At 52.6% G+C, this 57671-nt stretch carries 55 protein-coding genes, 3 tRNA genes, 1 rRNA gene and 1 riboswitch (1 of these 60 running past the window's edge); of the genes, 40 read left to right on the top strand and 19 right to left on the bottom strand.

Going from position 1 to position 57671, the window contains the following annotated elements; translation table 11 throughout:
- The 11 genes from rrf to KVT34_RS24255 form a co-directional block, all read left to right on the top strand.
- Positions 1-74, top strand: a 5S ribosomal RNA gene (gene rrf, locus KVT34_RS33015); the annotation flags it as partial.
- 165 nt (positions 75-239) lie between these two features.
- Positions 240-1697: an IMP dehydrogenase gene (guaB, locus tag KVT34_RS24210; protein WP_217561945.1), complete on the top strand. Its 1458-nt coding sequence runs from the start codon at positions 240-242 to the stop codon at positions 1695-1697.
- A 109-nt stretch (positions 1698-1806) separates the two neighbouring features.
- Entirely contained in the window at positions 1807-3108 is a 1302-nt protein-coding gene (locus tag KVT34_RS24215) for a D-alanyl-D-alanine carboxypeptidase family protein (RefSeq protein ID WP_309244134.1), read from the top strand.
- 115 nt (positions 3109-3223) lie between these two features.
- Positions 3224-4105, top strand: a complete 882-nt coding sequence (gene pdxS / locus KVT34_RS24220) for a pyridoxal 5'-phosphate synthase lyase subunit PdxS (RefSeq protein WP_217561949.1) — start codon at positions 3224-3226, stop codon at positions 4103-4105.
- 29 nt (positions 4106-4134) lie between these two features.
- Positions 4135-4707 carry a pyridoxal 5'-phosphate synthase glutaminase subunit PdxT gene (pdxT, locus tag KVT34_RS24225; RefSeq protein ID WP_217561951.1) on the top strand — a complete coding sequence of 191 codons (573 nt, stop codon included), beginning with the start codon at positions 4135-4137 and terminating at the stop codon, positions 4705-4707.
- A gap of 89 nt (positions 4708-4796) precedes the next feature.
- Positions 4797-6080: a serine--tRNA ligase gene (gene serS / locus KVT34_RS24230; protein ID WP_217561953.1), complete on the top strand. Its 1284-nt coding sequence runs from the start codon at positions 4797-4799 to the stop codon at positions 6078-6080.
- An 82-nt stretch (positions 6081-6162) separates the two neighbouring features.
- Positions 6163-6252 (top strand) — tRNA-Ser (locus tag KVT34_RS24235).
- A gap of 210 nt (positions 6253-6462) precedes the next feature.
- Entirely contained in the window at positions 6463-6813 is a 351-nt protein-coding gene (locus KVT34_RS24240; protein ID WP_217561955.1) for a hypothetical protein, read from the top strand.
- 32 nt (positions 6814-6845) lie between these two features.
- Positions 6846-6992: a hypothetical protein gene (locus KVT34_RS24245; protein ID WP_217561957.1), complete on the top strand. Its 147-nt coding sequence runs from the start codon at positions 6846-6848 to the stop codon at positions 6990-6992.
- A gap of 41 nt (positions 6993-7033) precedes the next feature.
- Entirely contained in the window at positions 7034-7183 is a 150-nt protein-coding gene (locus tag KVT34_RS24250; RefSeq protein ID WP_217561959.1) for a small acid-soluble spore protein P, read from the top strand.
- Positions 7184-7566: 383 nt separating this feature from the next.
- Positions 7567-8148 (top strand): thioredoxin family protein, encoded by a 582-nt coding sequence (locus KVT34_RS24255; RefSeq protein ID WP_217562193.1) that lies wholly within the window; start codon positions 7567-7569, stop codon positions 8146-8148.
- 97 nt (positions 8149-8245) lie between these two features.
- On the opposite strand, the gene KVT34_RS24260 is transcribed toward KVT34_RS24255, so the two are convergent.
- The 9 genes from KVT34_RS24260 to KVT34_RS24300 form a co-directional block, all read right to left on the bottom strand.
- Positions 8246-9376: a hypothetical protein gene (locus KVT34_RS24260; protein WP_217561961.1), complete on the bottom strand. Its 1131-nt coding sequence runs from the start codon at positions 9374-9376 to the stop codon at positions 8246-8248.
- Entirely contained in the window at positions 9366-9914 is a 549-nt protein-coding gene (locus KVT34_RS24265) for a hypothetical protein (RefSeq protein ID WP_217561963.1), read from the bottom strand. Before KVT34_RS24265 ends, KVT34_RS24260 begins: the two co-directional genes overlap by 11 nt.
- Positions 9911-10519: an RNA polymerase sigma factor gene (locus KVT34_RS24270; protein WP_309244131.1), complete on the bottom strand. Its 609-nt coding sequence runs from the start codon at positions 10517-10519 to the stop codon at positions 9911-9913. Before KVT34_RS24270 ends, KVT34_RS24265 begins: the two co-directional genes overlap by 4 nt.
- A gap of 84 nt (positions 10520-10603) precedes the next feature.
- Complete coding sequence (locus tag KVT34_RS24275; RefSeq protein WP_217561965.1) at positions 10604-11446, bottom strand: ATP-binding cassette domain-containing protein; 843 nt, start codon at positions 11444-11446, stop codon at positions 10604-10606.
- Positions 11443-12279, bottom strand: a complete 837-nt coding sequence (locus tag KVT34_RS24280) for a hypothetical protein (protein ID WP_217561967.1) — start codon at positions 12277-12279, stop codon at positions 11443-11445. The genes KVT34_RS24275 and KVT34_RS24280 overlap by 4 nt, the downstream gene beginning before the upstream one ends.
- Complete coding sequence (locus tag KVT34_RS24285; RefSeq protein WP_042233958.1) at positions 12272-12889, bottom strand: RNA polymerase sigma factor; 618 nt, start codon at positions 12887-12889, stop codon at positions 12272-12274. The genes KVT34_RS24280 and KVT34_RS24285 overlap by 8 nt, the downstream gene beginning before the upstream one ends.
- A 43-nt stretch (positions 12890-12932) precedes the next feature.
- The gene (locus KVT34_RS24290) at positions 12933-13649 is read right to left on the bottom strand and encodes a hypothetical protein (protein ID WP_309244132.1); all 717 of its coding nucleotides are present in this window, start codon (positions 13647-13649) and stop codon (positions 12933-12935) included.
- On the bottom strand, positions 13646-15856 hold the full coding sequence (locus KVT34_RS24295; protein ID WP_217561971.1) for a hypothetical protein: 2211 nt from the start codon (positions 15854-15856) through the stop codon (positions 13646-13648). The genes KVT34_RS24290 and KVT34_RS24295 overlap by 4 nt, the downstream gene beginning before the upstream one ends.
- A complete protein-coding gene (locus KVT34_RS24300; protein ID WP_217561973.1) occupies positions 15849-16718 on the bottom strand; it encodes an ABC transporter ATP-binding protein in 870 nt (289 codons plus the stop codon). The genes KVT34_RS24295 and KVT34_RS24300 overlap by 8 nt, the downstream gene beginning before the upstream one ends.
- 186 nt (positions 16719-16904) lie before the next feature.
- On the opposite strand from KVT34_RS24300, the gene KVT34_RS24305 reads away from it, so the two are divergent.
- The 4 genes from KVT34_RS24305 (at position 16905) to KVT34_RS24320 (ending at position 23306) form a co-directional block, all read left to right on the top strand.
- Positions 16905-16981: transfer RNA gene (locus tag KVT34_RS24305), tRNA-Pro, on the top strand.
- Positions 16982-17199: 218 nt separating this feature from the next.
- On the top strand, positions 17200-18732 hold the full coding sequence (locus KVT34_RS24310; RefSeq protein ID WP_217561975.1) for a CAP domain-containing protein: 1533 nt from the start codon (positions 17200-17202) through the stop codon (positions 18730-18732).
- 232 nt (positions 18733-18964) lie between these two features.
- Complete coding sequence (locus KVT34_RS24315; protein ID WP_217561977.1) at positions 18965-20953, top strand: FAD-dependent oxidoreductase; 1989 nt, start codon at positions 18965-18967, stop codon at positions 20951-20953.
- Positions 20954-21269: 316 nt separating this feature from the next.
- Positions 21270-23306, top strand: a complete 2037-nt coding sequence (locus tag KVT34_RS24320) for a putative bifunctional diguanylate cyclase/phosphodiesterase (RefSeq protein ID WP_254635115.1) — start codon at positions 21270-21272, stop codon at positions 23304-23306.
- Between the two features lie 103 nt (positions 23307-23409).
- On the opposite strand, the gene KVT34_RS24325 is transcribed toward KVT34_RS24320, so the two are convergent.
- From KVT34_RS24325 to KVT34_RS24370, 10 genes are all read right to left on the bottom strand, one after another.
- The gene (locus tag KVT34_RS24325) at positions 23410-24639 is read right to left on the bottom strand and encodes a phenylacetate--CoA ligase family protein (RefSeq protein WP_217561981.1); all 1230 of its coding nucleotides are present in this window, start codon (positions 24637-24639) and stop codon (positions 23410-23412) included.
- 65 nt (positions 24640-24704) lie between these two features.
- The gene (locus KVT34_RS24330) at positions 24705-25994 is read right to left on the bottom strand and encodes a 3-dehydroquinate synthase II family protein (RefSeq protein ID WP_217561983.1); all 1290 of its coding nucleotides are present in this window, start codon (positions 25992-25994) and stop codon (positions 24705-24707) included.
- Between the two features lie 18 nt (positions 25995-26012).
- A complete protein-coding gene (locus KVT34_RS24335) occupies positions 26013-27362 on the bottom strand; it encodes a phenylacetate--CoA ligase family protein (RefSeq protein ID WP_217561986.1) in 1350 nt (449 codons plus the stop codon).
- A gap of 27 nt (positions 27363-27389) precedes the next feature.
- A complete protein-coding gene (locus KVT34_RS24340) occupies positions 27390-28151 on the bottom strand; it encodes an amidohydrolase family protein (protein ID WP_042233934.1) in 762 nt (253 codons plus the stop codon).
- Positions 28148-29032: a class I fructose-bisphosphate aldolase gene (locus KVT34_RS24345; RefSeq protein WP_217561988.1), complete on the bottom strand. Its 885-nt coding sequence runs from the start codon at positions 29030-29032 to the stop codon at positions 28148-28150. Before KVT34_RS24345 ends, KVT34_RS24340 begins: the two co-directional genes overlap by 4 nt.
- A 726-nt stretch (positions 29033-29758) precedes the next feature.
- Positions 29759-29832 (bottom strand) — tRNA-Arg (locus KVT34_RS24350).
- 81 nt (positions 29833-29913) lie between these two features.
- On the bottom strand, positions 29914-30447 hold the full coding sequence (gene tadA, locus KVT34_RS24355) for a tRNA adenosine(34) deaminase TadA (protein WP_217561989.1): 534 nt from the start codon (positions 30445-30447) through the stop codon (positions 29914-29916).
- A 589-nt stretch (positions 30448-31036) separates the two neighbouring features.
- Positions 31037-32239 carry an alanine racemase gene (alr, locus tag KVT34_RS24360; RefSeq protein WP_217561991.1) on the bottom strand — a complete coding sequence of 401 codons (1203 nt, stop codon included), beginning with the start codon at positions 32237-32239 and terminating at the stop codon, positions 31037-31039.
- Between the two features lie 161 nt (positions 32240-32400).
- Positions 32401-33534, bottom strand: coding sequence for an alanine dehydrogenase (gene ald, locus KVT34_RS24365; RefSeq protein ID WP_217561993.1), 1134 nt, complete (start codon positions 33532-33534; stop codon positions 32401-32403).
- A 137-nt stretch (positions 33535-33671) separates the two neighbouring features.
- Positions 33672-34898, bottom strand: coding sequence for a PucR family transcriptional regulator (locus KVT34_RS24370; protein WP_217561995.1), 1227 nt, complete (start codon positions 34896-34898; stop codon positions 33672-33674).
- A gap of 351 nt (positions 34899-35249) precedes the next feature.
- Between KVT34_RS24370 and KVT34_RS24375 the strand changes: the two genes are divergently transcribed.
- From KVT34_RS24375 to KVT34_RS24495, 25 genes are all read left to right on the top strand, one after another.
- Positions 35250-36677: an amino acid permease gene (locus tag KVT34_RS24375; protein WP_217561997.1), complete on the top strand. Its 1428-nt coding sequence runs from the start codon at positions 35250-35252 to the stop codon at positions 36675-36677.
- Between the two features lie 185 nt (positions 36678-36862).
- Positions 36863-37318, top strand: a complete 456-nt coding sequence (locus tag KVT34_RS24380) for a hypothetical protein (RefSeq protein WP_217561999.1) — start codon at positions 36863-36865, stop codon at positions 37316-37318.
- Between the two features lie 133 nt (positions 37319-37451).
- Positions 37452-37988 carry a hypothetical protein gene (locus tag KVT34_RS24385; protein WP_217562001.1) on the top strand — a complete coding sequence of 179 codons (537 nt, stop codon included), beginning with the start codon at positions 37452-37454 and terminating at the stop codon, positions 37986-37988.
- A gap of 338 nt (positions 37989-38326) precedes the next feature.
- The gene (ychF, locus tag KVT34_RS24390; RefSeq protein WP_217562003.1) at positions 38327-39427 is read left to right on the top strand and encodes a redox-regulated ATPase YchF; all 1101 of its coding nucleotides are present in this window, start codon (positions 38327-38329) and stop codon (positions 39425-39427) included.
- Positions 39428-39644: 217 nt separating this feature from the next.
- Positions 39645-40715, top strand: a complete 1071-nt coding sequence (gene prfA, locus KVT34_RS24395; RefSeq protein WP_217562005.1) for a peptide chain release factor 1 — start codon at positions 39645-39647, stop codon at positions 40713-40715.
- 7 nt (positions 40716-40722) lie between these two features.
- Entirely contained in the window at positions 40723-41628 is a 906-nt protein-coding gene (prmC, locus tag KVT34_RS24400; RefSeq protein ID WP_217562007.1) for a peptide chain release factor N(5)-glutamine methyltransferase, read from the top strand.
- Positions 41629-41994: 366 nt separating this feature from the next.
- Positions 41995-42705, top strand: a complete 711-nt coding sequence (gene spoIIR / locus KVT34_RS24405) for a stage II sporulation protein R (RefSeq protein WP_217562009.1) — start codon at positions 41995-41997, stop codon at positions 42703-42705.
- A gap of 29 nt (positions 42706-42734) precedes the next feature.
- Positions 42735-43820, top strand: coding sequence for an L-threonylcarbamoyladenylate synthase (locus tag KVT34_RS24410; RefSeq protein ID WP_217562011.1), 1086 nt, complete (start codon positions 42735-42737; stop codon positions 43818-43820).
- A gap of 249 nt (positions 43821-44069) precedes the next feature.
- The gene (locus tag KVT34_RS24415) at positions 44070-44642 is read left to right on the top strand and encodes a manganese efflux pump MntP (protein WP_042233910.1); all 573 of its coding nucleotides are present in this window, start codon (positions 44070-44072) and stop codon (positions 44640-44642) included.
- 96 nt (positions 44643-44738) lie between these two features.
- On the top strand, positions 44739-45320 hold the full coding sequence (locus KVT34_RS24420; protein ID WP_217562013.1) for a low molecular weight protein arginine phosphatase: 582 nt from the start codon (positions 44739-44741) through the stop codon (positions 45318-45320).
- Between the two features lie 100 nt (positions 45321-45420).
- Positions 45421-45501, top strand: a riboswitch (ZMP/ZTP riboswitch).
- A 165-nt stretch (positions 45502-45666) separates the two neighbouring features.
- Positions 45667-46125 carry a ribose 5-phosphate isomerase B gene (gene rpiB, locus KVT34_RS24425; protein ID WP_042233906.1) on the top strand — a complete coding sequence of 153 codons (459 nt, stop codon included), beginning with the start codon at positions 45667-45669 and terminating at the stop codon, positions 46123-46125.
- Between the two features lie 32 nt (positions 46126-46157).
- Positions 46158-46817, top strand: a complete 660-nt coding sequence (locus KVT34_RS24430) for a TIGR01440 family protein (RefSeq protein ID WP_217562015.1) — start codon at positions 46158-46160, stop codon at positions 46815-46817.
- Between the two features lie 102 nt (positions 46818-46919).
- On the top strand, positions 46920-48170 hold the full coding sequence (locus tag KVT34_RS24435; RefSeq protein ID WP_217562017.1) for a serine hydroxymethyltransferase: 1251 nt from the start codon (positions 46920-46922) through the stop codon (positions 48168-48170).
- Positions 48171-48411: 241 nt separating this feature from the next.
- Complete coding sequence (upp, locus tag KVT34_RS24440; RefSeq protein ID WP_009676968.1) at positions 48412-49041, top strand: uracil phosphoribosyltransferase; 630 nt, start codon at positions 48412-48414, stop codon at positions 49039-49041.
- A gap of 24 nt (positions 49042-49065) precedes the next feature.
- Positions 49066-50202, top strand: coding sequence for a non-hydrolyzing UDP-N-acetylglucosamine 2-epimerase (wecB, locus tag KVT34_RS24445; protein WP_217562019.1), 1137 nt, complete (start codon positions 49066-49068; stop codon positions 50200-50202).
- Between the two features lie 197 nt (positions 50203-50399).
- Positions 50400-50633: an AtpZ/AtpI family protein gene (locus KVT34_RS24450; RefSeq protein WP_217562021.1), complete on the top strand. Its 234-nt coding sequence runs from the start codon at positions 50400-50402 to the stop codon at positions 50631-50633.
- Entirely contained in the window at positions 50626-50994 is a 369-nt protein-coding gene (locus tag KVT34_RS24455) for an ATP synthase subunit I (protein WP_217562023.1), read from the top strand. Before KVT34_RS24450 ends, KVT34_RS24455 begins: the two co-directional genes overlap by 8 nt.
- Before the next feature lie 26 nt (positions 50995-51020).
- Positions 51021-51800: a F0F1 ATP synthase subunit A gene (gene atpB, locus KVT34_RS24460; protein ID WP_217562025.1), complete on the top strand. Its 780-nt coding sequence runs from the start codon at positions 51021-51023 to the stop codon at positions 51798-51800.
- Positions 51801-51906: 106 nt separating this feature from the next.
- Positions 51907-52119: a F0F1 ATP synthase subunit C gene (gene atpE / locus KVT34_RS24465; protein WP_068777401.1), complete on the top strand. Its 213-nt coding sequence runs from the start codon at positions 51907-51909 to the stop codon at positions 52117-52119.
- A gap of 110 nt (positions 52120-52229) precedes the next feature.
- Positions 52230-52715 (top strand): F0F1 ATP synthase subunit B, encoded by a 486-nt coding sequence (gene atpF / locus KVT34_RS24470; RefSeq protein ID WP_217562027.1) that lies wholly within the window; start codon positions 52230-52232, stop codon positions 52713-52715.
- On the top strand, positions 52712-53260 hold the full coding sequence (locus KVT34_RS24475; protein WP_009677091.1) for a F0F1 ATP synthase subunit delta: 549 nt from the start codon (positions 52712-52714) through the stop codon (positions 53258-53260). Before atpF ends, KVT34_RS24475 begins: the two co-directional genes overlap by 4 nt.
- 16 nt (positions 53261-53276) lie before the next feature.
- The gene (gene atpA / locus KVT34_RS24480) at positions 53277-54791 is read left to right on the top strand and encodes a F0F1 ATP synthase subunit alpha (protein ID WP_217562029.1); all 1515 of its coding nucleotides are present in this window, start codon (positions 53277-53279) and stop codon (positions 54789-54791) included.
- 48 nt (positions 54792-54839) lie between these two features.
- On the top strand, positions 54840-55703 hold the full coding sequence (gene atpG / locus KVT34_RS24485) for an ATP synthase F1 subunit gamma (protein WP_217562031.1): 864 nt from the start codon (positions 54840-54842) through the stop codon (positions 55701-55703).
- 44 nt (positions 55704-55747) lie between these two features.
- Complete coding sequence (gene atpD / locus KVT34_RS24490) at positions 55748-57157, top strand: F0F1 ATP synthase subunit beta (RefSeq protein ID WP_217562033.1); 1410 nt, start codon at positions 55748-55750, stop codon at positions 57155-57157.
- A gap of 146 nt (positions 57158-57303) precedes the next feature.
- Positions 57304-57671: the 5' portion of a F0F1 ATP synthase subunit epsilon gene (locus KVT34_RS24495; RefSeq protein ID WP_103996916.1), read on the top strand. It continues 37 nt past the right edge of the window; 368 of the gene's 405 nt are visible here — the first part of the coding sequence; it begins with the start codon at positions 57304-57306; the stop codon falls past the right edge of the window.

A 57671-nucleotide genomic window follows, 5' to 3' on the forward strand; every position in this document is an offset into this window, starting at 1 on the left:
ACACGACCGTTAAGCCTTCCAGCGCCGATGGTACTTGGACCGAAGGGTCCTGGGAGAGTAGGACGTTGCCAAGCACAAATAAAACCTTTTCGAATGACAGTTCGAAAAGGTTTTTTGTTATAGAAAAGAGACATGCTAGCAGGGAGCACCAAGATTGTCATGGTCTGCTTCTTGACATGAAAAAAGGCCTTATGTATGATTGCAATAATATCTAAAGACAGAAGAGGAGGGCAAACCCTGTGTGGGATGCTAAATTCGCAAAAGAAGGATTGACGTTTGACGATGTACTTCTGGTGCCTCGTAAATCAAATGTGTTCGGTAAAGAGATTGATGTTTCCACCAAGCTTGCCCCGAAAGTGAAATTAAACATTCCTCTCCTCAGTTCAGCGATGGATACGGTGACAGAGGCCGCTCTGGCGATTGCAATCGCCCGCGAAGGCGGAATCGGAATTATTCATAAGAATATGTCCATTGAGCAGCAAGCCGGCGAGGTAGACCGGGTTAAACGTTCGGAGTCGGGCGTTATTACGAACCCGTTCCACCTTACACCGCAGCATCATGTATACGATGCGGAAGCACTCATGGCGAAGTTCAGAATCTCCGGCGTGCCGATCGTCGATGAGAATAAGAAGCTGGTTGGGATTTTGACCAACCGTGATTTGCGTTTTGTCCATGACTACTCCATCAAAATCGAGGAAGTCATGACAAAAGAAAATCTGGTGACGGCTCCGGTTGGGACAACCCTGGAGCAGGCGGAAGGAATTCTCCAACAGCACAAGATCGAGAAATTGCCGCTGGTGGATGACTCTTTTGTACTGAAAGGTCTCATCACGATTAAGGATATTGAAAAAGCTATTCAGTTCCCCAATGCGGGCAAAGACGAATTCGGTCGTCTGCTGTGCGGAGCTGCAGTAGGAGTTTCCAAAGACGTGATGGAACGCTCCGCGGCACTTGTAGAAGCCGGAGCGGACGTGCTGGTTGTTGATTCGGCTCACGGTCATCATATCAACATCCTGGAGACGGTCAGAAAACTTCGCAACCAATATCCGGACCTGCCGCTTATCGCGGGTAACGTGGCTACCGGTGATGGAACGCGTGATCTGATCGAAGCAGGCGCCTCTATCGTCAAAGTTGGAATTGGCCCTGGGTCAATTTGTACAACTCGTGTTATCGCCGGCATCGGTGTTCCACAAATTACCGCTATCTATGATTGTGCATCCGTTGCACGTGAGTACAACGTACCGATCATTGCAGACGGCGGCATCAAATACTCGGGTGATGTAGTTAAAGCGATCGCCGCGGGTGCAAGCGCCGTTATGCTGGGAAGCCTTTTTGCGGGTACGGAAGAAAGCCCTGGCGAGTCGGAGATCTATCAAGGCAGACGCTTCAAGGTTTACCGGGGTATGGGTTCACTCGGAGCAATGAAAGAAGGCAGCAAGGATCGTTATTTCCAGGAGAACGAAACCAAGCTGGTACCGGAAGGTATTGAAGGACGTGTAGCCTACAAAGGACCGCTGGCCGATACCATTTATCAAATCGTTGGAGGTCTTCGTTCCGGTATGGGGTATTGCGGTGCCCCCGACATCCAGAGTTTGATCAACGACACAACGTTTGTTCGTATCTCGGGTGCGGGACTTCGTGAAAGCCATCCGCATGATGTGCAAATTACGAAAGAAGCTCCCAACTACTCGTTGTAACTATCATGTTTCACCCCATATAGGGGGCCCCGGTCTCAGGACCGGGGTCTCCTTTTTTTTATGCCCGGGGAATGGTACAATAAGACACATCATGAATTTACAAATAGGAGTGTGTGAGTTGAAAAAATTTGGTTTCTGGAAAAGAAAAGTATCTTTGGCCCTCGTTTTTGCAATGCTACAAGTATCCTTCCTTCACATATTTGCGGTTACCGCGTTGGCGGCTGACGGCGAACCCGAATTGGATGTTAAATCCGCTATTCTGATGGAAGCAAGCACCGGACAAATTTTATACGAGAAAAATGCGGATGAAGTCCTACCCCCGGCAAGTATGTCCAAAATGATGACGGAATACCTCGTTATGGAAGCGATTCACAACGGCAAACTTAAGTGGGAGGACACGGCTACGGCCAGTAAGTATGCGGCCAGCGCAATCGGTTCCGGCCAACTGATCGCCGAAGGTGAAACGTTGACGATCAAAGATTTGTTCTATGCGATGTCGATTTATTCTTCAAACGATGCTTCTATTGTTCTTGCCGAAAAGCTCGGCGGGTCGGAAGAAGGCTTCGCGAAGCTGATGAATGACAAAGCCAGAGAGCTTGGGATGTCGGATAAAGCCCAGTTCATTAATGCGACGGGTCTATCCAGAGCGGATATTAAAGAACATGCTCCTCAGAGTATCCAAGGAGAAACGGTAATGTCGGCGAAGGATGTTGCTATTCTCGCAAGACATCTGGTTACAGATCACAAAGAAGTTCTTGAGTATACGAAAGTGACTTCGAAGAAATTACGTGAAACCGATAAAACTCCAATGATCAACTACAACTGGATGCTTGAAGGCAACAGCAGCAATGTGAATTTCAAAAAATATGCCTACCAAGGCTTGGACGGTCTTAAAACGGGACATATCGATGAGGCCGGATATTGCTTTACCGGTACGGCTGAGCGCAACGGCATGCGTCTGATCAGCGTTGTAATGGGTGCGAAGACGGAGCCGGAGCGTTTTAACCAGACACGCAAAGTGCTGGACTATGGATTTACCAACTTTGAATTCAAAACGTTGGCTAAAGCCGGAACTGCTCTGGACGCACAGAAAACCGTGCCGATTACAAAAGGCGTAGAACTGGAAGCCCCTGCTGTCCTGAAAAACGATGTAGCTTTTGCCGTGAAGAAGGGAAGCACGGATGCGAAGCTGGAAACGAAGGTTGATCTGCTGGCAGCGGATAAACTGGTTGCCCCTCTCAAAAAAGGAGACAAGCTGGGTACCGCTACCTTGTCCTTCGGTAAAAACTCCGAAACGGTTGATTTGGTGGCCGAAAACGATATGGAAAAAGCAAGCTGGTTCCGGATGATGATGCGAGCGATCAAAAACTTGTTCGCAGACCTGTTCAACGGGGTTAAAGGCTTATTCTAAGCGGGTTCTCTCAGGAAAAGTTATTGTTTTCACGAACAGGTTCATGTAAAATGTTAGCTTAGAAGTTCATGAACGAAAAATCTAGCTAGGGATATAAATTCCAGGAGGATTTAATATGGAGACGGGTACTTCGCGCGTAAAAAGAGGCATGGCTGAAATGCAAAAAGGCGGCGTCATCATGGACGTCATGAATGCGGAACAAGCTAAGGTTGCAGAAGCTGCGGGTGCTTCCGCGGTTATGGCACTGGAACGGGTACCATCCGATATCCGTGCGGCAGGCGGCGTAGCCCGTATGGCGGATCCGACTGTTCTGGAAGAGGTTATGAAGGTTGTTTCCATTCCGGTAATGGCTAAAGCGCGTATCGGTCATATTGTAGAAGCACGTGTGCTGGAAGCACTGGGTGCGGACTATATTGACGAGAGCGAAGTACTGACACCGGCAGACGAAGTGTTCCATATCGACAAGAAGGACTTCACCGTTCCGTTCGTATGCGGAGCGAAAGATATCGGCGAAGCTTTGCGCCGTATCAACGAAGGGGCTTCCATGCTTCGTACGAAAGGTGAACCGGGAACAGGGAATATTGTGGAAGCGGTTCGTCATATGCGTCTTATTCAATCTCAAATCCGGAAAATCCAGAGCTTGGCGAAGGACGAGCTGTATGCCGAAGCCAAAAACCTGGGCGCTCCTTACGATCTGGTTCTATATATTCACGAGAACGGCAAATTGCCGGTCGTTAACTTCGCCGCAGGCGGTGTAGCGACTCCTTCCGATGCGGCTCTTATGATGGAGCTTGGCGCGGACGGTGTATTCGTAGGCTCCGGTATTTTTAAATCGGATAACCCTGAGAAATTCGCGCGTGCGATCGTAGAAGCGACTACACATTACAAAGACTACAAGCTGATTGCGGAGGTTTCCAAAAACCTGGGAGCTCCGATGAAAGGCATCGAAATCTCCAAGCTGCATGCTTCCGAGCGGATGCAGGATCGCGGCTGGTAATCAGCCGAGGCGGGAAGCGGGGAAGAACGATGAAAGTTGGCGTATTGGCTCTTCAGGGAGCCGTAGCGGAACATATCCGCCTGATCGGGGCGGTTGGCGGAGAAGGCGTCGTTGTGAAGCGTGTGGAGCAGCTTGCCGAACTGGACGGTCTGATCATTCCCGGAGGCGAGAGTACCACGATTGGCAAATTGATGAGACGCTACGGTTTCATCGAAGCGATCCGGGATTTTTCCAATCAGGGAAAAGCGGTCTTCGGCACGTGTGCCGGACTGATTGTGATCGCGGATAAGATTGCGGGTCAGGAAGAAGCCCATCTGGGTCTGATGAACATGACCGTGCAGCGCAATGCGTTTGGCCGGCAGCGTGAAAGCTTTGAGACCGATCTGCCTATTAAGGGCATTGATCGGCCTGTAAGGGCCGTTTTCATCCGTGCGCCGCTTATCGATCAGGTCGGAGACGGCGTGGACGTGTTAAGCGAGTACAACGGTCAAATCGTGGCCGCCAGACAGGGTCATCTGCTTGCGGCTTCGTTCCATCCCGAACTGACGGATGATTCAAGCATGCATGCTTATTTTCTGGATATGATCCGGGAAACCCGTTAATCGATCCAAAAGCAGAAGCACCTCTTTTGCTCCATACGAGAGAAGGGTGCTTTTGTTCCATTTTTACAACTTTAGGAGGAGGAGTCTCCTTGTTTGATATTAAATTAATCCGTACCGACATAGAAACGGTTCAAACCGCTATGAAAAACCGCGGAGGCAAGCAGCTCGAAGAAGTTACGCGTATAGCGGAGCTTGATGTGAAACGCAGAGAGCTGCTGCAGGAAGTGGAGCAGCTAAAGAACCGCCGGAATACGGTATCGCAGGAAGTGGCGATGCGTAAGAAGGCGAAAGAGGACGCGGAGGACCTAATCGCCGAAATGAAAGGTGTGGGTGACCGCATTAAAGAACTGGATGAGGAGCTCAGGACACTGGAAGTCGAGCTGAATCACCTGCTTCTTTCTATACCGAATGTTCCTCATGAAAGCGTACCGGTAGGGGCTTCGGAAGAGGATAATATTGAAATCCGCCGCAATGGGGACGTGCCCGCATTCGGATTCGAGGCAAAAGCCCACTGGGATTTGGCTATGGATTTGGGAATCTTGGATTTTGAAGCGGCCGGTAAGGTAACGGGCTCGCGCTTCGTGTTCTATAAGGGTCTGGGCGCTCGTCTGGAGCGTGCTCTGATGAACTTTATGATGGATCTGCACAGTACGGAGCACGGGTATGAAGAAATGCTTCCTCCGTATATCGTAAACCGGGACAGCCTTACGGGAACCGGACAGCTTCCGAAGTTTGAGGAAGACGTGTTCCATATCGAGAACTCGGAATATTTCCTGATTCCGACGGCGGAAGTGCCGGTGACCAATTATCACCGGGATGATATTCTTGCCGCGGAGCAGCTTCCGCGTAAATTCGTCGCGTTCAGCGCATGCTTCCGTTCCGAAGCGGGAGCTGCCGGAAGAGATACCCGTGGCCTGATCCGCCAGCACCAGTTCAACAAAGTGGAGCTGGTCAAGCTCGTCAAGCCCGAGGAATCGTACCAGGAGCTCGAGGAGCTCACTCAGAACGCGGAGCGCGTGCTTCAGCTCCTGAAGCTGCCTTATCGCGTTCTGACGCTCTGTACAGGCGATATCGGCTTCACATCGGCTAAGACGTACGATCTTGAGGTATGGCTGCCAAGCTCGGAAGCCTACCGGGAGATCTCCTCGTGCAGCAACTTCGAGGACTTCCAGGCGCGCCGCGCCAATATCCGTTTCCGCAGAGACGCCAAAGCGAAGCCGGAATTCGTACATACGCTGAACGGCTCGGGTCTTGCTATCGGACGGACGGTAGCGGCCATCCTTGAAAATTACCAGCAGGAAGACGGTTCGGTTACGGTTCCGGAAGTACTGGTTCCTTATATGAATGGCGTTACGGTGCTGCGTAAAAATTAACACTTGTAAATAGAACTTTGATTGTGATAAAATTTCTCTGTTACAGTTACTGTCTTCTGTGATCGGAAGTCGGTAGCTTTCTGGAGAGGTGGTCGAGTGGTTTAAGGCAGCGGTCTTGAAAACCGCCGTGTCTGTGAGGGCACCGTGGGTTCGAATCCCACCCTCTCCGCCATTCAACTTTTATAAAATAAGACCTTACGAACTGCGGGCTTTAGCGCCGCAGTTTTTTTGCGTGTATGTATATTCTTTTAAACCATTCGGGGGGCGCTTTGCTTGCTTGAAGGAGAGGCTGCAGCACGGAAATCACCCAGCTTTTGTCGCAGCGGGAAAAGAATAAGCGGACCACGCCTTGACGCATGTTAACGGTAGGGGGTGGTGTAGGATGGTGGTCAAGACGGAAAAGCCGTCTTTGGAAAGAGATCAGCTCGCCAAAGCTTGGATGGAGGAACTGCCCAATACGCTTCCGGAGTCCGATCATGCGCGCGTATGGCCCGATGAGGCTGACCCGCAGGCAATCCGGATTCATATCACGAATGCGGGCAGGACGCATTACACGTTCGATTTTAAATGTACTTACGTGGATTCGCGGGAAGTGAAGGTGGAACTGGTGGATGTGGAACGCGATGACGTGCACGCGGATGAAACCAGTGAAATTATTCAGGGCTTGGTCAAAGACTATGTCCGGCATATTCACGAATGTGCTCAAGTTCTACATGAGCTAACGCATGCGTAACTGCTTTTAGCCGAAACGGGGGTGCAACGATCATGACCCGACAAAGAACGCGGGATAAGAATCTGCAAAATGTGGCCAAAGATTTGAATAAATCGGCTGTCAACAGTCATAATGCCCAGCAAATTCAGCAGCAGACCAATGACCGCCGTCATCAGGATGCCTTAAATCACGAAGAATAGAAACGAAAAATTCCGAAAACGGACCGATTGGGGTGAAAAAAATGTCCAAACCGAAGGCGCAATCCGTAGGGGACGGCGTGACACAGGAGGAACGGGAGAGGTACAATACTTCAGCCAATGAGCCTCTGTCGGGATCGAAGAAAGTGAAGAAACGGAATCATTCCCGACAAAATCATGGAGAAGGGCGTTAACGATAAACGAAAAAACTTTGCGCGGAGTGCATAGCAATTTTAAACCGGGACATACTATGATTGTCGGTGAACACAGAGAGGTGTGGTTCCGTTGGAAAAGTCAGCAGAACAATCATCTGAAGGTCATTCGAGCTTGTAAAGCCAAACTGGAGGAGATGTGCCAAAGACACCGGGACGTGTTCTAAAAGCCGTTTCACTGTGAAGGTTTGTGAACAGCAAGATGTAGAAGATCATCCAAGTAATCACCGACGGAAAGGGACCCTTAGGGGTTCCTTTTTCATTTTGATATGCATGAAATTTTTTACAATTTGGTAACAACCGATTCTAACTTCGTCATAAGAGGTACTGATAAGGTATAGTTTATAGTCAAGGAGGGATGAATGATGGGATTTACGTTAGGTATTGGAGATGGAGCTAGGGATTTTCGTTTACAGGGTACGGACGGCAATATTTACACATTAGACAGTTTCCGGCACGCCAAGGCATTGGTTGTTTTCTTTACATGCAATCACTGTCCGTATGTCCTGGGTTCAGAGGAGATTACGCGGCGAACGGCCGAGCAATTTACCGAACAAGGCATAGCTTTCGTTGCGATTAACAGCAACAGCTCCCAGACTAACCCCGAGGATTCTTTTGAGAACATGGTAAAACGCATGGAGGAGAAGAAATTCCCCTGGGTCTATCTTCACGACAAGGGTCAGGAAGTTGCACTTGCTTACGGCGCTCTCCGTACACCTCATTTCTTTGTGTTTAACGACAGACGTAAGCTGGTCTACACAGGGCGCGGAGTCGATAACCCAAGGGAAACCGCTAACATGACCGTAAACAACCTCCAGGAGGCCTTAGAAGCGCTTTCGGCAGGAAAACCTGTTCCTACCCCTGTCACTAACCCGATTGGCTGTAATGTCAAATGGGAGGGTCGTGACAAGCATTGGATGCCGGAGGAAGCCTGCGACTTGGTTTGAATGGCTGACCGAGGGAATAGGTGCGCTTTTTTTGGCAAATTCAAAAAAAAAGAAAATCCGCAGGGCAATATGCTCTGCGGAGCTTGGCGTTGGGATTTTAAGATTTCTGGTTCGAAGAATTGAAGAGCAGGGTTAATCCGCCTCCGATCAGAACCAAGGCAACGATGAACGTTTGGAAGTACGAGGAGATCGAATACGGCCAGTGCCAATCCGGATAATATCTCCGCAATACGTCGAGCAGTACTTCATTCGTCAGATAGTACAGGCCGACCAGAATGATAAGAAAGCCGATCTTACGCTGATGGCGCTTGATTCCTTTAAAAATCGGCTTGTCTTCGACATATCCGAATTCTTGCCGGGAAATGAGCTGGAGGGCGTCGAAAAAGCTGTAAAACCAGAAGATCGGAATCAGGAATAAAAAGAGCGAGAGGCGGAGGACATCCATAATATAAATGGAGAACAGGAAGCCTGCCATGATTTGAAGCCCTCGCATTTGAAGCCCGAGATACAAATGGGCGGCGCCGGGAAATACGGCCAGAACGGTAGCGATCGTCTTGCTCCGTCTGCCTTCCTGCCGGCTTTCGCTGAAGTCGTCGAAGAACGTCCGGTCCGTCAGCTCCATGCCGGCCTGTTTCTTTTCTAACTGCCGGATGGCATCAAAAAGAATATAGATCCAAAGCACGGGCAGCGCGAGCAGGAAGAAGAGAAATTCTCCGGTGTGGGTGAGCGATGCCCCGAAGAAAATCACAATCGCGCCCCCGATAAAGAATGTCATAGCGGAAAGCCCGCGGTACATCATGCCCAGCATGTAGTGGCCAAGGCCGGGAATAAAGGAAGCCAGGATAATCTTCCGGCGTTCTTCCCTGCGCTGCCATTCGTAGACGGCCGGATTGAATTCCGGGACGGCGCCCGGACCGGGTCCGTGGCCGAACTCGTGTCCCGGGTTTCCATATTCATGGTAACCGGGAGGCGGATACGAAGGCCTGCTGCCGAGTGTAATAAACATGTCGACCATGTTAACGACCCAACAAGCGGCCGCAAAGAGCAGGAGAAGGAGGGCAAAGTCTTTAGGTCCGCGCCCCTCCACAACAATGAGAAAGGCCATGGCGACCGGACCGAAGAAACCGGCTCCGTACAGGAAGGCCCTGAAAATGCGTTTTAAGTACAAATGCCCGAGTCCCGGTATAAACGAGAGCAGCAGCGCGACTGTGTTGGATCTAGGGTTCAAGGGGATGTCCTCCTTTTGGTTTCTGGGCATGCAGAGAATCGAAGAAAGCGAAGGTCTGTTCCATAAGTTTATCGGACACCGGCGTAGCGAGCGGTTTCTTCTGCTCGGTGCGAACCAGGGAGAACTGGTCCGTCATGCGTCCGAACACACCGGTGGTCATAAGCAGGAACGTCGCCGCGGCAGCTATAGCGTAATGGGTCAGAGCCGTTCGTCTCGGGGAGCGGGCTTTCCGGTGTTTATTCGCTTCCGTCCGGTAAAGGCTTCCTTCGGATTCTTCCTGCTTACGTGCAGCCATCGGAACCGCTTCCTGTACAACCGGCAGGCTGCCGCTTCGGGCTAGAATTTGATCGATCATGCGTTCAGTATCGGTCTCATCCGGAAGGGGAAGAGCCGGCAACAAGAATTCCAGGCATTCCGTATACAGCTCCAGGCAAAGATCACATTCATACAAGTGATCCTCCCAAAGGCCTCTCTGACGATCATCGGTAATTTCTCCGGCAATGTAAAGCTTCCATTCATCGCGGCTTCTATGCCTCATTCGAACTCTTCCTCCTTCCAGTGCTGCTTAATCCACTGTTTTGCCCGGTATAGTTTGGATTTGATGGTCTGCACGGTGACTTCCTGCTCGTCGGCAATTTGCTGGTACGATTTATCTTCGTAGTAGAAGGCAATAATGACATCTCTATAGTTTTCGGGAAGCTCATCCAATTTGCGCATAACGAGCGCCTGAAGCTCTTTGCTTAACAGCGGATCTTCGGTATCGGACCCACTCAGGGAGGGAGGGGGCATTGCTTCTTCCATACCGTCGGTCGCTGTTTCCCGCTGGCGGTAGGCTTTGCGTTTGTAATCGATCGCTTTGTTGACGGCCACGCGGGAGATCCAAGCTTTCAAGCCTTTTACCTCGGTTTGGGGGAGGGAGGTATACATCTTGAGAAAGACTTCCTGCATGACGTCTTCCGCATCTTTAGGATGCCGGACGACCGAAAACACAATTTGAAATACGTAATTCCGGTAAGTCCGGACAACCTCACGAAAGGCTTCCTCATCTCCGGCAAGCATGCCTTGGACAAGCAGTTCCTCTTGCTGCGTTAAAATGTCTTTCTCCCTCCCCTCTCCATCACTATAGACGAAACGATTTGACACGAGTTCTGCACTTCCGGTAAAAATATTTTTCCAGGTACAAAAAAACCGCCATCCGGTCGAGCCAAGGGCGGAATTTTATAACCATTACAATAAGCGCCGGGAGCGGATAAAGTACGCGTCCTCGGTTGTCAGCGGGACTTGGACAAACCCCGGTGCGGGGCATTCGCGGCTGAACACCCGCCACTCGATATGGTCTCCAACCAGCTTACGGATCATTACGCAAGCCTCGTCGAAGGGGCAGGCATCTGTATGGGGAAGAACCCCCTGCCAAACCCCGAGAGGAACTTGCCTCCAGGCTCCCGGCGTTCCGTAAAATTCCGGCTTGCCGGCGTTCAGCCATAGGAGCCGGTCGGCTTCCTGCCATTCGTTCAGCTCATGAGCCGCGATAAGCACGATACTGCCGCGCGCATGCCGGTATAAGAGGCGGATAACTGTCTTGCGCTCGATGGAATCCAGGTAGTTGAGAGGCTCATCCAGCAGCAGATAACGGGGAGAGCCGAGCAGAGCCTGCCCGATGGCCAGCCGCTGCTTCATTCCCTGGGAAAGCGATTCGATCCGCTTCCGTTTGACATCCTCCAGATGGAGCTCCCGCAGAAGCTGTTCTCCTTGAAGAGGGTCGGCTCCTTTAAGGAGACACATGTAGTTCATCAGCCGGATAGGCGTCATGTCTTCATGAAGCTCCACATCGGTCGGCACATAACCGATCCGGCTCCGTATTTGGGGAAGCTGATCCTTGACGGTTCCTTCCAAATAGCTGATTTCCCCTCCGTCGGGAAAATCGGCGGTAGCCAGCAGGCGGAGCAGAGTGGACTTGCCTGCTCCATTCTTTCCGACAAGCAGAATCAGGCCGGGAGCTAGCGTCAGTTGATCTACATGCAGCCGGATATGGCCTTCGTAGAGACGGACGAGCTGATTAAGCCGGATCATGCCGACCGCCATCCCTTCATGCTTGTCAGCCGCAGACTGGTCCGATAGGCCGACAGAAGGAAAAGAACACCCGCCGCGATAAGGACCGCCTGAAGAATCAGGGACCAGTTCCAGACCGCCCCGACTAGTTCCCGGCGAAGCCACTCCTCCATGAACAATTCTATACCCCAGCCTGTCAGAGCGGCCATTATGGCGGAAAGCATGCCGCGCTTCATCATAAAATAAGCGGTTAACCCCGTGACGAGCAGAAGCGGGGCAATCCAGTCGAAAAGAAAAGGAAGCGTCACCCAGGACCTTGAATAGCTCATAGTTGCAAACGTATAGAGGGAGCCGATGAGCCCGAGCACCGCATTCGTAACGAGCAGAACGATTAAGCGGCTGAACATGAGAAGCGCCGGGGGATAAGGCGTGACGCTTTCGATCATGCGCATCCCTTCATTCCAGCTTCGGTACTGGTACAGAAAGCCGCAAACGAGCAGAAGCGGGAAAGCCAGTGAATAAGACGAGCGGCCCGGCAAAGTTCCGGCTATGGTGTAAGGCGAGTTCAGCAGCAGCAGCATGGCAAAGAGCAGCAGGCTAAGCAGCCAGAACCACTTGTTGTACATAAAAAACTGGTGGCGGCACAGCTTCCACAGGGACGGCCGCAGGCCCGCTGAATGTTCGGGCTGGACTCTACCCGGACTGTTCTCGCGTAGGGCATCGAAGTGGCTTTGAAGCCTGCCGAGCAGGTTAGCGGTATCTATGCGGTCAGGCGTTTTGACCAGGTATCCGTTCAGCAGGACAGCCGTGTCTTTCTCCAGTTGGTCCAGCTCTTTATCGTCAGGTTCATACATAAGGGGTCCCCTCCTTGGTCGGTTTGCCGCGATTTTCTTTCCGTCCGCCGCCGGTATCGGTTAAGCTCCCGGCTTTGGGGCCGAGGAGAGCTTTCAGTTTGCGTAGGCCGCTGTAAAGATGAGTCTTCGTTGTACTGAGCGGGATTTGCAGAACTTCCGTAATTTCTTGAAGCTTCAGATCATGAAAGAAACGAAGGATGACAATTTCCTTCTGAACTTCAGGAAGAGACCGGAGGGCACCGATAATTTCTTTGCGTGCCTCCTGGCGCTCGTAGATCTCAACGACGGAAGGCTGGATATCCTGCGCCTCGGGCGGTTCAGCCGTCAATTGCTGCTCGTTTCTGTAGGCTAGGCTTTTCCAGTAATCGCGGCATAGATTTAAGGCTACCCGGTACATCCAAGGTCGGATGTGATCGGGGATTTTCTGCTGCTGCAGCTGCTTGAGCAGACGAACAAATACTTCCTGGACCAGATCCTCCGCCTTGCGGGGATCGTGCAGGGTCCGCTCGAGGTAATGCTGAAGCGGCGCGTGGTAGCGGTGCACAAAGGCCTCGAAAGCGGCCTGATCGCCGCGGGCCATGGCTTGGACCAGCTCTTCATCCGTAAGCATCTGTCTTTTCCTTTCTCCGGTCACGTTTATGAGGCCGGCTATACTATTCTTCTTCGGAGACAATCCAGCGGCTGCGGTCCTGAACCGTATAGTTCAAAATCACGATTAAAACGAGTGTGGCAGACAACAGAACAAGGCGGTTCGGAAGAAAAAGATCCGGGATCTCCTTAGACTGCTCCTGAATATGCACCGTATAAATGGTGAAGTAAGGAAGCCAGCTCCCGTGTGAAAGAATATCGAGCATCCACAGGGCGAGCCCTGCAAAAAGCCCGGCGTAAAGCTTCTTGACCACAAGCATGACTGTAATGGTAAGAGCGGCGATTAACAGCAGAGCCGGGAGCATCTGGAGCAGAAGCGGCGTAAAGCTGTGTAAGGTACGCATAGAAGACTGACCGGCAGTGTCGTAGGAATACACCAGCGTTGTTACGGCGCCGAATTTCGCTTGGTAGGCCGTAAACCAGGCAGCTTGATAGCCTGTGCAGACGGCAAGCAAAATCAGTCCTTTACGGGCGGCCATCCCAGTCAGGGACCGGGGTAAGGTCGCGTAAATTTCCATAGGCCCTCCGAGCTCCCGATGAAACAATGCGGCACAAAGCATGACAACGAGCGGATAGCAGGCAAGCTCTCCGTAAAACAATGCATTGCCCGGTTGCTCCGGATCCGAGCTCCAGATAGCGCATCCGAGCATAAGTACATAAAGAAGCGGAGGCAAGCCCCATATGCTTTTAAATCCTCTGAGGTCCTGCAGCCAGAGGCTCACGATCCGAACACCTTTGCCCATTCCCGGTTCCAATCATCGAGAGTGACTACCGGATAGCGGAAGGGGGCGTCGGGAGCGCTAAGCCCCTTTTTATAAAAAGAGGCCAGCACTTTTTTCACATCTTCCGTTCTTCCCGCGTCCAACGCCTCACGGACTTGAAGGAGAATACGGTTCTTGATCTGTTGGCCGAGGCTCTGGTCGCCAGTCATTCGATCCTTCGGAAGAAACTGGCCCGAGAACTGAACGCTCTTGATTTGCTCCTCCGTAAGCTGAAGTCCGTCCCGGTAATACAGATATAAAAACGCGGCACGGATTTCCATGAAAATGGAAGGCTTGACGGTCTCGTCCGTGTTGCCGTTCGCATCTCTGGAAACCTCGGCATAACTGCTCTGGTATGAATCATCTCCGAACAGAACAGCATAAGTGGTTCGAATACGCTGATAATCGTCCAAGTTGTGATTTTTGGACTCGTTGATATAGTAGCTGCTTCCCGCGACCGCCGATTGCCGGCTGTCAAGAGAAGCCAAATTCCCGAAAGGCATATACACGATGTTACGCACCGCGCTTAGATTTGTCTGCAGAAGAGCTTCATAATAAGCTTTCATCCTCAAGATATCTTTCCAGAAAAGGTCGGCTTCCCATCGGTTACCCGGGGTTGTTTGCAGCTTTAGACTGCCTTTGGCATCACTGAACTGGATGATATTCCCGGCTATGAAGGTCAGATATTTCACGCCCTTCTGTTCAAAATGCTGGATATGCGCAGCGCCTTGTTTTTCTGTAATAGAACCGTAAATAGGGTTGGAAAAATTTTTAAAAGTCACATCGAAATCCGCCGGCTGAGCCAGGGGCTGCGGTCCGCCGTAGAACAACTCTTTCTTGCGTTCATCGGTAAGGTAGAGCGGTCCGTTGTTAGGTAAAGGATACCATGCCGCCGAATTGGGCAGGTAAAGATAAGGGTCCATGACGAAAGAAATGATTTGCTCACCCTGCTGCGATCCGTATGTCCAGTTGACTCCCCTGCTTGTATAGTTGAATGTAAGCGTCTGGCTGCTTTTAGAGGAGTCAAAATGACGACTCTCGACGGAAATCAAATTGCCACGACGCGTAAACGATACAGGCTGATGATCGAGCAGTAATTGTTCCACGTGAAAATAATCATGCAGGGTAAATGAAACGTCGCCTTGCGGCAAATCCGCAGGCCGGAGTGACACTTCTACAGAGGCTTGGAGTCCATCCGAAGAAATAGGGGCCAGCTCCATTTTGTAAGATGAGACGGTAAACTGGGTAATCGTGCGCTGATTATAGACTGATTCTGTCGGTGCATTCCGGAGTTGTTCCCGGTATGCCGCAAAATGCGGCGACCAGAATCCCACATAGGTGTAATAAGCGCCCGCGGACAAGACTGTAAAAAGAATCAGGGCGCCGGCCCATCTCGCGCGTGTACCGCTCGGACGGACCCATTTCAGAATCGTGATGCAAACGGTAAGCAGGACCAGGGTGAAACTGAGAACAAACCATCTGGCCAGCCAAGTTTCCCGGTTTGTTATCCACGGTCCCCATGCTTCATTGGCGTAGAAGGAACCGAGCGTTATCCCGCTGAGATGGAAAGGCTTCAGTACCCGCAGCTCCAGAATGCCGAGACGTTCGATAATGAATTGATCGATAAAAAACGTGCCGAAAACCCACGCGCAAAAGCCGATCAGATACACGATCCGGTTGCGGATGGCGATGGCCAGAAGCATAGCCAGGGCCAGAGTCACCATATAAGACCATTCGTATTGGACCGCAAAAAAAGTAAGCTCTCGAAGCATGATAGACCTGGCAATGCCGTAGTGAAGGGCAAAGTACACATACACGATTGCCATGGACGCCGTAAACAAGGAAAGGTACAAAAGCCCGGCCGCATATTTCACGCTGAAAAGGACCGCAGGAGAGACGGGAAGGCCCGCCGTCCATTCGTAAGCCGTTTTGGCGGTATCCCTGCGGATAAGGAGGATGCCCAGCAGCATGGCCGCACCCAAAGTAAGTGTGTGCTTCACTTTATGAAAGTCATACACGTACAAATAAAGGTCCTGCGATACAGGAGGTGCGATTCTCGCGAGAGAGTAGACCATCCAGGCTCCGAACAGAACCGGGAGGACCAGAAGAAGGGGACTGCTGCGCAGCAGCCGCAGTTCCAGCGAAAAAGCGCGCAGCCATCTATTCACGCCGGCCACCTCCGATCAGCGCGAGGTAGCCGTCCTCCAGCGTGGGCTTCACGGCTGCGGCATTCCCCGCGGGCGGGGTCGCCGACACGATGCGGCAGAGCATGCCATGGTCGGTCCGGCGGGCGGTCACGACCTCATGCGGCTCATACGCCGCAAATTCCCGTTCGCTGAGCTCCGCTTCCCAGACCAGACCCTCGGCGCACTCCTGCAGGCCGGCGAGACTTCCCGCGAAGGCGATGCGTCCACGGTGCAGCACCGCTACCCGGCTGCAGCTGCTCTCGATGTCCGCGACGATATGCGTGGACAGCAGCACTGTCCGGCTCAGGCTGGAGCGGCTCAGGAGATTGCGGAAGCGTACCCTCTCCTCGGGGTCCAGCCCCGCCGTGGGCTCATCCACGATGAGCACCTTGGGGTCCCCGAGAAGAGCCTGCGCAATCCCCAGACGCTGTTTCATGCCGCCGGAGAAGGTTTTGATCTTGGCGCCCGTCTTGTCGGCCAGGTTGACCTGCTGCAAAATCTCACCGATCTGGGATTTGCGCTCGCGGGCGCTTTTGATGCCTTTCATGACGGCCACATAGTCCAGAAATTCGTAGGCTGTGAGCTGCGGATAGAGATGAAAATACTGGGGAAGGTAGCCCGTAATTTTGCGAATATGCTCCGCATCCGAAAGCAGGTTCAGACCTCCCACGCGAACGATACCTTCCGTAGGCTCAAGCAGAGTGGACAAAATGCGCATGAGCGTTGTTTTACCGGCGCCGTTCGGCCCGAGCAGGCCGAACATTTCTTGTCCGATCTCCAGATTCACCCCGGTGAGAGCCGGATGTTGTTTATAGGTTTTAGATAAATTGCGGATCTCAATCATGAGAATCTTCCTTTGTGAAGGTTTACTTTACGCGTATGTACTCTTTCAACGATAAGGGATCTAAAATAGTTTGGACGGCCGCGTGATTGCCAGCTTTTTACGGACCGTTTTGCGGAAGAGAAGTATTGAACTCTTTTACCGCTGTGCTATAATATTTAGTATCGAAAGGATTCGTTTAAATCTTATCGAGACGTGGCTCAGCTTGGTAGAGCGCTTGCTTCGGGAGCAAGAGGTCGCAGGTTCAAATCCTGTCGTCTCGACCACCATTTTTCTTTGTGAATAGGCTCATTCTCTAATAGCATGTACATAACAGACCGCCGAGAGGCGGTCTTTTTAGTATGCCGGGAAAGTGCGTTTCGACCGCCTGACGAAGAAAAAACTTCTTCAATCGCCAAAATCTATCAAATTATCAATTTACCCGGCTCCCATGATTCGCTAGAATAGAAGAGCGACATCATAATTCCGATCAAGGAGTGAGGATATGAGAACTAGAACAGGCAAAATGTTGATCGGCAGTTTTTTAACGGCAGCTCTGCTGGCTTCAGGACTGGGCGGGAATGGCTATAAGGCCGCTGCGGCATCCCAGACGTCCCCTTCCTATAAATCCACGTTTAAGGATACGAAGGGCCACTGGGCTGACGAAACGATCCGCTGGGCGTATGAGCACAAGATGACGGACGGTTATGCCGACGGCACGTTCCGACCGGATAAGGCCGTTACCGAACCGGAGTTTCTGGCATTGCTGCTGCGCGCCTATAACAAAGTCGGGTCCGAAACGGCGGCAGGCTCCCAATGGTTCGATCCCTATTATACCAAAGCGGCTATTTATTCCTGGCCGTTGCTTAAAAATACAACCTCCCCTTATTCGCGGGGAGATGCAGCCAGACTGATTGCGGCTACGCAGGGCAATCTGCTTTCGACCAAGGAAGCGGTGCAGCGTTTGCTGGATCAGGGCTTGTCTCAAGGCAAAACGGACGGGAGCGAGAACGGATTCCGCCCCGATGACGCTTTAACCCGCGCAGAAGCGCTGAAGTTCCTGCAAAATCTGCTCGGCGTACAAAGCGATCTCGTCGCTGTCGCTTATTCGGAAAACCCGAATAATTCCGGCAGCGCCGGCGGAACGGTCGCCGTGGTGGACAAGCCGGATAGTAACGGCAGCGCTAAGACGGAAAGCCCGGAAGCCCGGCGTTTTGTGATTGAGGGTGCGGCCGTAGGCGATACGGAAGCGGACCTGATCGAGCGGCTGGGCCAACCCGACCGCAAAGATACGGGAGGCAGCGGGCTGACCTGGTACATATACGACACCATGGACTACAAGCACTATCTGCAGGCGGGAATCAAGAACGGCCAAGTTGCCGTGCTGTATACGGTCACAGGTAATTGGACGGAAGCCAACGGAGTGACGACGCTTATGAACGAGGCGGCGGTCCGGATGAAAATGACGGGCGCCAAAGCTGTCCGCGGTACGGTCAAAAACGCGGTTTCGTTCGAGGCGGACGGGCTGAATGTCAGCTTCTATTTCGACACGAACGACAACGGAAAGCTGATTGGCATGCTCGTCCAGGATAAGTCCATGTCCGCCGCAAACAGCAGCTCCGGCACCTTAGCCTCGGGCAGTGCGGATCAGCGGATCGCCTACGAGAAGCAGACGTTCGATCTGACGAATGCCATTCGCGTCCGTCACGGCAAGACGCCGTTCGAATGGGACGCCTCCATCGCATCGACGGCCCGCAAGCACAGCGAGGATATGGCTGTCAACGGGTATTTCGATCATACAAACAAGCAAGGACTCTCTCCTTTCGACCGGATGGAGAAGGACGGGCTGAAGTTCTGGAGTGCGGCGGAGAACATCGCGTCCGGCTACTCGGGACCGATTGAAGTGGTGAACGGCTGGTTGAATTCCACCGGACACCGCAAAAACATAATGGGCGATACAACCCGCTTGGGCGTCGGAGTTTACTTCGGCGGCTCCATGAACGTATATTACACACAAAACTTTTATACACCGAGATAATGTAATGTGCATCTCATCTCCTGCGGGAAGACCCGTGGAGCGACGGGTTCCTGAGAAGGAACCCTTTTTTTCGGTTAAGGAACGGAACGGGAGGCCGTTCCCCGCGGGTTCGCTTGCGGACAGTCAAAATGAAACCTATCCTCCCCAAGCTTCGTCTAAATAAGAGATTTATCGACGGCTTATTTACCAGGGGATTGAGGGGAACCTATTTCGCAGAAGGATGAGGTTGAAGATGACGCAAACGACGGATTCGAGAAAAAAAGAGAACCAATCACACACCTATCCCCGTAAGGGAATGGGATTAATAAGCGCCTTTGCTTTTCTGCTGTTGATCAGTTTAAGCTGGTGGGCCTGGTCGGCCTGGAAAGGGACGGATATGGGTAAACCCGGTCAGTCCCAATCCATTAAGAAGGTGACCTCGATTAAAGCGCCGGACAGCGAATACGACGTGATTGTCGCGGGTACGGACCCGGAAGGCATTGCCGCTGCCGTATCGGCGGCCCGTAACGGCCAGAAGACGCTTCTCGTGGAAAACCGCGTCAGGGATGTGCTGGGCGGCTTATTCACCGAGGGCTGGCTTAACAGCCTGGACAACAGCTTCGCGCCCAACGAAGAAGGAAAATCCGACGCCGGCAAATTTCTGAATGAGGGAATTTTCCTGGAATGGCGCAAGGGGGTTGAAGGCACTTCGTTTGACGTGACAACCGCAGCCAACGCGTTCTACGACCTGGTGCGGAAAGAGAAGAAAATTGACCTGCTGATGCATGCCAAGAGCTTTACGCCGATGGTGAACGGATCGCAGACCATAACGGGCTTGAATATCACGACGGCCGACGGCAAAGAACACAAAGTGAGCGCCCGGGCCGTCATTGACGCCACACAGGACGGAGACGTGGCTGCGGCTGCCGGTGTGCCTTTTACAATCGGGCGTCAGGACCTGGGGGATGACAAATCGCTGATGGCCGTTACGCTTGTATTCCGTCTAAAAGGAATGACCGAAGAAATCTGGCAGCAGATGAAAAAGAACGGCGAGAATTATCCGCATCTGCTCAGAGGCATGGGCGCCGATGCCATGAGCGGCTGGGGATACTCGGCCATGTGGGATTACAAATCGACGAACCCCGAGCGGGTTCGCATGCGCGGCTTGAACATCGGACGCCAGAACGACGGTTCGATTCTGATCAATGCGCTGCAGATCTTCGGGGTTAATCCGTTAGACCCCGCTTCCGTCAAGGAAGGAATGGAAATCGGCCGTGCCGAACTCCCGCATGTGCTGGATTATATGAAGAAAGAATTCCCGGAACTTGCCCCGCTCGAACTGGACGGTTCGGCTCCCGAGCTGTATGTCCGGGAAACGCGCCATATGATCGGTGAATACCGGCTTACTATGGTAGACGCGCTCGATAACCGCGATCAGTGGGACAAGATAGCCTACGGCTCCTACAACCTCGATATCCAGAGTACGGACGCCAAGTATCGCGGGGATATCGTTTTGAAGCCGAGTCAGTACGCCGTCCCGTTCCGGGCTTTGGTCCCGCAGAAAATAAACGGGCTGCTGGTGGTCGGGCGTTCGGCGAGCTTCGATTCGCTGCCCCACGGGTCTGCACGGACCGTCCCGGTCGGGATGGCGTCGGGCCAAGCGGCAGGCGCCGCGGCTGCGGTAGCGGCCAAGAATAAGGTCAGCTTCCGGGAGCTGTCCTTGTCGAAACCGCTGGTTACCGAGCTGCAGGAAACCCTGGTGAAGCAGGGCGTGCGCCTGGAGCCTTACAAATTCGCTGCGCCGCCGTATACCAAACATAAGGCTTACGAAGGCTTGAAAGCTGCCGTAAGTCTCGGTATCGCCGCGGGAGGCGAGAAGAACGAGTTTCAACTGGACGAGCCGTCCAACCCGCGGCGGTTTGCCAACCATTTTAACACGATGAAGACAGTGCTGGGCCGGACCTATCCCAAAGCCGTAAGCGGCAGCGCGGATGCGGCGGTCAAGGGATTGACCAAACCCGGAGACATTGCATTGACGTGGGAGCAGGCGGCCTGGACCATATCCCAGGCAGTGGGAGCTAAAGTAAGACGGAGCGATTCGGCTGCTTATGTGCTGGAGCAGAAGCTGGTCGAGCCGGCGACTTTCGCAGCGATCGAGAACAAATCGAAGCTGACCAACGGAGACGCTTATATGCTGCTGCGCGATGTGCTTAAAGCCCAGGCCGGGGTCGTTTACCGGTAGTGGAAAGTGCAGCGGAAACGAAATGAACCTTAATTGGAACCGGTCGTCATGTGCGGCCGGTTTTATTTCTTTTACAAAAATAAATTTATACTAAAACAAGAGAAATGTATCCCTTTAGTCTAGTAGATATCTGCTATAATGATAATAATTGGTAAAAGAACGAAGATTATAATTCCATAAGAAAGTGAGCACTTGAATGAGGCAGCTGCGGTCTAGTCCCGTATATCGGCATATTATGCGAAATGGCAAGGCTTATTTATTAACGCTTCTTGTACTCACTATCGTGAACAACTTGTTTTCGGTCGGACAGGACCACATGATTAAAGTGTTTGTATTCCTGACGACCATTCTATCCGCCGTATTCCTGAGAAAATCAGTCGTGCTGCAACATATCCTCGCTTCGATAGCCTATATTACCTTGTTTACTCTGCTTCACAACATCGACTATTTTAAACTTCCTTCCATCATGTACACTCTGCTGCTGTTGTATGCTTTCCTGCTTCCGGGTTTGTGGGTGCCGACGATTGTCGGAGCGGGCTTTCTGCTTTTTCTGCTCACCTATTCAAGCACGGTCCAGTTCGACTATCTCCGGGCCAATCTGGTCGGTGTCGTGTTTAACACGGTCGTTTATGCTGCTTTAAGCTATTTTTTCAGGCAAATGATTATAGAACGCGACCGGCTTAAAGAAAGCGAAAATCGTTATCGGAGTCTGATCGAAATATGTCCGGAGCCGATTGTGGTCCAGCAGAAGGGCAAGCTCGTCTATGCCAATCCGGCTGCCGTCCAATCGTTGGGTGCGGAAGACGTGAACAAACTTTTGGGACGGTCGGCCCTGAGGTTCCTCCATCCGGAATCGCGCAAGAATGCCCTGGAACATGTGAACGAAGTTTTGGAAAAAGGGGTTTCCGCCCGCATGGAGCAAAGGTATGTCCGTCTGGACGGTCAGGTAAGAAGCTGCGAGCTGGTACTGGTGGCAACCAACTACGGGGGCAAGTCCGCGTGTATGAGTATCGGGAAGGACATTACGGAACGCAAGAAGGCCGAGGAAAAGATTAATCATATGGCTTATCATGACACCTTAACGGGACTGCCTAACCGCAGCTACCTCAACGAGTGTCTATATATGGCGATCGAGAGAGCAGAGCAGACGGGATCCCAATTGGCGGTGCTGTTTCTGGATCTGGACCGGTTTAAAAATATTAACGATACCGTCGGCCATATATACGGGGATCTGCTGCTGAGACAAGTTGCCGAACGGCTGCGGGCGTGTCTCGGTCCGTCCGATACCGTATTTAGGCACAGCGGAGACGAATTCGTCATTTTGCTTGAAGGAGTGACGGAAGACGGCGTCCGTGTCCAGGCCCAGGCGGTGCTGGATCAGTTCAAGCAGCCGTTCCAGCTCCACGGGCATGAGGTTTATACGACGACAAGCATCGGCATCAGTATTTACCCGCAGGACGGTATGGACCGTGATGTACTGATCAAACATGCGGACATGGCCATGTATCTGTCCAAAGAAAACGGGAAAAACAATTACCAGTATTACCGGGTACACAACAACCGGCTCGCCAGGAAGCTTAAGCTGGAGAACGGGCTGCGCAGAGCTCTGGAGAAGCAGCTGTTTACCCTTCACTACCAGCCGCAAATTAATCTGGCCAGCGGAGAGATCGTAGGGATGGAAGCTTTGATCCGTTGGATGGACCCGGAACTCGGGGTTGTCACGCCAGGGGAGTTTATTCCGATTGCCGAGGAGACGGGGCTTATCGTGCCTATCGGCAAGTGGGTGCTTCACACAGCCTGTCACCAGTACAAGCAGTGGAGGGAAGCGGGGCTGCCGGAAATCCGCCTGGCCGTCAATATCTCCGTAAGACAATTCCAGGATAAACAGCTCGTTTCAACCATCCAAAGCGTCCTTGAAGAATTCGACATGAATCCGGGTCATTTGGAGCTTGAAATTACCGAAAGCATCATGCAGAATCTGGATCAGTCTCTCGTGATTTTGACCGCATTGAAGAAGATCGGCGTCAAGCTCTCGATCGATGATTTCGGAACCGGCTATTCCTCCCTCTTCTTATTGGATAAACTGCCTATCGACCATATTAAAATCGACCGCACCTTCATAGAAGAAATCACGTTCAATACCAACACGGAAGCTATTGTCCGAACCATCATCGATATGGGCCGGCATTTAAAATTCCAGCTTATCGGAGAAGGCATCGAACATGAGAGGCAGATTCATTTCCTCCAGGAGCATCAATGCACGATCGGACAAGGCTTTTTCATCAGTCCTCCGTTATCCAGCGAGAAGGCTGGTGAGCTTTTAAGCAGGAAGCAACCATTCGTTCAAGTCTGAAAGCCTTTTGCCGACAAACCAACAAAATCCCCCGGCCAGCTAAGGCTCGGGGGATTTTGTTGATTTCGATCCTATCGGGATAAACGCCGAACGTTCCGACGCTTTAAAGCACAACCTCTGCCGGCTTTACGATGTAAAGGGGTTTGGTGCTGACCTGCCGCTCAAGAAGCAGGCGGCGATCAAACAGGGCTCCCGGCTCGCCCGGCTCAACGACAACCGGCAGCTGCAGCTTTTCGGCGAGTATCGCCGCAAGTCGTGGGAGCACTCCGGCGTCTTTGTCCGTCCATTCGAACGTAAAGCGGAGCCCGTCTTGCGCGGGCGTTACTTTCCAAGCGTCCGGCAGGTCCGGCAGCGAATACACGGCGTCGTGGATGTCCGCCGGTTCCAAGATCCGGCCGGCCACCTCCAGCCTGTCCAACTGCCGGCCGTAATGGGTCAGCCTGCGTCCGCTTCTCCCGCACGGACAGCTGACTTCCTCGAGGGAGATCACGTCTCCGTTCAAATATCGGAGAAGAGGAGATCCCTCGTGGGTCAGTGTGGTGATCACGGCGAGCCCTTTGCCTCCGCCGGGTTCAACCGCCGCTGACAGGTCTTCTTTCAGTACCTCGACGAAGAAATCTTCTTCGGCCACGTGCAGGACGCCGTGTTCGCACATCGCGGCTATGTTGGCCGTCTCCGTAGAGCCGTACAAGTTGTAAACCGGCACGCCCCAAAGCTCTTCAATCTTCTTCCGGCGCGACTCGGCCAGAAGTTCTCCCGCGACGCCGATGGCCCGGAGATGAGGGAAATCCTCCCGGCAGCCGAGCCCGTGCAGCCGTGCGGTTTCCGCCAGTATCTCCATCTCGCGGGGAAGGCCCGTCATCACCGTTACCTTCAACTTGCGCAGCAGTTCGATGACGCGCGGATATGGCGTCATCGTGTTCCGGCTGCTGGCCGGAAGCACGCATGCGCCTGCCTGCCGCGCGGCCTGCTGAACCAGGTGAGCCGGCAGGGACAGCGCGTAAGGGAAGCGGTTAAGCAGCCGGTCCCCGGGTCTAAGGCGCAGGCCGGAGTCACCGATCTGACGGCCTCCCGCCTCCAGATCCCGCAGGGTGTACCAGGCCGAAGCAGGCAAGCCGGTCGTTCCGAACGTTTCGAAGTACTGGCAGACGGCCTCCGGCGGCACCGCCAGCAGATTCCAGGGACCTGCTTCACGGAGGTGGTCTTTGGTCGTAAGCGGCAGCTCGCTGATTCGGGAAAGTTCTCTTATTTCCCGGTCCTCTGCAGACAGGTGTTGTCTATAGAAAGGTGATTGTTCCAATCGCTCCATAAGGGCGGTAAATTTCTCGGACACAGGCTGTTCCCCCTTATATGGGTATGGGCTTGCAGATCCAAAGGATCTGGCTGTAGAGGTGGCGCTTACTGTTCGATAATCAGCTCGTCGACTTTCACGCCGACATGTCTGCCGGGGTCCATCGTATAGCCCAGCACCTGATCGCCCGGCTTTAATGTCGTAATGTTGATCGGCTGGCCCTCCGTGCCGAATACGCGCACATGCCAGTCCTCTTGCATAATGACATTAAGCGTCGTTCCGTCTTCAGCCCGGGCTTCGATATAAAGCAGGGGACGCCGCTCGATTTTCACGCGGCCGACCGAAACGCGTCTCGCTTTGCCGGATGTGCTGACGACGAGGACTTCCATTCCCGATCGCAGGTCGGACAAGTACCAGGTCCGGTTATCCGGTGCCAGCACATAGGTATGCAGGCTGCCCGCATTGATGCGGAAAGGTCTCGTCGGCATATACGGAAGCGGGTGTGTCTCACTGCAGGCAAGAATGCCCCCGCAGGAAAAGGAACCGAGCAGCACACCCTCGTCGAGACCGAGATAGCTCGTCAGGTCGATGCAGGCGCGATCGCCCATGCCGACATGCTCCGTCCGTACAATGGTCAGCTTCTGAAGCGGCTGACCGCCTTTTTGGCCCGTTGAAGTAATTACTTCGCCGACCGCATACACTTGGCCGAGATCGCCCGACGCGATCAGGACGCCATCCGCCCCGCATTCGAGTACGCCGAAGACGACTTTCGCTTCAATATCGTCGCGTACTTTCATGACCACTTCGGTACCGAAATTCTGGGCGTCCGCCAGAACGATTTCAAGCGGAATTTTTGTATCGTCGCGGAATTCGACAATTAGCAGAGACACCTCGTGGGTCATGGCTACGGCGAGCTGCAAAGACTCAGGGTCCGTTACATTCACACTCGTGCCGATTTTGCAGGTAATGGCTTCACGGTTGCGTCTGAACCAGCTGCTGCCGATCACCGACGGTTCCAAGATAACGATGTCGTAGGCTTCATTTAAAGCCGCCAGCTTATCGGGAGAAGGAGTGCCCTCGACATAGGTGATTTTATCCAAAGTCGGAGGAAGCTGCTTCACCTGCTGCTCGTTGGCTACGACGCCGGTGAATTTCTGGTGAGGCAGAGCTTGTACGATAGCGCCCCATTGCTCCGGTGCGGTTAAAGAACTGATATCGAACCACGCGTATTTGCTGCGCACGGGCGCGATAGGTTTATTTTTGGCCTGATTGAGGCTGGAAACCGGAGCGGCTGTAACGCTTGGTTTCGTTTCGGCCGGTTTTTCGGTTGGCTGGATGGTGGACTCATTAGATGCCTTCGGATTGATATCAGGCGTTTCTTTCAGCGCTTTACTCATTTCGCAGATCTCCTCTTGTTATAGTCGAATAACCCGGCGGGCTTTTCCCGCGTCTCGCTCCACGTAATCGACGACTTGAACGTCGCAGGATTGCTGGATGCTCGCTTCGATACGCAGTTGTACCTCCGTTAATAGCTCCGCTCGGTCTACGCTTGAATCGGAAGCTTCGACGAGTATGGAAAGTTCCCCGTTTTCAACGATAAATTGGTACCAGTTTCCTGTACCGCCGATTTGCAGGAGCTGTTGTTCCAGATACAGGGGAGAAAAATTCCCGCTGTTAAGGGCGAGCTGATCCCCCATACGGCCCCTCAGCTGCAAACGGGGCAGACGGCAGCCGCAAGGACAGGGACCATCCTCGATGCAGCCGAGGTCTCCGGTTTTGTACCGGATTATGGGCATGCCGTCGCGCATCAGGGTAGTGAGAACGACTTCGCCGACGATGCCCGGAGCCTGTGGTTCCCCCGTAACAGGATGAACGATTTCGGTATAGTTATGGCCTTCTGCCAAATGGTAACCTTGGTGCTCCAGGCATTCAATCCCGATCAGACCTATCTCAAGCGACCCGTACCAGGTTGTCACCGGTGTATTCCAGATCCGTTCGATCCGTTCGCGAAGAGCGGGTGAAGCGCCCTCACCGGTCAAAAACAAATGCTTCAGGTTGAAATCCCGATGAAGGTCCATTCCTAGTTTCTGCGCATGTTCAGCCAGGGTCACGGCGTAGGAAGGAGCAATAACCAAGGTTTGCATATCCCAGGCCAGCATGCATTCAAGAGCCTTATCGGGTTGAGAATAAGCTCCCCCTTTGCCGACAGGCAGTACGCAGCAGTCCTGCATATATTGGAATACCCGGTGGAATGAAAGCCCGGACGAGCTCATTTCGTAGGGTAAAGCGTTTCCGACTACGGTATTTCGCGTGTTCTGCATAAGAGATGGGTAGCGGGGGGCCGTATCCAGCCGATAAAGATCATTCAAAGTATGTCCGATAAAGATCGGCTTGCCTCCGGTTGTGCCGGTCGAAGTATGGATATGAGCCAGATCAGGCGAACAAATGATGCAGCGCGGATCATTGCGCAAGTCTTCCTTTGTCAGGAAAGGCAGTTGGGCAAATAAAGCCGGATTGGATGCTTCTTCGGGAGTCAGACCGGTGATGTCGATACGCTGTTTGTAAAACTCGTTGGTTTCATACACAAACTGAAGTAAACTGCGTAAGGCCCTCCGGTGATAAGCATCGACTTCCGCCTGGCTCAGGTTTTCTACCGACATTCCGCGTTCGGTCAGGCTGTTAAGCCACCGGACGTGCGGCTCGAACCTGTCCGCCGCTTTTTGTCCGGACATCAATTCCATTTGGCTTCTGGCTGTTACGGCCACGTGCTTTCCCTCCTTATACAGCGAATATTATAGTCCAAGCAAACGTGAAATCGTATGATGCAAAATCGTTTCCTTATCCGCATCGGAGATAGAGAGACGGTCGATTTTGACCTTTTCTACGAACGGGTCCGACAAGGGGAACTCGGAACCGAACATAAGTTTATCCGGACCCGCCTGTTTAACAGCGGTCTGAATCGCCAGCGGGTTGCCCGTAGACGTTTCCAGGTAAACGTTGTCCCTTCGTGCCGCTAATTCTATGGCATCTATGTCGAGCGGGCCGAAGCCCATATGGCCGATAACGAAGTTAGTACTGGGAAAAGCCTCGGCGAGAGAACCCAGCGCGGCCGTGTTTGCGTTTGCTTGAATAACTAGGTGCGTATAGAAGGGAATTCCATAGTCCCCGCACAGGGCGGCAAGCTCTTTGACGACGTCTCCCATAAGAGAAACCTGATGGACAAGAGGGGACATCTTGAGGCCTTTGAAGCCGTTTCGATAGGCCTTCTCCAGGGAGGCCAGAGCCGCCGGAGCCCCGTCGTTAGGATTAATGCAGCAGATTCCGTAAAATTTGTCCGGATATTCACGGATAATATCCAGCACGGTATCGTTGGGCGGATCCTTGAGGATCGGCTTCTCCTGTCCGGTGACGTACCGGGTCATGCGCCTAACGTCCAGCATGCCGCCCGGCACCAGGACGGCTTTGTCTATACCTGCCGATTTCATATCGTCCAACAGCCGTTCGGGGCTGCTGTAATCCTGTCTGGATATGTGAGCGTGGCCATCAATGATCATGCGTATTCCTCCCAGGGGTCAAATTGTGCGGCGGAAATTCCGTGATCCGTCTGCTTCGCGATAAGCGGCATCCGTGAGGAGGCGGCTAAATAGGTGTCGTAAGCTTCCTCCGCGCTGCAGTCCTTATGAACCAGATCTCCGAGCGCACGGCACATATCATCGGGACGGGAATCCTCGAAAAGATTCCGGCCTATGCACAGGCCTTTGCCCCCGGCATCGAGCATTTCCCTGATTCCGCGGAAAAAAGCCAGTTTGTCGCCGACGGAGCTTCCTCCGGCCATCAGCACGGGGATGTTAAAAGCGGCTATGGCTTCAGCCGCTCTCTGCGGAGTAACCGGCGTCTGGACTTTGACAAGATCGGCTCCCAATTCTCCGGCAACACGGACCGCGTGGGCTATTTTATTAGTCGCCGCCGCTCCCCCCGAAAGATCTTCTTCGGGAACGTTCATCATTGCCAGGACCGGAAGGCCCCAAGCATAAGCCTCATCACAGATAAGACCTAGGTCGCGCAGCATCTCATGTTCCCGGGGGACGCCCAGGTTAATATGTACGGAAAGGCCGATAGCCCCGATTTGCAGGCCGTGACGGACGGTCGATACGATCTGCTTATTGGACATATCCGGTGACATTTGAGTGGAAGCCGAGAGATGGAGAATAAATTCGGTTCCCCACGGCGATTCACTGCTTTCAAGGGCACGGCGGATGGCCCCCTTGTGGGCAATGATAGCCTGCAGCCGGAATCGGTTGGCCATACGAAGCAAAGCCGGCATGGAGGAGATTCCGTTAAGAGGTCCGTAGGTGGTGCCGTGATCTACCGGAAGCATGAAAGCGCGGCCGGATTTCGGATGAAAAATCTTTGAAAGTCGCAGCAATTTACTCATACATAGATCTCCTTTCCGATGAACGTGCAAAATAAGAAAGAACCCCATTTTCTGAACGGTACGAAAATGGAAGTGATACCGCACAGGCGAAAAAGCGCAAAGCTAAAAGATTGTTGCTGAATGTTATGGATGGTCATGAAGTGAGGAGCTCAAAAAATCGTTCTTTCGTCACAGTACGAATAATTCGGAAGATAGGGGTGAAAAGAGGAAGTAGGCCAATAGATTCGAAATGGATGAAATGTAAATAGATACATAAACATCCATAACCATATCTTCAACTATGATTTTACTTTTTTAGACAAAAAAAGTAAATTAAAATTTCGTTAAATTGCTCAAAAATCTTTAAATTAAGTTTTAGTATTTAATTTTGGAAAGGCTCTTTTTAAATGGCGGGGGGAAATCAAGTAGATGAGGAATGAATTCTGAAACCTTGATTGGAGTAAGGGGACGAAGGGGGAAAAATGCTAATCAAGGCTCAGCTTCGCTATATAAGAGGCGGAGTGAAGCGAAACGGGAGGAGAATATATTTCTAATCTCGGTTAAAATTTGTAATAAATTGTAAAAATAATTTGTCGGTTGGAGGAAGAAAAGAAAACCGGCTCTGCAAAAGAGGAATGCTCCCCAAATTAACCCCCCAAGTAAACACTCCATCTATGCCGAGTTTAATTTGTGTTGTAAAAAAAGAAAAAACCCTTGATATACAAGGGTTTTTGAATAAATATAGAACGCGCCCGAGAGGATTCGAACCTCCGACCTGCAGTTTAGGAAACTGTCGCTCTATCCTGCTGAGCTACGGGCGCATACAAATTCCGTTATTCAGTATACCACAGAATGGTTTAAGGGAGGAAGAATCTCTAAGGCAAAACCTTGGAGGAGCGGGGTCACTCCTCCGCGGGAAGTGCCTTCTTCGCTTCCTTGGCCCGGCGGCGCAGTTCCCGGAAGAAATCGGTCAACTGGGAAGCGCACTCGGGCTGCAGTACCCCGCTGATCACGTCCACGCAGTGGTTGAAGCGCTCTTCCTGCAGCAGGTTCATCAGCGTTCCGGCGCAGCCCGCTTTGGGATCTGGCGTGCCGTAGATCACCTGGGGAACGCGCGACTGGACGATAGCGCCCGCGCACATCGGACACGGCTCCAGCGTGACGTAGAGCCTGCAGTCCAGCAGCCGCCAGGCTCCCAGCTTCTCGCTGGCTTCGCGTATCGCGATGATCTCCGCATGAGCGGTAGGATCTAGCGAGGTTTCGCGCAGGTTGTGGCCGCGCCCGATAATCTCGCCGTCGCGGACAATCACGGCCCCGATGGGAACTTCCATCAGCGCTTTTGCTTTGTCCGCTTCGAGCATGGCTTCCCGCATCCATTTTTCGTGTTCGGCTTGTATAGGATCATGAGAATCGTGGTGAATTTGTACGGTTTCCATAAAGTTGTTCCAGCTCCTTGTCTGGCCTATTACAGCAGTTCTGAGGGAAGAAAATGAAGTTATGCCCCGAACGTTTATTCCCTTTGTTAACATGTTGTGGATAAAAATGTGGATAACTTTATTCATTGTACCTGCACATCGTACATTAGTCTATCCAAAATAAGCGACGCAAGCAAACAAGGTGACTTGCAAAAAAGACGAAATAAACCCGTCACGTTTAAGGATAGGGTAAAAAAGAAGAGAAAAGCATGGAGCATAAACCCGCGTGAATACTGAGGAAAATTCAGTTTAGTTGTAAAATTCAGAAAATTCAAACGCGATTAAAAAGATCAAAATTGCACTAATCGGGAAATCCGTGAATTCTCAAACGTTACCCACAAGTGGATAACGTTTTTCGGTGAATTTTTGTTAACATCTTGTGGATAACGATGTTGACAAGTGATAAATCTGTGGATATGGTGTGACTAACTTATTGAATATACCATGGCTTGACCACGAAAAAAAGAACCCGCTCCCTAAATGAGGGAACGGGTTCTTATTATAACCGGACTCCGGAATACGGGGAGGAACCGGGTCTTTTTCATATTTATCAGGAGGGAGAATCCTGAGCATCTATTTCATCGATCAAATTGTTGACCGAGGATGCGGGCTTTCCTTTATGAAGGTACACTCTCGGGACCCGTTTTCCGATTAGGCAAACGACTTCGTAATTGATGGTGTCCATCAGTTCCGCGATTTCATCCACAGGAAGAAACGCGTCACCGGATTTGCCGAAGATGGTTACCGGATCGCCTTCCTCAGTATTCTCCACGTCCGTGATATCCAGCATCGTCTGATCCATGCAGACTCTGCCGGCGATTCTGACGCGCCTCCCGTGCAGGAGCATATCTCCGCGGTTGGAGAGGGACCTGGAGAGACCGTCCGCATATCCGGCCGGGATAGTGCCGATCCGGGTGGGTCGTTCGGCGATGAAGGTGCTGCCGTAGCTGACCGGCGTTCCGACCTCGACGTCCTTCACCTGGACAAGCCGGGTCTTGAACTGCATCGCCGGCTTCAGAGGGTGAGTGTCCCGCTCGGAGGCTACGGAGGGCAGCAGGCCGTACAGGCTGATCCCGACACGGACCATGTCCAGATGCATGTCGGGATACTGCATCGTAGCGGCGCTGTTGCAGCAGTGGCGCAGCGGGATATCGATGCCGTCATCGGAGAGGTGATCGACGATGTTCATAAACCGCCGGAACTGCTCGCGGGTAAAGGTATCGTCCGCGCTGTCGGCGGTTGCGAAGTGCGTAAAAATCCCTTCAAGCGTTACACCCGGCGTCTGAATGGCTTGGCGGGCGAAGCTGAGGGCTTCCTCCGCTGTTCTCACGCCGATCCGGGTCATGCCGGTATCTACTTTGAGATGGATGCGTGCCGGGGTCCGGGACGACACCGCTGCGGCGGCCTCGACCGCCTCCAGCACGTCGGTCGTAAATACCGTGAGCGTCACGCCGGCACGAACGGCTTTCTTGACGGAACGGGGCGGCGTATAGCCGAGTACAAGCACCGGCTCCGTGATGCCGGCCGCACGCAGCACCAGCGCCTCGTCCAGCAGAGCGACGGCGAGATATTCCGCGCCTGCGCGGAGAGCGGCACGTGCCGTTTCGGATGCTCCGTGGCCGTATCCGTCGGCTTTGACGACCGCCATCAGCTTGCAGCCGTGCTGCAGATTTTTTTTGAACGTACGGGCGTTGTGTTCGATCGCGTCTAGCGAAATTTCCGCCCAAGTATCACGGTAACTGGCAGGGTGCATGCAGAATTCGCCTCCAAAACAATTTGACGAGAACTAACCCGAAAAGAGGTAAATCCCCCCGAAGCAGCTTCGAGGGGATGAAAGCCGCGGAAACCGCGGTATAATTTCGTTAAAATTTAAAGGATCTGATGCGGTTGGCTGAGTCTAAGAACAGAACCGGTTTAGGAAGAAACCGAAATTTTGTCCAAAGCCTTGCCGACCGGCACGTATTCGTAGCCAAGATCGCGGGCAACCGCTTCATACGTAATGGAACCGCCGGCAACGTTGACGCCAAGCTGAAGAGAGGCGTTGTCTTTCACGGCTTGCAGTACGCCTTTGCCTGCGATTTGCAGGGCATAAGGGAGGGTGACGTTGGTCAGCGCCAGAGTAGACGTGCGCGGAACCGCACCCGGCATGTTGGCAACCGCATAGTGAACGACTCCATGCTTCACGTAAGTCGGATTGTCGTGCGTCGTGATTTTGTCGACGGTTTCGATGATACCGCCTTGGTCGACGGCCACGTCAACGACCACGGAGCCCGGTTTCATGGAAGCGATCATCGCTTCGGAAACCAGCTTAGGCGCTTTGGCGCCCGGAATGAGAACGGCGCCGATCACGAGGTCCGAAGCCGCTACCGCTTCCGCGATGTTCAGCGGGTTGGACATCAGGGTGTTTACCTGATTGCCGAACAGGTCGTCCAGCTGACGAAGGCGTTCAGGGCTAAGATCGATGATCGTTACGTCCGCGCCCAGACCGACCGCAAGCTTCGCCGCGTTCGTACCAACGACACCGCCGCCGATAACGGTTACTTTACCACGCTGGACTCCCGGTACGCCCGCAAGAAGGATCCCTTTGCCGCCGTGCGGTTTCTCCAGGAATTGAGCGCCGATTTGAGCGGACATGCGTCCGGCCACTTCGCTCATCGGAGTCAGCAGAGGAAGCGTACGGTTTACTTCAACAGTTTCGTAAGCGATAGCCGTTACGCCTTTTTCCGTGAGTGCTTTAGCCAGTTCAGGCTCTGCCGCAAGGTGAAGGTAAGTGAAGAGAATGAGACCTTCGCGGAAGTAGTCATACTCGGAAGCGAGCGGTTCTTTAACCTTCATAATCATGTCCGCTCCGGCCCATACATCCGCCGCTTGATCGATCAGGGAAGCTCCTGCCGTTAAGTATTCTTCGTTCGTAAATCCGCTTCCGATACCGGCATTCTTCTCCACGAGAACTTCATGACCTGCTTTAACAAAAGCCACAACACCCGAAGGAGTTACGGCGACACGATTTTCGTTGTTTTTAATTTCTTTAGGTACACCAATCCGCATAAGAACTGCCTCCTTAGATTAGGAAATCTAAGGTTAGTATAGTTATGAAAACGCTTTTTTGCTTCGTGTACTTACGAGAAAAAAGAGCCCGCTTTTTGTGTAAATCCACAAAGCTTGCCACAGATTCCCGAGTGGCGCTAAAGTTTTTCGCTTTTCAAATCGAGATATAGGCTGACTTTCTGGTCCATATCTTTCAGATCGATATTGCCAATCTCGGAAATTCGTTTCAGCCGGTAGTTTAGCGTGTTGGTATGAACGTGGAGAGCATCGGCGGCGTCTTTAACGTTGCTGTCCTGCAGAAGAAATACTTCCAGTGTATGCAGGAGATTGCCGTTATGCTCCCGGTCGTACTGGCGCAGTTTAAGCAGGGACGGATTGGTATGGGCGTGAATTCGGTTTTCCTCGGCCATAAGAGGAAGAAAGCGATAGAAACCGAGATCCCGGTAATGGACAAACCGTTTCGTTTCTTGGGGGAACTGCCGCTTCACCTGAAGAACGGAGAGAGCCTCCCGGTAGCTTTTTTCGACAAGGCCGTAGTCTTCATAGATATTGCCGATAGCGGTTTGTCCGGGCGAGACGCCGAACCGGTCTTTCATCTGCTGGGCAAAGAGCCGCAGGAACTCCGAGGAATCCGCTGCAAACTGATTACGCGAAGAAGAGGTCCCGAGCAGAACAAGCTGGGTGCGGTCGACAATATGAAGGGCGATCCGGATCCGCTGAGTCGTACTGATAAGGTACCGGATCTGCTGAGCCCTCTGCTCGCTGATATCCGAATCGAATTCGACGATCATGACCTGGAAGCAGTCCATGAGAGGAATGCCGAGCTTGTCGGACTTTTGCCGGACGGCGTCGCCCGAGGAAATATGGCCGGTGAGCAGCTGCCAGAAGAAATCCTCGAATCCTTCCTGCTCCTTGCGTTTCTGCTGCTGCAGCTGCAGCAGTTTGGTTCTGGCCGCGCGGGAGGCGTGCTTAAGCTGAAGAAAATCGGCTTCTTCCAATAAGCGGGCATCCTCCAGCACCCAAATGTAGCCCAGCACCTCGCGGTTGTTGCGGATGGAAATAGCGATGCGGCGGCCGAGCTTCACATCGTCCAGCGCTTTGATGGGCACGGGGTCCTCGCTTTTCATCAACTGCTGAATAAACCCCTCGCGCCAGAGGCTGGCGATAACCTTCTCGGGCACGCGGCGGCCGACGATCGTGGCGATCCGTACGGGGTCGGTCTGGGCTTCGTGCGTGCTGTACGCGATCAACCGGTGGTTGGCGTCTTCTATGGTGATGGCGCAGCCGAGCACCTCGCTGATGGTATCCGCCAGTGCTTCCAAACTTTCAAAACTTCGGTCAAACGGATTTAATTCGTTGCTCATGCGGGTCTTGACTCCATTTCCTTTGGCTTGCGAAGCGGTTTCTTTTTATATAAGTAGGTTCGTTCATAGTCGGTACTTTTATTATAAAACGATTGTGCGAAAAGCCATAGACGGAACGCGACGGTTTGTGCATTTGCACAAATTGCGGAAGAAACATTCTCATAATCACACAAAAACAGATCGTACACAAATATGCTACACTTCTTTTTGTAAATGAAGCGCTTTCAATACACATAAAATAATTGATAACGCTTACTTTTACAGAAATTAGTTACTTTTGTTGGACAGACTTCATGCCCTCTGGAGGGTATAATCAGTAACACGTTTAATACGAATTTTCAGGAGGTACCTATGTCCAAAAAAACTCAGACCAATGAACTGCAAAGAGGATTGGAACAACGACATATCACCTTGATGTCGCTTGGTGCCGCCATTGGTGTAGGCCTGTTTCTCGGCTCCGCATCCGCGATCAAACTTGCCGGTCCCGGCATTCTGCTGGCTTACGCGCTCGGAGGCCTCATTATTTTCTTCATTATGAGAGCTCTCGGAGAAATGGCCATTGAAAACCCCGTAGCCGGCTCGTTCAGCCGGTATGCGAGAAATCATATTTCACCGTTGTTCGGATATTTAACCGGGTGGAACTACTGGTTCCTCTGGATCATCACTTGTATGGCCGAAATTACGGCAGTCGGCATTTATATGGAGTACTGGTTCCCGGGAACTCCGCGCTGGCTCTGGGCCCTTGGTGCGCTTGTCCTCATGAGTGCCATTAACCTGATCGCCGTTAAAGCTTACGGGGAATTCGAATTCTGGTTCGCCTTGATTAAAATTGTCACGATTATCGGCATGATCGTTATCGGAGCCGGAATGATCTTCTTCGGACTCGGCAACGGCGGCATCGCAGTCGGATTCAGCAATCTTTGGAGCCACGGAGGATTCCTTCCTAACGGGGTAACGGGCCTCTTGCTATCTTTCCAGATGGTTATGTTCGCTTATCTGGGCGTTGAGATGATCGGGGTAACGGCGGGCGAAGCCCAGAACCCTGAGAAAACCCTGGCAAAAGCCATCGACACTGTCTTCTGGCGCATTCTAATTTTCTACATCGGCGCACTGGTTGTCATCATGTCCATCTATCCTTGGGATGAAATCGGCAAAGCCGGCAGCCCGTTCGTCATGACCTTTGAGAAAATCGGAATTCCCGGAGCCGCGGGGATTATCAACTTCGTTGTTCTGACTGCAGCCCTGTCTTCCTGTAACTCCGGTATTTTCAGTACGGGCCGTATGCTCTTCAACCTGGCTCAACAGGGCGAGGCGCCGGATTCCTTCCGTAAAGTATCCAAAACCGGCGTTCCGGGCAAAGCCATCGTCGTATCGGCTGTTGCGCTTCTTATCGGCGTTATTCTGAACTATATCGTTCCGGAAAAAGTGTTTGCCTGGGTAACAAGTATCGCCACTTTCGGAGCCGTATGGACATGGGCGATGATTCTCATCTCCCAAATGAGATACCGCAAGAAACTAAGCCCGGATCAAGTTCGTAATCTTAAGTACAAGATGCCGCTGGCGCCTTATACTTCCTATATCTCTCTGGCATTCCTTGTGCTCGTCATTGTTCTTCTCGGTTTCTCCGAAGATACGCGCGTCGCGCTGATTGTCGGGCCGATCTGGCTGATCGCTCTCGTTGTCGTTTACTACAGCAGGGGATATCACCGGAAAAACGCGCTTTCCGAAAAGAACTCAGATAGCGCCGGAATCCACATTAATCCTCAGTCTGAGCTGTAAACCCGGTTCTTGAATGAACAAAACGTTTAAATAAGGTAAGGACGGATTCTGAAATGGAGTCCGGACTTGCCTTTTTTATTCTCAGTAAAATTTATGAAAAACTCTTGTTTTTGGAAGCTCGATCTGGAACTTTTAAGGACTCCCGGTCGTTATAAAACTAAGAGCATTTTCAGGAGGGGGTCAGGTTGTCAGCCAACCGTGAAGCAATGGGACAAAAGCAATTCGCCAAAGGTCATTTCCTGTTCATCCTTGGAACTTGTCTGCTCAGCTTGCTGCTGGGTATTTTATATACCCCGATATGGGGAGGAGAAACGGCATTCTCCATTCAGTTTATTGCCCACGAAATCGTGGCCGAACCCCGCGGGTTAAAGCTTTGGGCTTATCTTTCCATCGGCCTGGGGGCCATCTTGCTGGCCGGTTTGGTCGGACTGATCCGGCCGGGAAAAGCTTGCGGACTCAGTTGTAACGTCCTGGCCGGGATAGCTGTCGTACTTGTGCTGATTCAGCTCCCGCCCGTTTTTCTATGGGGGATGATGCTTCCGGTAGATGCCGCTGCCTGGCTTCCCATCTTACTGCACGGGACGGCTCTGTTTGTCGGACTGTGTGCGGCGGGTCTGCTCAAAGGTTTGAAAAATAAATGACAGAATGGAATTCATACATAAATTAAAACTTTTAAAATTCCAAAGGTTCACGACAATGGCCTTGATAGACTTACCCGACGGCATGTAGCTCCGCAACCATTGCTCAGAACTAGGCAATTAAGGAGGCAGCTCGGTGGATATAAAAAAAACATTGATAGTCGGTGTCTGCTCGGTAACCGCTCTTGTCATAGGCGGATTGGGTTTGAACAGTTCCAGCCAGGCAGATGGTTTTGATAAGAAAGAGAGGCTGGAAATTTTAAAGAAGGAAGAACAACGATTAAGAGCCGCACTGGATTCCAGACAGCCAGGCGCTTCGGAGACGACCGCAGAAAAATTACAACGTGAGCAAGATGAGAGATTGGTCAAAAAAATCGGGATCGAAGCGGGGACTTTGCAGGATGAGTTATACCCGCCTGACTCTAAAGCAATCCTTGAGGAAAATATAAGATCGCTAAAGAATATATTAGAAATTAACGGGTACTACGAGACTAAGAAGAATGACCCCGTAAATGGGGAGACGTATGAAAAAGCTGCTCGAATTTTGAATGAAAAGAAAAAGACGCTTGCAGAAATTGAGCATCAATTAAAAGACGGGAGCAAGCCTATCGAGCAATTAACTAAAGAGTTCGAGGAATTAAGAGCTGTCCGGGAAATAACTATAAATGAATAAAAAAAGTTCTAACGATCAGCCGGTATGATCACATCAATTGGCTCAATCGAAACCATTATGGCGGGAATGAGATTCAATACTTCGCAACCGCATCCAAACTGCTCGATTTTATTTGTAACGAAATCGGATAACAAAAGCACGTTAAATGAACATCCTGCCCTTTTTTTCTTAAAATGGGTTCAGGATGTTCGGCCGTCTATCGGGCGGAAGAATCTAATCGGTTAAGCGGAACTCCTCCTAGATCCCCCCGAATTAAGCAAATTGTAACCCCTTGACGAATGGTTTATAATAGAATATGGTGCATTTTTTTAATTTGAGAACCAAGGAGTGTCACATACATGGCTTTGAAAGCAGGAATCGTCGGGTTGCCGAACGTAGGAAAATCGACGCTATTTAACGCGATTACACAAGCGGGTGCCGAATCCGCAAACTATCCTTTCTGCACGATTGATCCGAACGTCGGTGTGGTTGAGGTGCCTGACGAAAGATTGCAGAAACTGGCCGAGATTGTGAATCCGAACCGGATCGTGCCGACTGCTTTTGAATTCGTCGATATTGCAGGTCTGGTCAAAGGCGCGAGCAAAGGCGAAGGCCTTGGAAATAAATTTTTGGCAAACATTCGCGAAGTGGATGCAATTGTGCATGTAGTCCGCTGTTTTGTGGACGAGAACATTACCCACGTGTCCGGTAAAGTCGATCCGATCTCGGATATCGAGACGATTAACCTGGAATTGATTCTGGCGGACCTGGATTCCGTGGAGAAGCGCATTGACCGTTCGCGCAAAAATATGAAAGGCGGCAACAAGCAGTATGCCGCTGAAGTGGAATGCTTCGAGAAGATCAAGGAAGCTCTGTACAACGACCAGCCGGCCCGCAGCGTGGAGCTGACGGACGAGGAGCGCGTGCTTGTGCGTGACCTTCATCTGCTGACCATGAAACCTGTGCTGTATGCCGCCAACGTGAGCGAAGCGGAAGTGGCCGACGGCGACAATAACCCTTACGTGCAGAAGGTCCGCGAGTTTGCGGCTCAAGAAGGCGCGGAGGTTGTGGCCATCAGCGCGAAGGTTGAATCCGAGATCGCCGAACTCGAAGGTGAAGACAAAGCAATGTTCCTGGAAGAGCTCGGTCTTCAGGAATCGGGTCTTGACCGTCTAATCAAAGCGGCCTACAAGCTGCTCGGTCTCTACACGTACTTCACGGCCGGCGTTCAGGAAGTAAGAGCGTGGACCATCCGCAAAGGAACGAAAGCCCCGCAGGCGGCTGCCGTTATTCATACGGACTTCGAGCGCGGTTTTATCCGGGCGGAAGTTGTCTCTTATGAAGATTTGACTGCAACCGGCTCGATGAACGCGGCCAAAGAGAAAGGCCAGCTTCGTCTGGAGGGCAAAGAATATATCGTGCAGGACGGCGACGTGATGCACTTCCGTTTCAACGTTTAGGGAGCAGACACAGCTGTCTCCTTAATTTGAGACGGTGTTATATATAGAACGACGGGAATGTACATCCCTCGGTGGTATAAAGGTCCTTGAACGGTTAACCGGTCACCGACGTAAACTATTCTGACCGCTGCCGAGAGGTGCGTTTTGGTATTTAAGCTGTTTGCAAAAACAGCGCAAGGCCCTGATTATTTTGACATTATGGTAAGGAGTGGTCCAAATGCTGGATCGTTTGCAGGCTCTGGCGGATCGCTATGAGAAACTGAGCGAACTGCTCTGTGACCCGGACGTAACGAGCGACACGAAGAAGCTCCGGGAATTCTCCAAAGAACAATCCGACCTACAAGAAGCCTACGATGCTTATGTGGAATACAAAGACGTGCTGGAACAGCTGGACGCGGCGAAAGCGATGCAGGCTGAGAAGCTTGACGACGAAATGCGCGACCTCGTGAAAATGGAGATCGAGGAACTGTCCGGCCGCAAAGACGAGCTGGAAGAGCGTCTGACCGTGCTCATGCTGCCTAAAGATCCTAACGATGACAAGAACGTAATCGTGGAAATCCGCGGTGCGGCCGGCGGTGATGAGGCCGCTCTGTTTGCGGGAGACTTGTACCGAATGTACTCTAAGTATGCGGACGCCCAAGGCTGGAGAACCGAAGTGCTGGAAGCGAACCTGAACGACCTTGGCGGGTTTAAAGAGATCATTTTCATGATCAACGGCAAGGGCGCTTACAGCAAAATGAAATACGAAAGCGGCGCACACCGCGTTCAGCGGATTCCGGTTACGGAATCGGGCGGCCGTATTCATACGTCCACTTCCACGGTCGGCGTAATGCCGGAAATGGAGGAGATCGATATCGAGATCAAGGACAGCGATATTCGGGTCGATACGTTCTGCTCCAGCGGAGCGGGCGGCCAGTCCGTTAATACGACGAAGTCCGCGGTCCGGGTTCTCCACGTGCCGACAGGCATTATGGCGACCTGCCAGGACGGCAAGTCCCAGAACGATAACAAGGCGAAAGCGCTGCAGGTTTTGCGCGCTCGTATTTACGATGTTAAACGCCAGGAAGAAGAAGCGAAGTACGCCGGCGAGCGTAAGAGCAAGGTCGGTACGGGTGACCGCAGCGAGCGCATCCGGACCTACAACTTCCCGCAAAGCCGCGTAACGGACCACCGCATCGGTCTTACGCTTCACAAGCTGGATACCATCTTGAACGGAGATATGGACGAAATCGTCAATGCTCTGACTATGACGGCGCAGGCCGAGCTTCTTGAAAAAGGGGAGCAATAAAACCATCATGAACAGGCTTATTTATCAAGCCGGCATGTCAATCCGAGAAGCCTATACCCAGGCTTCTTCTTTTTTCAAAGAGCGGCAAATCCAGGACGCGGCCATTTGTGCGGAGATTCTGCTCCAGCACGTGCTGGGTCTTAGCCGGACGGAATTCTTCTTCCGGATGGAAGAGCCTTTTCCCGCTGCGCATGCGGAGCAGTGGAGCGAGGTCGTGGAGCGTAAGGCCGCGGGGGAGCCGGTGCAGTACATCACCGGCGAGCAGGAGTTCTACGGCCTGACGCTCCGGGTCACGGACGCGGTCCTAATCCCGCGTCCCGAAACCGAGCTCCTCGTGGAGGAAATCCTCCGCGAGGGCTCGCGCCTGTTCCCGCAAGGCGCTCCACTCCTTGCGGATATCGGTACCGGGAGCGGAGCTATCCCGGTGAGCCTGCTGCACGCGCGCCCCGATTGGCGCGCGGCGGCATGCGACCTCTCGCCGGAGGCGCTGGAGGTCGCGAGGGGCAACGCCGGACGGTGCGGCGTCGGGGAGCGGATCGCCTTCTACGAGGGCGATCTGCTCCTGCCCTGCGTCGAACGGGAGCTGCCCGTCGACATCCTGGTTTCGAACCCGCCGTACATTCCGGCGGGGGATTCGCCGTCGCTGCAGCCGGAGGTGCGCGATTATGAGCCGCATCTCGCGCTGTTCGGAGGCGAAGACGGGCTGGATCTGTACCGGCGGCTGGCCGGCCAGATTCCCCTGTTGCCGAGACAACCGAGGCTGGTCGGGCTGGAAGTCGGCATCTATCAGGCGGAGGCAGTGGCGGACCTGCTGCGCGCAGCGGGGGAGTGGAGCGAGATTCGTTTCGTGAAGGACCTGGCGGGGATCGACCGGCATGTCATAGCGATACAGGCCCTCTCAGAAAAAGAATAGCTTCCCAATAACAGAGAGAGGCTAAAGGTTCTGTCAACTCGGCAAATGGGTTTTGCTATTACCCTTCCCCTATCGGGAAATCTATAAACCTCGTATCTGGCGAGATCATTTTTTAAGACGTATCAGCATGTTCAGCAGATCCGCGCATTACGGCAAGTCCTGTGCTGCGATGATATCGCTGTGATCGGCGGTCACTTTTCCACAAGGTTTATATGTTTCACACCCGGAAATTGTTCCACGTGAAAAAAATCATAGATTGCTAGTTTAAAAGAATTGCCTTTTGACCATACTAACCGTTACAGAGGAAGAAACAGAGAACGGCTTCGAAGCTGGCGCTGTTTTTCCGGGAAACGGGAGGGAATTATTATGGTCATCCGTAAATCATACAAGTACTTGTTTTATACGTTTTTCGCTCTTGCCCTCATGATGATGAGCTGGGAAGGTACACGTTCGAACGCAGCTCTGGCGGAAGGGACTATCCCGGATCAGTCGATCCGTCTTCGTATACTGGCCAACTCCGATAAGCCGGAGGATCAGGCCATCAAGCGGTTGGTGCGGGACGCTATTGTCGCTCAGATGAACGAGTGGGTCACCGGACCGCATTCTATTGACGAAGCGAGACAAATTGTGCAGCAAAACCTTCCGGTTCTGGAAAAAGTCGTCCGCGATACACTGACATCCCGCGGCTTGGGAGGGCTTCCTTACACCGTGGAGCTCGGACAGGTACCGTTTCCGACCAAAATGTACGGTAATCGTGTTTATCCGGCCGGGGATTATGAAGCTCTTCGTGTATCTCTGGGGGAAGGGAAAGGCCAGAACTGGTGGTGCGTGCTTTTTCCACCTCTTTGCTTTGTAGACGGCGTGTCGGGTGAAGCGGTGGCTCAGGCAGCTCCTGCCGAAGACGGCGGTGAAGGAACAGGTGAGGCCAAAACCGCCGGCGTGCAGAAAAAAACGGCCGACGTTCCTGCCGAAGGATCGGCGGCTTCCGCAACTGCCAGCGGAGATACGGAAGTGAAATTTTTTCTGTGGGAACTGCTTCAAGGCATCATCGGATTCTTCCTGAATCTGTTCAGATAAATTTCGGAAACCAGTAAGGGTGAACAGCTTTGACAACGACTAAACTATGGAAGATTCACGATGAAGCCGGAACGGGGACGGGAATAAGAGAAACGGCAGATAAAGCGATTGCCGAAGCTGCCGGGCTTCTCGTCCAAGGAGAGACCGTAGCGTTTCCGACGGAGACGGTATACGGCTTAGGAGCGGATGCGACCGATTCCGCTGCGGTCGAAGGCATTTACCGGGCCAAGGGCCGTCCGTCGGACAACCCGCTGATCGTCCACATCGCGGACCGCTCCCAAATGGACGCATTCGCCGAGGGGACGCCGGCCGAGCCCTTGCGCAGGCTCATGGATGTCTTCTGGCCCGGGCCCCTGACGGTCATCGTGCCGGTCCGCGCGGGCACGGTTTCCCCGCTCGTGACGGCGGGGCTGTCAACCGTCGGGGTCCGCATCCCCGACCATCCGGTCGCCTTGGCGCTGCTGCGCGCCGCAGGCTGCCCGGTTGCGGCCCCGAGCGCGAACAGCTCGGGGCGACCCAGCCCGACGACGGCGGAACACGTCGCCGATGATCTCGGCGGACGAATCGGCGGCATCGTCGACGGAGGCCCGACGGGCGTCGGCGTAGAGTCGACCGTCGTGGAGTGGGCGTCCGGGGCGATCTACATCCTGCGCCCCGGCGGGGTGACGGCCGAGCAGCTGCGCGAGGCGCTGCCGGACGTGCCGGTGCGCGAACCCGCGCGCACCGAGGAACCGGCCGGGACGCCGCGGGCTCCCGGCATGAAGTACGCGCATTATGCCCCGAAGGGGAGCATGCGCGTGGTACTGGGCGACGATCCGAAGGCCGTCGCCGAGTGGATGCGGCGTGACCTGGACGCCGCCAAGTCCCGCGGTGAGCGCACGGGAGTGCTCACCTATGACGAGCGCCGCGGTCTGCATCACGCGGACGCCGTAGTCTCCTCCGGCCGTCTGGCCGAGCCGGAGACGATCGCGCGCGGGCTGTATGCCGCGCTCCGGCAGTTCGACCGCGAGGGAGCGACGTATATTCTCGCGGAAGGCTGCCCCGACACGGGAATAGGCCGCGCTGTCATGAACCGGCTGCTGAAAGCGGCGGGTCAGGAAGTCATCCGCGTATAAGCGGCAGAAGGGGCATCGGTACACGCTGAAACGCTTTCGGGCTGTTTGATCCGTACAAGCGGAAACGTGCCGTATGCCGAAGCGTCGCCAAGGTGCAAAAGTTCCGGAAGGCCAAGTATCCTTTTCAGCTCGAATGCCGCCCACAGATTACCCGCCTGTACCGTTATGCCGGCAAGTACAAGTCCATAGCATGTTTCCCGGTTTGTCCGCATATCTTGAGAGAGAAAAAGCGGACAGGGGGAAATACCAATGGCGGCACTGGCGGGCGTGTCATCTTTCGTATGGGGCCAACTGGTGACGATTTTCATCATGGCTATTGCGCTTGGTTTTGACGCGTTTTCTTTAGGGATTGGAATCGGAATGAGGGGTATACGCCTGCTGCATATTCTTAAAATCAGCATTGTGATCGGTCTTTTTCATATCCTCATGCCGCTGCTCGGCATGTATGCGGGCCACTACCTCGGAAATTTACTCGGACAGGTTGCCGTGGCGGCCGGGGGCGGTCTGCTGATTTTGCTCGGATCCCATATGATTTACAGCTCTTTCCGAGGAGAAGATAATCCCGCTTTCGACCATCGTACCTTTTGGGGAATGACCTTGTTCGCGTTAAGCGTGAGCGTCGATTCTTTTTCGGTAGGGGTTTCGCTTGGTATTTTCGCAACGGATGTGGTTTTGACGGTGCTGCTTTTCGGATTGCTCGGCGGAGGCATGTCGATTCTGGGGCTTATGCTGGGGCGTCACGTGGGAAGCTGGATCGGTGAGTACGGAGAGGCGCTGGGCGGGGTGATTTTGCTGTTGTTCGGTCTGAGATTTCTGCTGTAAAGTTGTAAAGTGTTCTTGATTTCAAAAAAGCGGTACAATAATAGAGAGCGGAACAACTCAACTCATTCGAATACTCTGTAGGGAGGTAGACGGAACATGAAACAGATCCTTTTTGTCTGTACCGGAAATACATGCCGAAGCCCGCTGGCTGAAGGGATTCTGCGCCATATGGCCCAGCAGGATAACCTGGAAGTCCATATCCGTTCCGCAGGGGTTTTTGCTTCCGACGGAAGTCCGATTTCCCGGCAATCTTCCTCTGTTTTGCGTGAAAAAGGCTGTGAAGCCTCCATCAGCTCCAGTCTTCTCAGATCCGCAGACGTGGATTGGGCCGATCTTATCTTAACGATGACACAAGACCATAAACGCGCCGTGATTCAGCGGTTCCCGCAGGCGGCGGATAAAACACATACATTGAAGGAATTTGTGGAAGACGATCCCGAAGTCGTGTCGGCTGCCGAGGAATGGGAGCGGTTGATCGCTGAAGTGCAGGTCAAGCATGCCCTTTCCGAAGAAATTACGGTAGAAGAACGGACGAGACTCATACACCTGGAAAAGAAACTTCCGAATTACGATATTTCCGATCCTTTCGGCGGCTCGTTGGAGCTTTACCGTCATACGGCGGAAGAAATCGAGGAAGCACTCGTTAAACTGGTTCAAAAGATAAAGGAAAGCCGATGAGCGTACCGACGGCCGCAGTACCCTTTGGTGGCTAACATAATCTTCATTTTTTAGCGGCTTTACAGTTTTGCGGGAATACGGTAAGATAGGGGCATAAAAGAAGACCCGATGTAACTGGCGACGAGTGGGTGTAACCACAGTGGAGCATCGGGGTATACGGCCGGTCGCCTGGGCAAAAGAGCAGTACATGCGTATTTACACGCGTGTCATGCTCTTTTTTTCATTGTCTCATAGCGGTTTACAGGTGCAGGTAAAGTCGGAATTTGCCGTTTTTTTTCTTCGTCTGATCGGTTTGGGTTATAATAGAGCCAAACGCAGTTTATTCCCACCCGAGGAGGGCTTTTCAATGAAAATTGCAATTGGCGCCGATCACGCCGGATACCGGCTTAAAGATGTTATCGTTCCTTACCTGGAATCGTTAGGTCATGAAGTGAAGGATGTCGGCTGCAACTGTGAACAATCGGTCGACTATCCGGACTACGCCGTTCCGGTTTGCGATATGGTGCTTAACGGGCAGGCGGACAAAGGTATTCTGATTTGCGGTACAGGCATCGGCATGACCATTGCCGCCAACAAAATGCCGGGCATCCGCTGCGCGCTTGTGCACGATATGTTCTCCGCGAAAGCAACCCGGGAACACAACGATACGAATGTGCTTGCTATGGGAGAACGCGTAATCGGACCCGGCGTGGCGCAGGAAATCGTCAAGATCTGGATTGAGACCGAATTTTCGCACGGCGAACGTCATGAGAATCGCCTGAAAAAAGTGAAGCTTTTGGAAGAGAAAAATACGATTCATCCGTAAGGAGCTCTATTTTAATAAATGGAGGTGATCGTATGAATGACGGTGAGCAAGCCTGGCTGGACGGAATAGGGCCTGCTGTCGAGGCCAATTTCCGGGCGCTGATCGAAGCCGGCGGCTTAAGGCCCGGCCAAATCGTCGTTTTCGGTACCTCGACAAGTGAGGTCCGTGGCCAGAGAATCGGCACGTCCGGTACGCCGGAAGCGGCCGAGCGCATTTTCACCGCCGCTGTCCGGGTGGCGGAAGAACACGGGCTGCGGCTCGCCTTCCAGTGTTGCGAGCATTTAAACCGCGCGCTTGTCGTCGAAGAAGCGCTGGTGGAGCAAGACGCCCGGCTGGAGCCGGTGAATGTAGTGCCGGTGCCCAAGGCCGGCGGCTCAATGGCCGCCCATGCTTACCGGCACCTGGAGCGCGCCTGCGTCGTGGAAGAGATCGCCGCTCATGCGGGCATCGACATCGGCGACACGCTGATCGGCATGCATCTCCGCCGGGTAGCCGTCCCTGTGCGTCCGCCCGTGAAACGGGTGGGCGAGGCACACGTGACGATGGCATATACGCGTCCGAAGCTGATCGGCGGGCAGCGGGCAGTGTACGAAGCTGTCCCGGAGAGCCCGGGCATTCCCGTATTCCCCGGCGCTGCTGCATCTCCCCGGACAAGTCCGGGAAGTTCGGCAGACAGCGACAACTGCGAATAATGCGTCTGGAGCCGTGGTAAACGTGGAATCTTTTTTCCTGTTTATCCGGCTCGTACAAAGCGAAACTGATTTTGATTTTAAATCCATGGGAGGTTGTTACAGATGGTAGAATTTTTGCGTAAACAGGACCCGAAAATCGTTGAGGCTATGAACTTGGAGCTTGGCCGTCAACGCGACAAAATCGAGCTGATCGCTTCCGAAAACTTTGTAAGCCAGGCAGTTCTTGAAGCTATGGGCACCGTGCTGACGAACAAATACGCGGAAGGTTACCCGTCCAAGCGTTATTACGGCGGCTGCGAGTATGTCGATATCGTCGAAGATATCGCGCGTGACCGCGCGAAGGAACTTTTCGGGGCCGAGCATGCCAATGTACAGCCTCACTCCGGCGCTCAAGCGAATATGGCCGTTTATCTGGCTGCGCTTAAGCCTGGCGACACCGTTCTGGGTATGAACCTGGCGCATGGCGGACACTTGACACACGGCAGCCCCGTCAACGCGTCCGGTATCCTTTATAATTTCGTAGCTTACGGCGTAAGCGAACAGGATTCCCGCATCGATTACGACGATGTCCGTAAAGCCGCGTTCAAACACAGACCACGCATGATCGTTGCAGGAGCAAGTGCTTACCCGCGCATCATTGATTTCGAGAAGCTGGGCCAAATCGCGAACGAAGTAGGCGCCCTGTTTATGGTCGATATGGCTCACATCGCGGGTCTTGTTGCGGCAGGTCTGCATCCGAACCCGGTTCCGCATGCCCATTTCGTCACGACAACGACTCACAAAACGCTTCGCGGACCGCGCGGCGGTTTGATTCTGTGCCGCAAGCCATGGGCTGCCGCAATCGACAAAGCCGTATTCCCGGGTTCCCAAGGCGGACCTCTGATGCACATCATCGCCGCTAAAGCCGTTGCGCTGGGAGAAGCCCTGCAAGCCGACTTCAAAACGTACGGCAAGAACGTTATTGATAATGCCAAAGCGCTGGCTGAAGGCTTGACGGCCGAAGGCATCAACCTCGTTTCGGGCGGTACGGACAATCACCTGATCTTGATCGACACGCGCAGCTTGAACATCACAGGCAAAGACGCCGAGCATCTTCTTGATGAAGTGGGCGTGACCGTTAACAAGAACGCGATCCCGTTCGATCCGACCAGCCCGTTCGTAACCAGCGGTATCCGTATCGGTACGCCTGCCGCGACTTCCCGTGGAATGGATACGGAAGCCATGAAGCAAATCGCCAAAATTATCGCCATGACGCTTAAAAATCCGAGCGATTCATCCGTTCACGAGCAAGCCCGCCAACTCGTTAAAGAAGTTACTTCCAAATTCCCGCTGTACACGGGATTGGAATATTAATTCTTTCCTATAAAACAATCTGCTTTCCAGCAGAGTAGTTAGTGAATACGGGAACCCGCAAAGGGTTCCTTTTTTTATGAAAAAAAAGAGGGCGGATTGTTCATACAAAAGCGGATTCTTGTCATAAGGGAGTGTGCTTTTTGGGGAGGATATATAAACAGACATATGATATAATGAACGAGGTTTGTGGAAAGTTGGAAAGACATCCAGATCAGCCAGATCGATATTCGGGAGGAATACTATGAGTAAGGTGTTCATTTGCGACCACCCCTTGATTCAGCACAAACTCACATACATAAGAGATGTAAATACGAAAACCAAGGATTTCCGTGAATTGGTGGATGAAGTCGCCACTTTGATGGCGTACGAGATTACGCGTAATATCCAGTTGGAGAACATCCAGGTCAAAACGCCTGTAGCGACTGCAGACTGCCGGATTATTTCCGGACGTATGCTCGGCATTATTCCGATTCTCCGCGCGGGACTCGGCATGGTGGACGGGATTCTGAATCTGATTCCGGCCGCGAAAGTCGGCCATATCGGGTTGTATCGGGACCCTGAGACGCTCCAACCTGTCGAGTATTATGTGAAATTACCCACAGATGTACAGGAAAGAGAATTGATCGTCGTGGATCCTATGCTGGCGACGGGCGGTTCCGCTAACCTGGCTATCACTGCTTTGAAAAACCGCGGATGCGTACAAATCAAGCTGATGTGTCTGATCGCCGCTCCGGAAGGTATCGAAGCCGTCCAGAAAGAGCATCCGGACATTGACATCTATGTGGCCGCTATCGACGATTATTTGAACGATCATGGGTACATCATTCCCGGTCTGGGAGACGCGGGCGACCGTTTATTCGGTACGAAATAAAGTATTTTGGAGGGACGTACGTTCATGAAAAGGTTGAAAGTCATTACGATTTTCGGTACAAGACCGGAAGCCATCAAGATGGCTCCGCTTATTTTGGAGCTTCAGAAGCATCCGGAACAGATTGAATCACTCGTGGCCGTAACGGCCCAGCATCGTCAAATGCTGGATCAGGTGCTTGAGTTGTTCAACATCCAGCCAGATTTCGACCTCAACGTCATGAAAGACCGTCAAACACTCAACGAAGTCACCATCCGGGTTCTTCAAGGCCTGGAGCCCGTTTTCCGGGAAGCGAAGCCGGACCTGATTCTGGTACACGGCGATACGCTGACCACCTTCCTTGCCAGCTATGCGGCCTTCTTGCAGCAAATCAAAGTCGGCCATGTGGAAGCGGGCCTGAGAACCTGGAACAAGATGTCGCCGTATCCGGAAGAGATGAACCGTCAGTTGACGGGCGTTCTCGCAGATCTGCATTTTGCTCCGACCAATTGGTCGGCTGGCAATCTGCGCAAAGAAAATAAATCGGAAGATTCGATTTATGTTACGGGCAACACCGTTACGGACGTGTTCCAGTACACGGTGAAGAAGGACTTCCACCATCCGGTCCTGGAGTGGGCGGAGGGCAAGCGTCTCATCCTGATGACGGCCCACCGCAGGGAAGCGCAGGGCGAGCCGCACCGCCAGATCTTCAACGCGGTCAAGCGCATTGCGGACGAATTCGAAGATGTTGCCATCGTGTATCCGGTTCATCCGAGCCCGGCCGTTAAGGAACCGGCTTATGAGATTCTGGGCAACCACCCGAGAATTAAGCTGATCGATCCGCTCGACGTGTTCGAGTTCCATAACTTCTACCCTCACGCTTACATGATCCTGACGGATTCCGGCGGTCTTCAAGAAGAAGCTCCGTCGTTCGGTGTACCTGTCCTGGTGCTTCGTGACACTACGGAACGTCCGGAAGGCGTGGAAGCCGGTACTTTGGAGCTTGTTGGTACGGACGGACAGAAAGTTTACGAGCGTGCACGCGCTTTGCTCACCGATCCGCAAACGTATGATCGCATGAAGGGCGCTGCGAACCCTTACGGAGACGGACAAGCTTCCCGCAGAATCGTGCAGGGAATCCTACACCATTTCGGCTATAAAACGGAAAAACCGGACTCTTTTTAACGCATCTCTTTCGACATTGTGACGATGCAATGACAAAGGTCACACTGTACAGTTCCACTGTTTGGTTTTAAATGCCGAAATCCCTTGATATACAAGGGATTTCGGCAGTACTGTTCACGAAATGTTTGATTTTATACGAATTGACAAAGTAGACTTTGCTCCGATACAATATATGAGGATTGATAGGGGTCAAAGCCATGAAAAACAAAGGAAACCGCGATAATCCTTGGAGGGCGGCCGGCCTTGTAGGCGCACTCGGGCTTGATATCGCTATCTGTACCATGCTCGGCTACTTCGCCGCGAACTTCGCAGTCCAGCGTTTTGGCGGTCCGAGAAGCTGGATAGTAGCAGGCGTGATGCTCGGTCTCTTCGCGGGGATCGCTACGGTCATCATGCTGCTTAAGAAGTTTCTGGAGGAACCCGATGAATGACCTGCTCAAGAAAGCTATGCGTATCGCATTTCTGCTTCTCGCCGTATGTTTACTGGTCTGGGCGCTTGTCCCTTCCGTACGCACGGTAGCTGCAGGATTATTGGTAGGTGCTATTGCAAGCGGCATCAATGCTTTGCTCCTTCAGCGCAGAGTCGATTTGATCGGCAAAACCGTTGCGGAGCGGGGCGCACAGCGCATGAGTCTCGGATTTTTAAGCCGTCTGGCTACAGTGCTCCTTGCTGTTATGATTGCGCTTAAATTTCCACAACACCTTGATATCGCCTCAACCATTATTGGTTGCTTTTTGGTTCCATTTATACTTTTGCTAGTCGGCATTTTGAGTCGTCCACACAAACCGTAATGCATGGAAAGGGGTGAAATTGGAAAATGCATGAGTTTCCCGTGCTACACTTCGAAAATGGTATCGATATTGACATTTCAACCTTTTTGGCGATTATCGTATCCTGCGTGGTTGTTTTAGTCCTGGCTCTTCTGTCCGTGCGGAACCTGTCCGTCGACAAACCTTCCAAAATGCAAAACTTTATGGAATGGGTCGTTGAGTTCGTTCATAACACGATTGCGAGTACGATGCCGCTCAGCAAGGCAAAGTCCTACATTTCGTTAGGATTGACATTAATTATGTTTATCTTTGTCTCCAACCTTCTCGGTCTCCCATTCGGTATCGTAACCGACCATACTCAGGGGTTTACGCTGTTCGGTCAGCAAGTGCTGACGGATGCCCGTATTCATGAGTTGGAGCAAGCAGGCAAGCATGCTTCTGTGGCTTGGTGGAAATCACCGACAGCCGACCTTTCCGTAACGTCCGCACTCGCCCTGATGGTGTTTGTTATGACGAATACACTCGGTTTGACACAGAACACGAAACATTATCTGAAGCATTACTTTGAGCCGTTCTGGTTCTTCCTGCCGCTGAACATCATTAAAGAGCTTTCCAAGCCGTTGACGCTTGCTCTTCGTTTGTTCGCGAACATCTTTGCGGGTGAGGTTCTGATCTCCACCATTATGATGCTGGGTGTTGTAGGGATACCGCTGCTCGCCGCTTGGCAGGGCTTCAGTATCTTCGTAGGTGCCATCCAGGCATTCTTGTTCACCATTCTTACCATGGTTTACATTTCCCAAGCTACCGTTCATCATGAAGATCACTAAATGATCGGCTCAGCTGCGATTAGCAGCTCTGCGCGGCTTCCGCAAGGCGTGGGATCCATATACACATTACAGGTACAAAACCTATTTTCTGAGGAGGAAATTTTTCATGGAATTCCTGGCAGCAGCATTAGCAATCGGTTTGGGCGCACTTGGCGCTGGTATTGGTAACGGTCTGATCGTAAGCAAGACAGTAGAAGGTATCGCTCGTCAACCTGAGCTTCGCGGTACTCTGCAAACAACTATGTTTATCGGTGTTGGTATCGTCGAGGTTGTTCCGATTATCGGTGTCGTTCTGGGCTTCCTGATTTTCTTCAGCTAATTCGCATAGCCTCGGTTGGGCGGGGAAGGCCTGAGCCATCCGCGCCTTCGCTATGAATTAGGTTCTTGAAGAATCGCCCCAGTACACAGTTACGGAAAGGAGTGACTCGAATGTCTTGGAATTGGGAATCGTTCGTATTCGCGCTTATCGCGTTCGGAATTCTATACTGGCTGCTCAACAAATACGCCTTCGGTCCGTTGCTCGCAACGATGGAAGAGCGCAGAAAGCTGATTGCCGACCAGATGAACTCTGCTGACGCAAGTCGTGTTCAAGCCGAGCAAATGCTCGAAGAACAGAAGCAGGTAATTCAAGAGGCACGTAAAGAAGCTTACCAAATGATCGAGCAAGCTAAATTGACGAGCTCCAAGCAAGCCGAAGAAATCGTCGATAAAGCGAAAAGTGAAGCGGACCGCGTGAAAGAAGAAGCGGTACGCGAGATCGAAAGCGAGAAAAACAAAGCGGTTGCAGCACTGCGCGGGCAAGTTAGCGCTATGTCCGTTATGATCGCTTCTAAAATTATTGAAAAGCAAGTTGACGAAAAGTCACAGGAAGAATTGGTGAACCATTACCTGAATGAGGTAGGGGGATCTAAATGAGTGACATCGTGGTAGCGAAAAGATATGCGAAAGCACTTTTTGAAGCTGCGAAGGAGCAGAACACGGTCGCTCAAGTTGAAACTGAACTGACCGAGATTGTTCAGACGATCCAGGATCATGCGGAACTGCGCAGCGTTCTGGATCATCCGAATATCGACGTGCCTGCGAAACGTCAGCTTTTGTCGAACATCTTTGCGGATCGGATTTCTCCGCTCGTTATGAATACGATTAAACTCCTGATCGATAGAAGACGGCAATCCCTGCTTCCTATTGTACTGTCCGACTTTGTTCAGATTTCCAACGAGTCGCTTGGCCAGGCAGACGCTACGATTTACACAGCTCTGCCGCTGTCTGAAGTACAAGTCAAGGAAATTGCAGACAACTTTAGCCGTATGACCGGCAAACAAATTCGTGTACAGACGGTAGTCGACCCGAGCTTGCTTGGCGGCATTACTGTTCGGATCGGTGACCGTCTATACGATGGCAGTTTGGCTGGCAAACTCGAACGTTTGGAAAAATCGCTGAAACAAGCTCAAGCAATGTAGATAGGGGTGAGGTTCGTTGAGTATCAGACCTGATGAAATCAGCACGCTGATTAAGCAGCAAATCGAAAATTATACAGCAGATCTGGAAGTCGTTGAAGTCGGTACGGTTATCACTATCGGTGACGGTATCGCTCGTGTGCACGGCTTGGAGAACGTCATGGCCGGTGAGCTTCTCGAGTTCGCCAACGGCGTTGTGGGCATGGCGCAGAACCTGGAAGAAAACAATGTAGGTATCATCATTCTCGGACCGTACTCGGACATCCGCGAAGGTGACCAAGTTAAGCGTACAGGCCGCATTATGCAGGTACCTGTAGGCGAAGCGCTGCTCGGCCGCGTTGTTAACGCACTGGGTATGCCGATTGACGGCAAAGGACCGATCGAAGCTTCCGGATACCGTCCGGTTGAATCCGCGGCTCCTGGCGTTATGGCGCGTAAATCCGTACACGAGCCTATGCAGACCGGTATCAAGGCGATTGACGCGCTTGTACCGATCGGCCGCGGCCAGCGTGAGCTGATCATCGGTGACCGTCAAACCGGTAAAACGGCGATTGCCATCGATACGATCATCAACCAAAAAGGCAACGGCGTGAAATGTATCTACGTGGCCATCGGTCAAAAGCAGTCCACCGTTTCCAACGTAGTGGATACACTCCGCCGCAACGGCGCTCTCGATTACACGATCGTCGTAACCGCGAGTGCATCCGAACCGGCTCCATTGCTCTTCCTGGCTCCTTATTCCGGCTGCGCAATGGGCGAATACTTCATGTACAAAGGCGAGCATGTCCTGATCGTTTATGACGATCTGTCCAAACAAGCTGCCGCTTATCGTGAGCTTTCCCTGCTCCTCCGTCGTCCACCGGGCCGTGAGGCTTATCCGGGTGACGTATTCTATCTTCACTCCCGTTTGCTTGAGCGTGCAGCTAAGCTGAACGACGAGCTGGGCGGAGGCTCCATCACGGCGCTTCCATTCATCGAAACTCAAGCGAGTGACGTATCGGCATACATTCCGACCAACGTTATTTCCATTACGGACGGTCAAATCTTCCTGGAATCCGACCTGTTCTATTCCGGTCAGCGTCCGGCCATCAACGTGGGTATCTCCGTATCCCGTGTAGGTAGCTCCGCTCAAGTGAAAGCCATGAAGAAAGTTGCCGGTACCCTGAAGACTGACCTTGCACAATATCGCGAATTGGCTGCTTTCTCGCAGTTCGGTTCCGACCTTGATAAAGCAACGCTTTCCCGTCTGAACCGTGGTGAGCGTACACTGGAAATCCTGAAGCAGGGTATCAACGAGCCGATGCCTTTCGAAAAACAGGTTATCAGCATCTATGCCGCTACTAAAGGTTTCCTGGACGAACTGCCGGTTAAAGACATTACCCGTTTCGAAAAAGAATTCCTTGCATACCTCGATGCCAACAAACCGGAAATCGCCAGCTCCATCCGCGACACGAAGGATCTTACTTCCGACACGGAAAAAGCGCTGGTTGCAGCTATCGAGACATTCCGTAAAGGATTCTCGGTATCCGGATAATTATGAGAATTTGCGATTCCATAATCAAGCTGCAGGGGGTGAAACGGTATGGCTAAGGGTATACGCGAGATTAAGCGTCAGATTAAGAGCAAACAGAGCTCAATGCAGATCACTAAAGCAATGGAGATGGTGGCGGCTTCCAAACTGAAGCGCGCTCAAACCAATGCGGAGGCTTCCCGCCCTTATGCGGATAAGATCCGCGAAGTGGTGTTTAGTGTGGCTGCAGGCTCGAAGGGCGTTCAGCATCCGATGCTGCAGGTTCGTGAAGTCAAACGCACGGGATATCTGGTCTTGACTTCAGACCGCGGACTCGCTGGCGGTTTTAACGCCAACGTGCTTCGGAAGGCGTTAAATGCTATTCGTGAACGCCATAAATCTACGGATGAATATGCGGTTTTCGTTGTCGGCCGCAAAGGCAGGGATTTCTTCAAGCGGAGAAACATCCCGGTCTTTGACGAAGTCACTGGCCTCAGCGATACTCCGACGTTCGCCGATATCAAGCAGCTCGCTTCGTCCGCTGTGCAGAACTTCATCGACGGCAATTACGACGAGCTGTACGTCTATTACAACCAGTTCCATAACGCAATTACGCAAACGCCGGTTGAGAAAAAACTGCTGCCGCTCGAGCAGCCGGAGTCCGGCAGCAGCGCTGTCTCTTCCTACGAATATGAGCCCTCCGCCGAAGGCGTTCTGGAAGTACTGCTTCCGAAGTATGCGGAAACGGTCATTTTCAGCGCCGTGCTGGAAAGCAAAGCGAGCGAATTCGGCGCGCGTATGACCGCTATGGGTAGCGCGACGAAGAATGCGACGAAGATGATTGCAGAGCTTACACTTTCCTACAACCGTGCACGTCAGGCGGCAATTACCCAGGAAATCTCGGAGATTGTTGCTGGTGCCAACGCATTGAACTAATGCGCAGTGCGGAACTAAGCATTTGAGTACAGGAGGGAAATACAATGAGCAAAGGACGTGTTGTTCAGGTCTTGGGACCGGTAGTCGACATCGAGTTCGAACGTGGACATCTGCCCGAGATTCTGAATGCCATTAAAATTCAAAAAACTGCTCAATCCGCTGATCAAGAAAACAGCGAAGTGACAGTTGAAGTTGCCGTACACCTCGGCGACAACCAAGTACGCTGTGTAGCTATGTCTTCTACGGACGGACTCGTGCGTGGAATGGCAGCTATCGATACGGGTGCCGCTATCTCCGTACCGGTCGGTCCTGCTACGCTGGGTCGTGTATATAACGTACTGGGCGATCCGATCGACGGTAAAGGTCCTGCGGACCGGACCCTGACATCCGCGATTCACAAGCAAGCTCCTGAGTACGTCAATCTGACGACTCAAGCCGAGATGCTGGAAACGGGTATCAAGGTTATCGACCTTCTTGCTCCTTACATGAAGGGCGGAAAGATCGGTCTCTTCGGTGGTGCGGGTGTAGGTAAAACCGTAACCATGCAAGAGCTTATTCATAACATCGCGCAGGAGCATGGCGGTATCTCCGTATTTGCGGGCGTAGGTGAAAGAACACGTGAAGGTAACGACCTTTATCACGAGATGAGTGATTCCGGCGTTATCGCCAAGACCGCAATGGTATTCGGTCAAATGAACGAACCTCCAGGCGCGCGTCTTCGTGTTGCCCTTTCCGGTCTGACTATGGCCGAGTATTTCCGTGATGAAGAAGGCCGTGACGTACTTCTGTTCATCGACAACATCTTCCGTTTCACACAAGCGGGATCCGAAGTTTCCGCCCTCCTCGGACGTATGCCGTCCGCGGTAGGTTACCAGCCTACGCTGGCAACCGAAATGGGTCAACTTCAAGAGCGTATTACTTCCACAACCAAAGGTTCCGTAACGTCGATTCAAGCGATCTACGTACCGGCGGATGACTATACTGACCCGGCTCCGGCAACCGCGTTTGCCCACTTGGACGCAACGACTAACCTCGAGCGTTCCATTGCCGCGAAAGGTATCTTCCCGGCCGTTGATCCGCTTGCCTCCTCTTCCCGTATCCTGACTCCTCAGGTAGTAGGCGAAGAGCACTATGAAGTGGCACAAGGCGTTAAGCGTCTGCTTCAGCGTTACAAAGAACTTCAAGATATTATCGCCATCCTCGGTATGGACGAGTTGAGCGAGGATGACAAGGTTGCCGTTAACCGCGCAAGACGCGTAGAACGCTTCCTGTCCCAGCCGCTCCACGTTGCCGAAGCGTTTAACGGTATGCCAGGTCTCTACTGCCCGGTTAAAGAAACCGTGCGCAGCTTTAGAGAACTGCTTGACGGCAAGCATGACGACCTGCCGGAAGCAGCTTTCGTTAACGTAGGTTCGATTGATGAGGCCGTTGAAAAGGCAAGAACGATGGTATAAGCAATCGGGTCATGCAGGCGTTTGCCTGCTTTCCCGGGTTTGATCCGAGTCCGAGAGAAACCTCTCGCAGAGCGCCTCTCTTGGATAAGGTGAAAAGCTTACGAAGCGAACGAACTTTCTAGCGAAAGTTCTGGGGAGGAATGAGCGTGAGTACTTTCCTTTTGGAAATTGTAACTCCGGAGCGCATCGTATATACCCAGAATGTTCACATGGTAAGTGTCGACGGCATCGAAGGCCAACTTGGCATTCTTCCGAACCACATTCCGTTTGTGACACCTTTGAAAATCGCACCCGCCACGATCAAGCTTGAGAATGGCAAACAAGATATCGTCGCTTTGAACGGCGGTTTCATGGAAGTGCGCAAAGATAAGGTTGTCATCCTGGCGGAAAGTGCGGAACTGCCTGGCGACATTGACATCGAACGTGCGAAGTCTGCGAAGGAACGCGCCGAGAAACGTTTAACGGGTAAGAAAGACGAAGCTGATTTCCAGCGCGCCGAGCTTTCTCTTAAACG

It is taken from the genome of Paenibacillus sp. GbtcB18, assembly GCF_019091125.1.
In the GTDB taxonomy this organism is placed as follows: Bacteria; Bacillota; Bacilli; order Paenibacillales; family NBRC-103111; genus Paenibacillus_F; species Paenibacillus_F chitinolyticus.

Excerpts from the sequence above, each read along its gene's own strand:
- pdxS (WP_217561949.1), top strand. The coding sequence starts at position 3,224 with ATGGAGACGGGTACTTCGCGCGTAAAAAGAGGCATGGCTGAAATGCAA.
- pdxT (WP_217561951.1), top strand. The coding sequence starts at position 4,135 with ATGAAAGTTGGCGTATTGGCTCTTCAGGGAGCCGTAGCGGAACATATC.
- KVT34_RS24240 (WP_217561955.1), top strand. The coding sequence starts at position 6,463 with ATGGTGGTCAAGACGGAAAAGCCGTCTTTGGAAAGAGATCAGCTCGCC.
- KVT34_RS24245 (WP_217561957.1), top strand. The coding sequence starts at position 6,846 with ATGACCCGACAAAGAACGCGGGATAAGAATCTGCAAAATGTGGCCAAA.
- KVT34_RS24250 (WP_217561959.1), top strand. The coding sequence starts at position 7,034 with ATGTCCAAACCGAAGGCGCAATCCGTAGGGGACGGCGTGACACAGGAG.
- KVT34_RS24255 (WP_217562193.1), top strand. The coding sequence starts at position 7,567 with ATGGGATTTACGTTAGGTATTGGAGATGGAGCTAGGGATTTTCGTTTA.
- KVT34_RS24265 (WP_217561963.1), bottom strand. The coding sequence starts at position 9,914 with ATGAGGCATAGAAGCCGCGATGAATGGAAGCTTTACATTGCCGGAGAA.
- KVT34_RS24275 (WP_217561965.1), bottom strand. The coding sequence starts at position 11,446 with ATGATCCGGCTTAATCAGCTCGTCCGTCTCTACGAAGGCCATATCCGG.
- KVT34_RS24280 (WP_217561967.1), bottom strand. The coding sequence starts at position 12,279 with ATGTATGAACCTGACGATAAAGAGCTGGACCAACTGGAGAAAGACACG.
- KVT34_RS24285 (WP_042233958.1), bottom strand. The coding sequence starts at position 12,889 with ATGCTTACGGATGAAGAGCTGGTCCAAGCCATGGCCCGCGGCGATCAG.
- KVT34_RS24300 (WP_217561973.1), bottom strand. The coding sequence starts at position 16,718 with ATGATTGAGATCCGCAATTTATCTAAAACCTATAAACAACATCCGGCT.
- KVT34_RS24310 (WP_217561975.1), top strand. The coding sequence starts at position 17,200 with ATGAGAACTAGAACAGGCAAAATGTTGATCGGCAGTTTTTTAACGGCA.
- KVT34_RS24315 (WP_217561977.1), top strand. The coding sequence starts at position 18,965 with ATGACGCAAACGACGGATTCGAGAAAAAAAGAGAACCAATCACACACC.
- KVT34_RS24320 (WP_254635115.1), top strand. The coding sequence starts at position 21,270 with ATGATTAAAGTGTTTGTATTCCTGACGACCATTCTATCCGCCGTATTC.
- KVT34_RS24330 (WP_217561983.1), bottom strand. The coding sequence starts at position 25,994 with ATGAGTAAAGCGCTGAAAGAAACGCCTGATATCAATCCGAAGGCATCT.
- KVT34_RS24340 (WP_042233934.1), bottom strand. The coding sequence starts at position 28,151 with ATGATCATTGATGGCCACGCTCACATATCCAGACAGGATTACAGCAGC.
- KVT34_RS24345 (WP_217561988.1), bottom strand. The coding sequence starts at position 29,032 with ATGAGTAAATTGCTGCGACTTTCAAAGATTTTTCATCCGAAATCCGGC.
- tadA (WP_217561989.1), bottom strand. The coding sequence starts at position 30,447 with ATGGAAACCGTACAAATTCACCACGATTCTCATGATCCTATACAAGCC.
- alr (WP_217561991.1), bottom strand. The coding sequence starts at position 32,239 with ATGCACCCTGCCAGTTACCGTGATACTTGGGCGGAAATTTCGCTAGAC.
- ald (WP_217561993.1), bottom strand. The coding sequence starts at position 33,534 with ATGCGGATTGGTGTACCTAAAGAAATTAAAAACAACGAAAATCGTGTC.
- KVT34_RS24370 (WP_217561995.1), bottom strand. The coding sequence starts at position 34,898 with ATGAGCAACGAATTAAATCCGTTTGACCGAAGTTTTGAAAGTTTGGAA.
- KVT34_RS24375 (WP_217561997.1), top strand. The coding sequence starts at position 35,250 with ATGTCCAAAAAAACTCAGACCAATGAACTGCAAAGAGGATTGGAACAA.
- ychF (WP_217562003.1), top strand. The coding sequence starts at position 38,327 with ATGGCTTTGAAAGCAGGAATCGTCGGGTTGCCGAACGTAGGAAAATCG.
- prfA (WP_217562005.1), top strand. The coding sequence starts at position 39,645 with ATGCTGGATCGTTTGCAGGCTCTGGCGGATCGCTATGAGAAACTGAGC.
- prmC (WP_217562007.1), top strand. The coding sequence starts at position 40,723 with ATGAACAGGCTTATTTATCAAGCCGGCATGTCAATCCGAGAAGCCTAT.
- spoIIR (WP_217562009.1), top strand. The coding sequence starts at position 41,995 with ATGGTCATCCGTAAATCATACAAGTACTTGTTTTATACGTTTTTCGCT.
- KVT34_RS24415 (WP_042233910.1), top strand. The coding sequence starts at position 44,070 with ATGGCGGCACTGGCGGGCGTGTCATCTTTCGTATGGGGCCAACTGGTG.
- KVT34_RS24420 (WP_217562013.1), top strand. The coding sequence starts at position 44,739 with ATGAAACAGATCCTTTTTGTCTGTACCGGAAATACATGCCGAAGCCCG.
- rpiB (WP_042233906.1), top strand. The coding sequence starts at position 45,667 with ATGAAAATTGCAATTGGCGCCGATCACGCCGGATACCGGCTTAAAGAT.
- KVT34_RS24430 (WP_217562015.1), top strand. The coding sequence starts at position 46,158 with ATGAATGACGGTGAGCAAGCCTGGCTGGACGGAATAGGGCCTGCTGTC.
- KVT34_RS24435 (WP_217562017.1), top strand. The coding sequence starts at position 46,920 with ATGGTAGAATTTTTGCGTAAACAGGACCCGAAAATCGTTGAGGCTATG.
- upp (WP_009676968.1), top strand. The coding sequence starts at position 48,412 with ATGAGTAAGGTGTTCATTTGCGACCACCCCTTGATTCAGCACAAACTC.
- wecB (WP_217562019.1), top strand. The coding sequence starts at position 49,066 with ATGAAAAGGTTGAAAGTCATTACGATTTTCGGTACAAGACCGGAAGCC.
- KVT34_RS24450 (WP_217562021.1), top strand. The coding sequence starts at position 50,400 with ATGAAAAACAAAGGAAACCGCGATAATCCTTGGAGGGCGGCCGGCCTT.
- KVT34_RS24455 (WP_217562023.1), top strand. The coding sequence starts at position 50,626 with ATGAATGACCTGCTCAAGAAAGCTATGCGTATCGCATTTCTGCTTCTC.
- atpB (WP_217562025.1), top strand. The coding sequence starts at position 51,021 with ATGCATGAGTTTCCCGTGCTACACTTCGAAAATGGTATCGATATTGAC.
- atpE (WP_068777401.1), top strand. The coding sequence starts at position 51,907 with ATGGAATTCCTGGCAGCAGCATTAGCAATCGGTTTGGGCGCACTTGGC.
- atpF (WP_217562027.1), top strand. The coding sequence starts at position 52,230 with ATGTCTTGGAATTGGGAATCGTTCGTATTCGCGCTTATCGCGTTCGGA.
- KVT34_RS24475 (WP_009677091.1), top strand. The coding sequence starts at position 52,712 with ATGAGTGACATCGTGGTAGCGAAAAGATATGCGAAAGCACTTTTTGAA.
- atpG (WP_217562031.1), top strand. The coding sequence starts at position 54,840 with ATGGCTAAGGGTATACGCGAGATTAAGCGTCAGATTAAGAGCAAACAG.
- atpD (WP_217562033.1), top strand. The coding sequence starts at position 55,748 with ATGAGCAAAGGACGTGTTGTTCAGGTCTTGGGACCGGTAGTCGACATC.